The organism is Pseudomonas sp. TH34 (genome assembly GCF_016650865.1).
GTDB lineage: Bacteria > Pseudomonadota > Gammaproteobacteria > Pseudomonadales > Pseudomonadaceae > Aquipseudomonas > Aquipseudomonas yamanorum.
On sequence record NZ_JAEKFB010000001.1, the window covers coordinates 115344 to 172295 of the forward strand.

At 60.4% G+C, this 56952-nt stretch carries 51 protein-coding genes, 6 tRNA genes and 1 pseudogene (2 of these 58 running past the window's edge); 24 read left to right on the forward strand and 34 right to left on the reverse strand.

From position 1 onward, the window contains the following. The 3 genes from JFU58_RS00490 to JFU58_RS00500 all read left to right on the forward strand — a co-directional run. On the forward strand, positions 1-64 hold the final stretch of the coding sequence (locus JFU58_RS00490) for a sigma-70 family RNA polymerase sigma factor (protein WP_201139676.1). The gene continues 455 nt to the left of window position 1, outside the view; the window shows 64 of its 519 coding nt (coding positions 456-519); its start codon lies off the left edge, out of view; its stop codon occupies positions 62-64. Between the two features lie 7 nt (positions 65-71). After that, positions 72-1052 (forward strand): FecR family protein, encoded by a 981-nt coding sequence (locus JFU58_RS00495; RefSeq protein WP_201139677.1) that lies wholly within the window; start codon positions 72-74, stop codon positions 1050-1052. A gap of 77 nt (positions 1053-1129) precedes the next feature. Further along, complete coding sequence (locus tag JFU58_RS00500) at positions 1130-3553, forward strand: TonB-dependent siderophore receptor (protein ID WP_201139678.1); 2424 nt, start codon at positions 1130-1132, stop codon at positions 3551-3553. A 111-nt stretch (positions 3554-3664) separates the two neighbouring features. Here the strand turns inward: JFU58_RS00500 and JFU58_RS00505 are convergent, their stop codons facing one another. The 3 genes from JFU58_RS00505 to JFU58_RS00515 all read right to left on the reverse strand — a co-directional run bounded on the left by JFU58_RS00505 (position 3665) and on the right by JFU58_RS00515 (position 5308). Next, positions 3665-4996: an IS4 family transposase gene (locus JFU58_RS00505; RefSeq protein ID WP_201139679.1), complete on the reverse strand. Its 1332-nt coding sequence runs from the start codon at positions 4994-4996 to the stop codon at positions 3665-3667. Positions 4997-5135: 139 nt separating this feature from the next. Then, positions 5136-5212, reverse strand: a tRNA-Asp gene (locus tag JFU58_RS00510). Positions 5213-5232: 20 nt separating this feature from the next. After that, positions 5233-5308 (reverse strand) — tRNA-Val (locus JFU58_RS00515). Between the two features lie 161 nt (positions 5309-5469). On the opposite strand from JFU58_RS00515, the gene rdgC reads away from it, so the two are divergent. From rdgC to sugE, 3 genes are all read left to right on the forward strand, one after another. After that, a complete protein-coding gene (gene rdgC, locus JFU58_RS00520) occupies positions 5470-6390 on the forward strand; it encodes a recombination-associated protein RdgC (RefSeq protein ID WP_008430455.1) in 921 nt (306 codons plus the stop codon). Between the two features lie 156 nt (positions 6391-6546). Beyond that, positions 6547-7512, forward strand: a complete 966-nt coding sequence (locus JFU58_RS00525) for a bile acid:sodium symporter family protein (protein ID WP_063028291.1) — start codon at positions 6547-6549, stop codon at positions 7510-7512. A 105-nt stretch (positions 7513-7617) separates the two neighbouring features. Next, on the forward strand, positions 7618-7932 hold the full coding sequence (gene sugE, locus JFU58_RS00530; protein WP_003190128.1) for a quaternary ammonium compound efflux SMR transporter SugE: 315 nt from the start codon (positions 7618-7620) through the stop codon (positions 7930-7932). A gap of 121 nt (positions 7933-8053) precedes the next feature. On the opposite strand, the gene JFU58_RS00535 is transcribed toward sugE, so the two are convergent. The 4 genes from JFU58_RS00535 to JFU58_RS00550 form a co-directional block, all read right to left on the reverse strand. Then, positions 8054-9928, reverse strand: a complete 1875-nt coding sequence (locus JFU58_RS00535; protein WP_201139680.1) for an MFS transporter — start codon at positions 9926-9928, stop codon at positions 8054-8056. A 69-nt stretch (positions 9929-9997) separates the two neighbouring features. After that, the gene (locus JFU58_RS00540; RefSeq protein ID WP_063028287.1) at positions 9998-11155 is read right to left on the reverse strand and encodes a TDT family transporter; all 1158 of its coding nucleotides are present in this window, start codon (positions 11153-11155) and stop codon (positions 9998-10000) included. A 106-nt stretch (positions 11156-11261) separates the two neighbouring features. Beyond that, complete coding sequence (locus JFU58_RS00545) at positions 11262-11573, reverse strand: cupin (RefSeq protein WP_063028285.1); 312 nt, start codon at positions 11571-11573, stop codon at positions 11262-11264. A 41-nt stretch (positions 11574-11614) separates the two neighbouring features. After that, the gene (locus JFU58_RS00550; RefSeq protein ID WP_093207638.1) at positions 11615-12808 is read right to left on the reverse strand and encodes an MFS transporter; all 1194 of its coding nucleotides are present in this window, start codon (positions 12806-12808) and stop codon (positions 11615-11617) included. 91 nt (positions 12809-12899) lie between these two features. On the opposite strand from JFU58_RS00550, the gene JFU58_RS00555 reads away from it, so the two are divergent. Further along, positions 12900-13445: a TetR/AcrR family transcriptional regulator gene (locus JFU58_RS00555; protein WP_063028281.1), complete on the forward strand. Its 546-nt coding sequence runs from the start codon at positions 12900-12902 to the stop codon at positions 13443-13445. 899 nt (positions 13446-14344) lie between these two features. On the opposite strand, the gene JFU58_RS00560 is transcribed toward JFU58_RS00555, so the two are convergent. The 4 genes from JFU58_RS00560 to JFU58_RS00575 form a co-directional block, all read right to left on the reverse strand. Next, positions 14345-15124: an ABC transporter permease gene (locus tag JFU58_RS00560; RefSeq protein WP_003217229.1), complete on the reverse strand. Its 780-nt coding sequence runs from the start codon at positions 15122-15124 to the stop codon at positions 14345-14347. Then, positions 15121-16053: an ABC transporter ATP-binding protein gene (locus JFU58_RS00565; protein ID WP_017480239.1), complete on the reverse strand. Its 933-nt coding sequence runs from the start codon at positions 16051-16053 to the stop codon at positions 15121-15123. Before JFU58_RS00565 ends, JFU58_RS00560 begins: the two co-directional genes overlap by 4 nt. A gap of 135 nt (positions 16054-16188) precedes the next feature. Then, on the reverse strand, positions 16189-16812 hold the full coding sequence (locus JFU58_RS00570; protein WP_201139681.1) for a glutathione S-transferase family protein: 624 nt from the start codon (positions 16810-16812) through the stop codon (positions 16189-16191). Between the two features lie 57 nt (positions 16813-16869). After that, on the reverse strand, positions 16870-17529 hold the full coding sequence (locus JFU58_RS00575; RefSeq protein ID WP_063028277.1) for a transglutaminase-like domain-containing protein: 660 nt from the start codon (positions 17527-17529) through the stop codon (positions 16870-16872). A 191-nt stretch (positions 17530-17720) separates the two neighbouring features. Here JFU58_RS00575 and JFU58_RS00580 point away from each other — a divergent pair, with 191 nt between their 5' ends. Together JFU58_RS00580 and JFU58_RS00585 are read left to right on the forward strand one after the other, a co-directional pair. Further along, positions 17721-20168 (forward strand): acyl-CoA dehydrogenase, encoded by a 2448-nt coding sequence (locus JFU58_RS00580; RefSeq protein WP_201139682.1) that lies wholly within the window; start codon positions 17721-17723, stop codon positions 20166-20168. Between the two features lie 74 nt (positions 20169-20242). Further along, complete coding sequence (locus tag JFU58_RS00585) at positions 20243-20650, forward strand: PA2817 family protein (RefSeq protein ID WP_003217220.1); 408 nt, start codon at positions 20243-20245, stop codon at positions 20648-20650. A 126-nt stretch (positions 20651-20776) separates the two neighbouring features. On the opposite strand, the gene JFU58_RS00590 is transcribed toward JFU58_RS00585, so the two are convergent. Continuing rightward, positions 20777-21709, reverse strand: a complete 933-nt coding sequence (locus JFU58_RS00590) for a LysR family transcriptional regulator (RefSeq protein WP_177071971.1) — start codon at positions 21707-21709, stop codon at positions 20777-20779. 91 nt (positions 21710-21800) lie between these two features. Here JFU58_RS00590 and JFU58_RS00595 point away from each other — a divergent pair, with 91 nt between their 5' ends. Further along, positions 21801-22427: an alanyl-tRNA editing protein gene (locus JFU58_RS00595; RefSeq protein WP_177027298.1), complete on the forward strand. Its 627-nt coding sequence runs from the start codon at positions 21801-21803 to the stop codon at positions 22425-22427. Here the strand turns inward: JFU58_RS00595 and JFU58_RS00600 are convergent, their stop codons facing one another. Continuing rightward, the gene (locus JFU58_RS00600) at positions 22428-23996 is read right to left on the reverse strand and encodes an alkaline phosphatase D family protein (protein ID WP_201139683.1); all 1569 of its coding nucleotides are present in this window, start codon (positions 23994-23996) and stop codon (positions 22428-22430) included. It abuts the gene before it with no gap. After that, on the reverse strand, positions 23996-24550 hold the full coding sequence (locus JFU58_RS00605; protein WP_201139684.1) for a GNAT family N-acetyltransferase: 555 nt from the start codon (positions 24548-24550) through the stop codon (positions 23996-23998). Before JFU58_RS00605 ends, JFU58_RS00600 begins: the two co-directional genes overlap by 1 nt. 189 nt (positions 24551-24739) lie before the next feature. On the opposite strand from JFU58_RS00605, the gene JFU58_RS00610 reads away from it, so the two are divergent. From JFU58_RS00610 to JFU58_RS00630, 5 genes are read left to right on the forward strand one after another with little or no spacing between them, the layout of a single operon-like run. Further along, positions 24740-25147 carry an ExbD/TolR family protein gene (locus tag JFU58_RS00610; protein ID WP_017480231.1) on the forward strand — a complete coding sequence of 136 codons (408 nt, stop codon included), beginning with the start codon at positions 24740-24742 and terminating at the stop codon, positions 25145-25147. Between the two features lie 2 nt (positions 25148-25149). Beyond that, positions 25150-25884 (forward strand): energy transducer TonB family protein, encoded by a 735-nt coding sequence (locus JFU58_RS00615; RefSeq protein ID WP_201139685.1) that lies wholly within the window; start codon positions 25150-25152, stop codon positions 25882-25884. 24 nt (positions 25885-25908) lie between these two features. Continuing rightward, entirely contained in the window at positions 25909-28191 is a 2283-nt protein-coding gene (locus tag JFU58_RS00620) for a TonB-dependent receptor (protein WP_201139686.1), read from the forward strand. A 17-nt stretch (positions 28192-28208) separates the two neighbouring features. Further along, positions 28209-28856 (forward strand): MotA/TolQ/ExbB proton channel family protein, encoded by a 648-nt coding sequence (locus JFU58_RS00625; RefSeq protein WP_201139687.1) that lies wholly within the window; start codon positions 28209-28211, stop codon positions 28854-28856. A gap of 55 nt (positions 28857-28911) precedes the next feature. Further along, complete coding sequence (locus JFU58_RS00630) at positions 28912-30129, forward strand: phospholipase D-like domain-containing protein (protein WP_201139688.1); 1218 nt, start codon at positions 28912-28914, stop codon at positions 30127-30129. Positions 30130-30390: 261 nt separating this feature from the next. Here the strand turns inward: JFU58_RS00630 and JFU58_RS00635 are convergent, their stop codons facing one another. Continuing rightward, positions 30391-30636, reverse strand: coding sequence for a hypothetical protein (locus JFU58_RS00635; RefSeq protein ID WP_093207624.1), 246 nt, complete (start codon positions 30634-30636; stop codon positions 30391-30393). A 315-nt stretch (positions 30637-30951) separates the two neighbouring features. Continuing rightward, positions 30952-32055: a polyamine ABC transporter substrate-binding protein gene (locus JFU58_RS00640; protein WP_063028255.1), complete on the reverse strand. Its 1104-nt coding sequence runs from the start codon at positions 32053-32055 to the stop codon at positions 30952-30954. A 137-nt stretch (positions 32056-32192) separates the two neighbouring features. Between JFU58_RS00640 and JFU58_RS00645 the strand changes: the two genes are divergently transcribed. Next, on the forward strand, positions 32193-32984 hold the full coding sequence (locus tag JFU58_RS00645; protein WP_201139689.1) for a response regulator transcription factor: 792 nt from the start codon (positions 32193-32195) through the stop codon (positions 32982-32984). A 67-nt stretch (positions 32985-33051) separates the two neighbouring features. Here the strand turns inward: JFU58_RS00645 and JFU58_RS00650 are convergent. The 4 genes from JFU58_RS00650 to JFU58_RS00665 form a co-directional block, all read right to left on the reverse strand. Further along, positions 33052-33127 (reverse strand) — tRNA-Gly (locus JFU58_RS00650). Between the two features lie 3 nt (positions 33128-33130). Beyond that, positions 33131-33206 (reverse strand) — tRNA-Glu (locus JFU58_RS00655). A gap of 104 nt (positions 33207-33310) precedes the next feature. Further along, positions 33311-33386 (reverse strand) — tRNA-Gly (locus tag JFU58_RS00660). 3 nt (positions 33387-33389) lie between these two features. Further along, positions 33390-33465: transfer RNA gene (locus JFU58_RS00665), tRNA-Glu, on the reverse strand. Positions 33466-33835: 370 nt separating this feature from the next. Between JFU58_RS00665 and JFU58_RS00670 the strand changes: the two genes are divergently transcribed. Together JFU58_RS00670 and JFU58_RS00675 are read left to right on the forward strand one after the other, a co-directional pair. Beyond that, positions 33836-34594, forward strand: coding sequence for a hypothetical protein (locus JFU58_RS00670; RefSeq protein WP_207198168.1), 759 nt, complete (start codon positions 33836-33838; stop codon positions 34592-34594). 121 nt (positions 34595-34715) lie between these two features. Then, positions 34716-35528, forward strand: coding sequence for an alpha/beta fold hydrolase (locus tag JFU58_RS00675; protein ID WP_201139691.1), 813 nt, complete (start codon positions 34716-34718; stop codon positions 35526-35528). Between the two features lie 36 nt (positions 35529-35564). Here JFU58_RS00675 and JFU58_RS32490 read toward each other — a convergent pair whose 3' ends face one another. From JFU58_RS32490 to JFU58_RS00690, 4 genes and pseudogenes are all read right to left on the reverse strand, one after another. After that, entirely contained in the window at positions 35565-36446 is an 882-nt protein-coding gene (locus tag JFU58_RS32490) for a methyl-accepting chemotaxis protein (RefSeq protein ID WP_421549623.1), read from the reverse strand. Then, positions 36426-37532, reverse strand: a pseudogene (locus JFU58_RS32495) (HAMP domain-containing protein); the annotation flags it as partial. The gene JFU58_RS32490 and the pseudogene JFU58_RS32495, both read right to left, overlap by 21 nt. A gap of 115 nt (positions 37533-37647) precedes the next feature. Further along, the gene (locus JFU58_RS00685) at positions 37648-39072 is read right to left on the reverse strand and encodes an aminotransferase-like domain-containing protein (RefSeq protein WP_201139693.1); all 1425 of its coding nucleotides are present in this window, start codon (positions 39070-39072) and stop codon (positions 37648-37650) included. A 203-nt stretch (positions 39073-39275) separates the two neighbouring features. Continuing rightward, positions 39276-40037, reverse strand: coding sequence for an SDR family oxidoreductase (locus tag JFU58_RS00690; RefSeq protein ID WP_177026583.1), 762 nt, complete (start codon positions 40035-40037; stop codon positions 39276-39278). 227 nt (positions 40038-40264) lie between these two features. Between JFU58_RS00690 and JFU58_RS00695 the strand changes: the two genes are divergently transcribed. Next, positions 40265-41272, forward strand: a complete 1008-nt coding sequence (locus JFU58_RS00695; RefSeq protein WP_201139694.1) for an NADP-dependent oxidoreductase — start codon at positions 40265-40267, stop codon at positions 41270-41272. Positions 41273-41411: 139 nt separating this feature from the next. Here the strand turns inward: JFU58_RS00695 and pyrF are convergent, their stop codons facing one another. Next, the gene (gene pyrF / locus JFU58_RS00700) at positions 41412-42110 is read right to left on the reverse strand and encodes an orotidine-5'-phosphate decarboxylase (protein WP_063028243.1); all 699 of its coding nucleotides are present in this window, start codon (positions 42108-42110) and stop codon (positions 41412-41414) included. A 290-nt stretch (positions 42111-42400) separates the two neighbouring features. Between pyrF and JFU58_RS00705 the strand changes: the two genes are divergently transcribed. Further along, the gene (locus JFU58_RS00705; protein WP_063033925.1) at positions 42401-43165 is read left to right on the forward strand and encodes a response regulator; all 765 of its coding nucleotides are present in this window, start codon (positions 42401-42403) and stop codon (positions 43163-43165) included. Next, a complete protein-coding gene (locus JFU58_RS00710) occupies positions 43165-44202 on the forward strand; it encodes a sensor histidine kinase (protein ID WP_063028241.1) in 1038 nt (345 codons plus the stop codon). The genes JFU58_RS00705 and JFU58_RS00710 overlap by 1 nt, the downstream gene beginning before the upstream one ends. 28 nt (positions 44203-44230) lie before the next feature. On the opposite strand, the gene JFU58_RS00715 is transcribed toward JFU58_RS00710, so the two are convergent. From JFU58_RS00715 to JFU58_RS00740, 6 genes are all read right to left on the reverse strand, one after another. Continuing rightward, the gene (locus JFU58_RS00715; protein ID WP_063028239.1) at positions 44231-45295 is read right to left on the reverse strand and encodes an AI-2E family transporter; all 1065 of its coding nucleotides are present in this window, start codon (positions 45293-45295) and stop codon (positions 44231-44233) included. Positions 45296-45368: 73 nt separating this feature from the next. Continuing rightward, positions 45369-46187 (reverse strand): DUF4892 domain-containing protein, encoded by an 819-nt coding sequence (locus tag JFU58_RS00720; protein ID WP_177071977.1) that lies wholly within the window; start codon positions 46185-46187, stop codon positions 45369-45371. Between the two features lie 102 nt (positions 46188-46289). Beyond that, positions 46290-47144, reverse strand: a complete 855-nt coding sequence (locus JFU58_RS00725) for an alpha/beta hydrolase (protein WP_093207610.1) — start codon at positions 47142-47144, stop codon at positions 46290-46292. Then, entirely contained in the window at positions 47141-47950 is an 810-nt protein-coding gene (locus tag JFU58_RS00730) for an alpha/beta fold hydrolase (protein WP_063028233.1), read from the reverse strand. Before JFU58_RS00730 ends, JFU58_RS00725 begins: the two co-directional genes overlap by 4 nt. 98 nt (positions 47951-48048) lie before the next feature. Next, the gene (locus tag JFU58_RS00735; RefSeq protein WP_063028231.1) at positions 48049-48492 is read right to left on the reverse strand and encodes a hotdog fold thioesterase; all 444 of its coding nucleotides are present in this window, start codon (positions 48490-48492) and stop codon (positions 48049-48051) included. 31 nt (positions 48493-48523) lie between these two features. Beyond that, on the reverse strand, positions 48524-50191 hold the full coding sequence (locus JFU58_RS00740; protein ID WP_201139695.1) for an AMP-binding protein: 1668 nt from the start codon (positions 50189-50191) through the stop codon (positions 48524-48526). Between the two features lie 259 nt (positions 50192-50450). Here JFU58_RS00740 and JFU58_RS00745 point away from each other — a divergent pair, with 259 nt between their 5' ends. Further along, a complete protein-coding gene (locus JFU58_RS00745) occupies positions 50451-51758 on the forward strand; it encodes an IS4 family transposase (RefSeq protein ID WP_201139778.1) in 1308 nt (435 codons plus the stop codon). A gap of 854 nt (positions 51759-52612) precedes the next feature. On the opposite strand, the gene sixA is transcribed toward JFU58_RS00745, so the two are convergent. From sixA to JFU58_RS00760, 3 genes are read right to left on the reverse strand one after another with little or no spacing between them, the layout of a single operon-like run. After that, positions 52613-53062 carry a phosphohistidine phosphatase SixA gene (gene sixA / locus JFU58_RS00750; protein WP_063028227.1) on the reverse strand — a complete coding sequence of 150 codons (450 nt, stop codon included), beginning with the start codon at positions 53060-53062 and terminating at the stop codon, positions 52613-52615. Then, the gene (locus JFU58_RS00755; RefSeq protein ID WP_063028225.1) at positions 53059-53406 is read right to left on the reverse strand and encodes a DUF4389 domain-containing protein; all 348 of its coding nucleotides are present in this window, start codon (positions 53404-53406) and stop codon (positions 53059-53061) included. The genes sixA and JFU58_RS00755 overlap by 4 nt, the downstream gene beginning before the upstream one ends. Before the next feature lie 10 nt (positions 53407-53416). Further along, on the reverse strand, positions 53417-54442 hold the full coding sequence (locus JFU58_RS00760) for an NAD(P)H-dependent glycerol-3-phosphate dehydrogenase (protein ID WP_017480199.1): 1026 nt from the start codon (positions 54440-54442) through the stop codon (positions 53417-53419). 195 nt (positions 54443-54637) lie between these two features. Between JFU58_RS00760 and JFU58_RS00765 the strand changes: the two genes are divergently transcribed. Both JFU58_RS00765 and JFU58_RS00770 read left to right on the forward strand, forming a co-directional pair. Further along, on the forward strand, positions 54638-56770 hold the full coding sequence (locus JFU58_RS00765) for a TonB-dependent receptor domain-containing protein (RefSeq protein WP_177072119.1): 2133 nt from the start codon (positions 54638-54640) through the stop codon (positions 56768-56770). A 20-nt stretch (positions 56771-56790) separates the two neighbouring features. Further along, positions 56791-56952: the beginning of an ABC transporter substrate-binding protein gene (locus JFU58_RS00770; protein WP_201139696.1), read on the forward strand. Its footprint extends 750 nt past the window's final position; the window shows 162 of its 912 coding nt (coding positions 1-162); the start codon lies at positions 56791-56793; the stop codon falls past the right edge of the window.

Below are 56952 nucleotides of genomic sequence, written 5' to 3' on the forward strand. Positions count from 1 at the left end.
GCGTACGGTACGCAAGTATTTGATCCAGGCCCTGCTGCATTGCAGCCACAGCGTGGATATCTGAACCGCGCATGCCCGACTCCCGCCAACAGATCGACGAACAAGCCGCCGAATGGATGATTCGCCTGCACGAAGGCGAATTGAGCGAGGCCCAGCGCCAGGCGTTCGAGCGCTGGAAGCAGCAAGGACCGCAGCACGCAGCCTCAGCGGCGCGCATGGAAGACGTGATTGCGCGGATGCAGGCCCTGCGCGGGCAAAAAGCACCGGCGCGGGCGGCCTTGAGTGCGGCCTTTCCTCGGCATGGGAAAGCCCGCAAACGCTACATCCGAGCGCTCGTATTGGCCTGCAGCCTTGCCCTTCCCGCCGCGGCGCTCCTCTACAGCCCTTACCCGCAACAGTGGATGGCCGATGTACACAACGGCCCCGGCGAATGGAAAACCCTACACCTGGCGGACGGCTCCACGCTGACCTTGAACGGCATCAGTGCGGCGAACCTGCATTTCGACAGCCGGCAGCGGCGCATCGAATTGCTGCAAGGTGAGATCCTGGTGGAAGTGGCCCACGATGGCGACCGTCCGTTTGTGGTGCAGACGGCCCAGGGCTCCCTGCGTGCGCTGGGTACGCGGTTTGTGGTCAGGCGTGAAGGTGATGTCACCGTACTGAGCATGCTCGAATCCCGCGTTGCCGCCCAAAGCGCGAATGGCCAGCAGACGCTGGAAGTGGACGCAGGCTCGCAGGTGCGGCTCAGCAAGGATGCCGTGCGCCTCTCCGGCAGTATCGATACGGCGAGCATCAATGGGGCTTGGCGCCGCCATCAACTGGTGGTGGATAACCGACCGTTGCCGGAAGTGTTGGATGAGATCGCCCGCCACCGTTCGGGCCGCTTGCAGTTTGATCGAGCCGCACTGGCGAACCTCAAGGTCTCGGCGGTACTTCCCCTGGATGACACCGACCGCACCTTGCAGATGCTGGCTCAAACCCTGCCGATCACGCTGAAAACCTTTACGCCGTGGCTGATGATCGTCAGCCCGGATACCGAGAACAAAAAATAATTATCCAAATTGTTTCCGCTTTGTTTAAAGCTACCCGTCAAGGAAGGTATATCGATAACTAAAGGACTGCCATCGTCATGCCGCTCCCTTCCAAACCCCGCAGACGCCTGCTGAGCAGCGCGCCGCTGACCCTCACACTGCTCGCGACGACGTTATTGAATATCCACGTGGCACAGGCCGACACGGTAAACGTCGCGGTACAAGCCTACGACATACCCGCAGGGCCGCTGGGCGCCACACTTAACCAGTTTGCCCAGCAAGCGGGGGTGGCCATTGTGTTCCAGTCCCAGAACCTCCAAGGGCTGAATGGGCCAGGGCTGAAAGGCACTTATAGCGTGGACGCAGGGTTCGACAGGCTGTTACAGGGCAGCGGCTACCGCGTAATCAAAGGTGATCAGGTGTACGCGCTGGAAGCTAACCCCGCGGCTACCGACGCCATGGAACTGGGCCCGACGCAGGTAAGCGCCAACCAGTTGGGCAACGTCACCGAAGGTACTGATTCCTACACCCCAGGCAGCATCGCAACTGCGACGCGGCTGGTGTTGACCCCCAAGGAAACCCCGCAATCGGTGACCGTCGTCACCCGCAAGCACATGGATGACTTCGGCCTGAACAACGTCGACGACGTGATGCGCCATACCCCGGGCATTACCGTGTCGGCCTTCGACACCGATCGCACCAACTACTATGCCCGCGGTTTCTCCATCAACAACTTCCAGTACGACGGCATTCCTTCCACCGCGCGCAACGTCGCCTATTCGGCGGGCAATACCCTGAGCGACATGGCGATCTATGATCGGGTCGAAGTGCTTAAAGGCGCCACGGGCCTGCTGACCGGTGCCGGTTCGCTGGGTGCCACGATCAACCTGGTGCGCAAGAAACCTACGGCTGATTTCCAGGGCCATGCCAGCCTCGGCGCGGGCTCCTGGGATAACTATCGCAGCGAACTGGACGTCAGCGGCCCGATGACCGAAAGCGGCAACGTGCGTGGCCGGGCCGTCGCGGCGTATCAGGACAAGCGCTCGTTCATGGACCGTTACTCGCGCAAAAGCCCGGTGTACTACGGCATCATGGAATTCGACCTGTCCCCCGACACGATGCTGACCGTGGGCGGCGACTATCAGGACAGCCTGCCCACCGCCTCGAGCTGGTCCGGCAGCTTCCCGCTGATCAACGCCAATGGCGACCGCAATAGCGTAAAGCGCTCGTTCAACAACGCGGCCAACTGGAGCAGTTGGGAGCAATACACCCGCACCGCCTTCGCCATGCTCGAGCATGACTTGGGTAATGGCTGGGTCACCAAGTTGCAACTGGATCACAAGATCAACGGCTACCATGCGCTGATGGGCTCGATCCAGGGCGATGAGCCACGGGCAGATGGCACCGCCAAAATCACCTCGGGCAAATACACCGGGGAAACCGTCAGCGATTCCGCCGACTTGTATGCCAGCGGCCCGTTCAGCCTGGGCGGCCGCGAGCATGAACTGGTGGTGGGCGGGTCCATCGGCATTTCGGACTGGAACGGCAAGGGTTACTGGAACCTCACCCCCAACATGGTGGACTTCAATAACTGGCACGGCCACGCCACCCAACCCGATTGGGGCGCGCCGCAGCAATATACCGACGACACCATTCGCCAGACCGGCGCCTACATGACCACGCGCCTGAACCTCGCCGACGACCTGAAGCTGTTGCTCGGTGGCCGCGTGGTTAATTACCACCTGACCGGCAACAACCCGTCCTACCGCGAGACCGGACGCTTCGTACCGTACGTCGGCGTGGTCTACGACCTGAATGACACCTACTCGGTCTATGCCAGCTACACCGATATCTTCATGCCCCAGGAAAACTACAACCGCGACCGGCAAAACCAGTTGCTGGAGCCGGACGAAGGCCAAAACTACGAACTGGGCATGAAGGCTGATTTCTTCGATGGACGCCTGAACGCCAGCGCGGCGTACTTCGAGATCCATGAAAACAACCGCGCCGTTTCCGACGATGACTACAACAACCTGAAACCGACACCACAGAACTACGCCTACAAAGGCACCAAGGCCGTCACCAAGGGCTACGAGCTGGAAGTGTCCGGCGAGTTGAGCCCGGGCTGGCAGATTCAGGCCGGCTACACCCACAAGGTGGTGCGTGACGACCAGGACCAGAAGATTTCAACGTTTGAGCCTGAAGACCAGGTCAAGCTGTACACCACTTATAAGCTCAAAGGCGACCTGGACAAGCTGACCGTCGGCGGTGGCGTGCGCTGGCAAAGCGTGGGTTGGCAGGACATCTACAACAACCCTCATGGCGGTTATGAAGAATTCTCCCAGGAGGCGTACTGGCTGGTGGACCTGATGACCCGCTACCAGATCACCAAGAACGTGTCGGCGACACTGAACGTCAACAACATCTTCGACAAGTCCTACTACACCAACATCGGCTTCTATAACTCCGCCGCTTATGGCGAGCCACGTAACTTCATGGTCACCACCCGCTGGGATTTCTAAACCCCATAAAAAACGCCCCCGATCACGGCACATGATCGGGGGCGTTTTTCAGACTGGTGGTTTTGGCAAACCCCAGACAGCAAAAAGCCCGCTCAATGAGCGTAATGCTGTTCACTTAAGCGGAGCAGCCTTACGGTCTACTGGAAATCGGGTTTTTGAGATCTTCACCGTCCTTGGCCTCGAAGGCCTTGGACGGTGATCCAGAAACAATCCTCCGATACCTGCCCTTAACTCTGCCAATCGTCTCCCTGTCGCTGAAATCGGGTTGGCCGCAGCCATCACAATCAATTGCACCGCGATGTACTGACAAGCCGGTTTGAAACGGATGTCCGAGGGCGCTCGGCCAAACGCCACCGCTGCCTGACTGGCTTCCCGACGAATTACGTTGTAAGCCAGCAAAAGTCCCCACACCTCCTGATAAATCAGCTCGACTTTTTTGCTGCGCAAGGTCATAGCGTTCTGTTGCATCGAACTCTTGATGTCCCTGAAGCCCAGCTCGATCTCCCAGCGTTCCTGATAAAGCTTGGCAACGGCCTTGGTGTTGTAGGTCTCGGCCGGCAAGGACGTCATGACGGTCTTCACTTTGCCTTGCATTTCATAGCTGACTTCACGTACCTCCCAGTGCGATGGAAGGACCGGATTTCGCTTTCTGGCCTGCGGTGAGACTTTCATGCGCACCAAACGGTCATGCATGCTGTAACGGGCCACTTCCTCACAGACCAGTCCTTTTTTTGCCGGGATCAACCAATGACGGTGGGTGCCCGAACGGCTCAAACTCGACAGTAGCTCGGCGCCCCAGAACCCTTTGTCGAACAGCGTCACTGAGTGGTCGGGAATCTGCTGCAAAAACTCGTCGGCCAAGCGCATTTCACTGCGTCGGTAAGGGCTCAATTGAGCATCCAGGATCACATGCGAACGCACATTCATCAGCGCCACCAGGCGCAGCATGGGAAACGGTGTCTGGCGCTCACTCGGGGTGTTTCCCGATCCAAAGTGATCTCGCAGCTCGGGCGTATCCGGAGTGCGTAAAAGTGCACCGTCCACCGCGAATACCTGCAGGTCGTGCCAGGCATCATCGTCGTAGCGCTCCGCCCCCCATTGAGTACCGGTCTTGCGAAACAGCCACTCAACAGGATCGGCACCGAGCCGCTTTCGCGCCTCGGTCACACCGCTGCGGGCCAACAAGTGGTCAGAAGCCAGGCCTTGGGCGCAGATGTTCAAACGTCTGGCCACTTCGTGAACCGGCTCATCTCGAAATAGCGCCATCCCCAGTACCAACCAAAGCACTTGATCAGCGGGCAGGCGACGCCGGCGAATGGTGGCCTGACTGGAAAGATCCAGCGCAGACGCTACCCACTCAATGGGAATATTTTGGGTAAAGGTGCTCAGGTCGCAGAAGTTGAAAAGGTCGCCGAGGTCAAGCAGGTCCTGTTGAACAGACATAAAAAATCCGATGCCAGAGGTCTGGTATCGGATTTTCTAGGAAGCCCGGCGTGGGCTCAAATGCTTAAGTGAACAGCATTACGCTCAATGAGCGGGCTTTCCGTGGTACCTGGCGTTCAGCGTTCCAGGTGACCGAATATGGCGCAGCGGACGGGACTCGAACCCGCGACCCCCGGCGTGACAGGCCGGTATTCTAACCGACTGAACTACCGCTGCGCGTAACACTAAAAAGCGAATGGTGGGTGATGACGGGATCGAACCGCCGACATTCTGCTTGTAAGGCAGACGCTCTCCCAGCTGAGCTAATCACCCTTCACTTTCGGTGTGGCGCGCATTCTACGGAGCGACCCATGGTCTGGCAAGCACTTTCTTAAATAATTTTTTTCAGGCCTTCCAATGGCTTAGCGAGGGTTGGCCTATGACGCCATGAGGAGAATAATGCCCCCCTTTGTATATAAGGAGAGACTCACCCCATGTGGTTCAAAAACCTGCTTATCTATCGCCTGACCCAAGATCTGCCTGTTGATGCCGAGGCGTTGGAAACTGCACTGGCCACCAAACTGGCGCGCCCTTGTGCAAGCCAGGAGTTGACCACTTACGGTTTCGTCGCCCCTTTCGGTAAAGGCGAAGACGCGCCCCTGGTGCACGTCAGCGGTGATTTCCTGCTGATCGCTGCGCGCAAGGAAGAACGTATCCTGCCGGGCAGCGTAGTGCGTGACGCGGTGAAGGAAAAGGTCGAAGAGATCGAAGCCGAGCAAATGCGCAAGGTCTACAAAAAGGAACGCGACCAGATCAAGGATGAAATCATCCAGGCCTTCCTGCCGCGCGCGTTCATCCGTCGCTCGTCGACCTTCGCCGCCATCGCGCCGAAACAGGGCCTGATCCTGGTGAACTCCGCCAGCCCGAAACGTGCCGAAGACCTGCTGTCCACCCTGCGTGAAGTGATCGGCACCCTGCCGGTACGTCCGCTGACCGTGAAAACCGCGCCAACCGCCATCATGACCGACTGGGTCACCACCCAGAAACCGGCCGACGACTTCTTCGTCCTCGACGAATGCGAACTGCGCGACACCCACGAAGACGGCGGCATCGTGCGCTGCAAGCGCCAGGACCTGACCGGCGAAGAGATCCAGCTGCACCTGACCACCGGCAAAGTCGTGACCCAGTTGTCCCTGGCCTGGCAGGACAAGCTGTCCTTCATGCTGGACGACAAGATGACCGTCAAGCGCCTGAAGTTCGAAGACCTGCTGCAGGATCAGGCGGAACAGGACGGCGGCGACGAAGCGCTGGGCCAGCAGGACGCCAGCTTTACCCTGATGATGCTGACGTTTGGCGACTTCCTGCCGGCGTTGGTGGAAGCACTGGGTGGCGAAGAAACCCCACAAGGCATCTAAGTCTTAAGTGGGCACAGTCAATGTGGGAGCTGGCTTGCCTGCGATGCGGGCACCTCGGTTTATCAGTTAAACCCGGGTGATGCTATCGCAGGCAAGCCAGCTCCCACAGTTGATCGGGTTAGCACTTCCAGCATTCTAATAACAAGGACCAACCCCATGCGCGCACTCGCCGCCTTGAGCCGTTTCGTCGGCAATACCTTCGCCTACTGGGTGCTGATTTTTGCCGTGGTTGCGTTCCTGCAACCGGCCTGGTTTATCGGTCTGAAAGGCGCCATCGTGCCGCTGTTGGGCCTGGTGATGTTCGGCATGGGGCTGACCCTCAAACTTGAAGATTTCGCTGAAGTCGCGCGCCACCCGTGGCGCGTGGCATTGGGTGTGGTCGCGCACTTCGTGATCATGCCCGGCGTGGCCTGGCTGCTGTGCCAGGTCTTTCACCTGCCGCCGGAAATTGCCGTCGGCGTAATCCTCGTCGGCTGCTGCCCGAGCGGTACGTCCTCCAACGTCATGACCTGGCTGGCCCGGGGCGACCTGGCGCTGTCGGTGGCCATCGCCGCCGTCACTACCCTCCTCGCCCCGCTGCTGACGCCCGCACTGATCTGGCTGCTGGCCTCTGCCTGGTTGCCGGTGTCGTTCATGGAGTTGTTCTGGTCGATTCTGCAAGTGGTGCTGTTACCGATCGTGCTCGGAGTGGTGGCGCAGCGGTTGCTGGGCGCCCGGGTACGGCACGCGGTGGAGGTGTTGCCGCTGGTGTCGGTGATCAGCATCGTGGCGATCGTCGCCGCCGTGGTGGCGGCAAGCCAGGCGAAGATTGCCGAGTCGGGCCTGCTGATCATGGCGGTGGTGATCCTGCATAACACCTTTGGTTTCCTGCTGGGTTACTTCACCGGCCGCGTGTTCGGCCTGCCACTGGCGCAACGCAAATCCCTGGCGCTGGAAGTGGGCATGCAGAACTCCGGCTTGGGCGCCGCCTTGGCAAGCGCGCATTTCTCGCCACTGGCGGCGGTGCCGAGTGCGCTGTTCAGCGTCTGGCACAATATTTCCGGGGCGTTGTTGGCGACGTACTTCCGGCGGATGAGCGAAAAGGAAGATCGCGAACTGTTGGCGAGCAAGTCAGAAACTTGATCACCTGATCAATATTCGGCACTCTACCGGGCTTCGCGGGGACGACCTCGCGACGCTATCGTGCGATTAATCAGGGGACGACCCCACCTAAGAAGGGAGGTCATCATGTCCTGGATCATTCTGTTTTTTGCCGGACTGTTTGAAGTCGGTTGGGCCGTCGGACTGAAGTACACCGACGGTTTCAGCAAGCCACTGCCCACGGCCCTGACGATTGCCGCCATGGCCGTCAGCCTCGGGCTGCTGGGGCTGGCCATGAAGGAACTGCCGCTGGGCACCGCCTATGCCATCTGGACCGGAGTCGGTGCGGTGGGCACGGTGATTGCCGGGATTATCCTGTTCGGGGAATCCATGGCGTTGTTTCGCCTGGCCAGTGTGGCGTTGATTATCTGTGGGCTTATTGGGCTCAAGATCAGCGCTTAGGCACCAGATCGTTCCCACGCTCTGCGTGGGAACGCATCCTGTGACGCTCCGCGTCACGACTCTAAAAGCGGACGCAGAGCGTCCTCGGCGGCATTCCCACGCAGAGCGTGGGAACGATCAACTACCTGACACTCCCGCGCAATTCCCCCACCACCCCATGCAACGCCTCGGGCGTCGCCGCCTCTACCGTCACCGGCGCGCCGGCCACCAAGGTCACCCGCGACCAGATCCGGTGAAAGAAGCCCTTGTTCGGATCGCGACTGAAGAAACTCCCCCACAGCCCCTGCAACGCCATCGGAATCACCGGCACCGGCGTCTCTTCAAGAATTCGCGTCACCCCACCGCGGAACTCGTTCATCTCGCCATCGGAGGTCAATTTGCCTTCCGGAAAGATACACACCAGCTCACCGTCCTTCAGGTAGTGGGCAATCCGCTGGAACGCTTTTTCGTAAATCTGGATGTCCTCATGCCGCCCGGCTATCGGAATCGCCCCGGCAGTACGGAAGATAAAGTTCAGCACCGGCAAGTTGTAGATCTTGTAGTACATGACAAAGCGAATCGGCCGACGCACCGAACCGGCAATCAACAGCGCATCGACAAACGACACGTGATTGCACACCAGCAATGCCGCGCCCTCGTCCGGGATCAGCTCGAGGTTCTTATGCTCGACCCGGTACATGGAGTGGCCGAGCAGCCAGATCATGAAACGCATGGTGAACTCGGGCACGATCTTGAAGATGTAGGCGTTGACGGCGATGTTCAGCAGCGACACCACCAGGAACAACTCGGGGATCGACAGCTTGGCCACGCTCAGCAGCAGGATCGACACAATCGCCGAGACCACCATGAACAGCGCGTTGAGGATGTTGTTGGCCGCGATCACCCGCGCTCGCTCGTTCTCGGCGGTACGCGACTGGATCAGTGCGTACAGCGGCACGATATAGAAACCGCCAAATACACCGAGGCCGAGGATATCGAACAACACCCACCACGCCTGGCCGTAGCTCAGCACCGCGATCCAGTCGTTGGCCTGTATGTTCTGCGGGAACCCGCCGGAATGCCACCACAGCAGCAGGCCGAACACGGTCAAACCGAACGAGCCGAACGGCACCAGGCCGATCTCGACTTTGCGCCCGGAGAGCTTCTCGCACAGCATCGAACCCAGAGCGATGCCCACCGAGAACACCGTGAGGATCAGCGTGACCACGGTCTCGTCGCCGTACATCCATTCCTTGGCATAGGCCGGGATTTGCGTCAGGTAGATCGCGCCGACAAACCAGAACCACGAGTTGCCGACAATCGAGCGCGACACCGCCGGCGTCTGCCCCAGGCCCAGCTTCAAGGTGGCCCAGGACTGGCTGAAGATATTCCAGTTCAGGCGCATCTCGGGGCTGGACGCCGCCGCGCGGGGAATGCTGCGGCTGGCCAGGTAACCCAGCACCGCGATGCCGACGATGGCGGTGGAGACCACCGGCGCGTAATGGGTGGAGGACATCATGATCCCGGCGCCGATGGTGCCGGCCAGAATCGCGAGGAACGTGCCCATCTCCACCAGGCCGTTGCCGCCCACCAGCTCATCTTCGTGCAGGGCCTGGGGCATGATCGAGTACTTCACCGGCCCGAATAGCGCCGAGTGCGTGCCCATGGCGAACAGCGCCAGCAGCATCAGCTCCAGGTGGTTGAACATGAAGCCCACCGCGCCCACCGACATGATCACGATCTCGCCGATCTTGATCACCCGGATCAGCGCGTCCTTGTTGAACTTCTCGCCGAATTGCCCGGCCAGGGCCGAGAACAGGAAGAACGGCAGGATAAACAGCAAGGCGCAGAGGTTGACCCAGATGGAGCGGTCGCCCTCGATGGTCAGCTTGTAGAGAATCGCCAGGATCAACGACTGCTTGAAGATGTTGTCGTTGAACGCCCCAAGGGACTGGGTAATGAAGAACGGCAGGAAGCGCCGTTTGCGCAGCAAAGTGAATTGCGAGGGGTGGCTCATCGTCCGTGTTCCTGCGTGGCCTGAAGACTGTTATTGGTTTTTCCAGGCCACGACTTTACCTAATCCTGCTTACTTATTCGCTAGTCCTGCAATGCACGGCGATACAAAAAGCTCACCTTTATAGGCACCTTGCACCGTGCGCTTGGCAACGATCAGCCACATCAAGGCCAACGCTGCCACCAGCACACTGCCGACGATGCTGAAAAAGCCCAGGTGCAAGGTGCTCGCCAGTTTCAGCGTCGCCAGCGAGTACACACCCAATGGGAAGGTGAAGCCCCACCAGCCAAGGTTGAACGGAATGCCGGCCCGCAGGTAACGCACGGTGATGAGCACCGCGATCAGCATCCACCACAAGCCGAAGCCCCACAGGGTGATCCCCGCTACCAGACCAATGCCGTTGGCCATCTCGCCGACGCCGGGCAAGCCATTTGCCGCAAAGATGGCCGGTGCATCACTGCCCAGCACCAACATGCCCAGGGCGCCGGTACCGATGGGGCCGAGGGCCAGCCAGCTCGACGCGGCCATATTGGCGTGAGGCAGTTTATGCAGGGCCATGCGCAGCATCAGGATGGTCAGGATGCTGAACGCCACCGGCAGGGAAAACGCCCATAACACGTAGCTGGTCACCAGCATCACCAGTTGCGAATGGGCATCGGCCAGGTGCGGCGCCAGCAGGCCACCGCTGGCGGCGGCGACTTCAGCGGCCACCACCGGCAGCAGCCAAACGGCGGTCATCTGGTCGATGCTGTGTTCCTGGCGGGTGAACATCATGAACGGTATCAACACCCCGCAGGCCAGGGCCATCGCCACGTCCAGCCACCACAGCACTTCGGCCAGTTGCACCACGCCATCACCCCAGCGCGGCAGGCCGAATACCAGGAAGCCATTGATGATGGTCGCCAGGCCCATGGGAATGGTGCCGAAGAACATCGACACCGTGGAGTGCCCGAAAATGCGCCGCGCCTCGTGGAAAAACATCACCCAGCGCGCCGCGTACAACACACTGAACAGCACAAACAGGCCGATGGTAAACAGCCACAGCCCTTCGGCCACGGCGTGCAGCCCCGGCAGGTTGACCGGCAATTGCGCCAGCGCCAACGCCAGCACCCCGGTGCCCATGGTGGCGGCAAACCAGTTGGGGGTGAACTGGCGAATCACTTCCCGGGGACGGGCCAGGTGACTGAAGGGTTTCAAGCTGCTGCTGTGAAGCGTATTCGGGCAAGTCATGGTGTATTCCTCTTCCTCGCATGAGGTTGAGACCATGGTAGAACCGAATCGAATATCTATATAACGGGTAATATCTCTAACTGTTATCTGTTTTGTAGATATACGATTAAACGCTGCCTTCGGATTCAATCACCAGAATCCGTGCCGGGCCCTGTGGATGGGCCACATGCTCGGTGCCGACGCTGGCGTAGAATATGTCACCGACCTGCAGTAACGCCATCTGCTCGGTGCCGTTTTCGCGGTAGTGCATCTGCACCTGGCCATCGAGCACCACGAACACCTCCTCCCCGTCATTCACGTGCCAGCGGTACGGCTGGTCGGTCCAGTGCAACCGGGTGGTGATGCCGTTCATGTTGGCGATGTCCAGCGCCTCCCAGGCGCGGCTGCCGGTGAAGTCCTTGCTGCGGATGATCTTCATGTGTGAATCCCAAGGCGTACGGGTGGCGAATTATTACCGAATCAATTACCCGCCGTCGCCCTGCTCCGCGCCAAATCCTGCAATAGCAACGCCACCAACGCGCCGAGCGCCAATACGATCAGCACCACGCCGTAACCGTCGGTGGTGGCGATCAAACCGAAGGTGCGCGTCAAGTTGCCCGCCAACAACGACGGCACGCAGAACGCCAGGTAACTCAGCACATAGAACGCTGACATCAAACCCGCTCGCTCATGGGGCAAGGCCAACGGTAAAACGCTGCGCAGTGCGCCGAGGAACCCCGAGCCGAAGCCGCCGCCGGCGATCAGTGTGGCAATGAAAAACAGCGGCAGGCTGGCGCTGTGGACGGCCGTGAGGATCAGCGCGACACCCACCGCCAGCAGCACGGCGCCCAACCGCAGGACCTTGTCCGCCGGGCGGTTGCGCAGGCTGAAAATCATCACCGCACCGCTCAGCGTCAACACCGCGACCAGCCCGCCGCCAATCAGGTTCGAGGTGGACCCGGTGGCCGCTCGTACCAGCGAGGGCGCCAGGGACAGGTAAAAGCCGCCCATGGCCCACACCGCTACATCCACCGGCAATGAGATCCACAACGCACGACGCGCCTGGGGTGGCACATGCAAGGTAGGCCACAGCGAGGCCAGCGCGCCAGGCATCCGGCTGACTGTTTCCGGCAGGCGCCAGACGTACAACGCTTGGAGGATCATCAACACGAGCAGGGTCCAATAAATCAACGTCGTCGGCATCGGCGCGAACTCCACCAGCAGGCTGCAACCCATGGCGCCACAGGCCATGCCCAACAAAGGCGCTACGCTGTTGATCAACGGACCTTGCTGGCGGTCAGTGTCGAGCAACGCGGCGCCCAATACGGCGGTGGCCATGCCGGTGGCAAAGCCTTGTACCGTGCGAGCGGCAATCAGCCAGCCGACGCTGTCGGCATTGATAAACAGTAGCATCGCCAGCATATCGAGGAGCAGCGCGGCAAAAATCACCGGCTTGCGCCCCAGATGGTCCGACAGTGAACCTACGGTCAGCAGGGCAGCCAGCAGGCTCAAGGCGTAGATGCCGAATACCAGGGTCAACATTGCTGCCGAAAAATGCAGGCCTTCCTGATAGAGGTGGTACAACGGCGTCGGCGCGCTGGAGGCGGCGAGAAACGTGAGCAAGGTGATCGCGAGGAACACCAGGCTGGAACGATGGGAAGTAACGCTGGACATGGGCACGCTCCGCTAAAGCTAATATTTTGCTTTTGCGGAGTGTGCTACTGGATGGCGCTTAAAGCAAATTCTTTGTGTTAAGGTTTTACGCATGGCGATAAAAGAAGGGCTCCGCCCGGGGGGCCGTAGTGCCCGGGTTCAGGAATCAGTGCATTCGGCTGTGCGCGAATTGCTCGAAGAGCAGGACCGTTCCAGCGTGACCGTGCCGCAGATAGCGACGCGCGCCGGGGTTACGCCCTCGACTATCTACCGCCGTTGGGGTGACCTTGCTGCGCTGTTGGCGGATGTCGCCATGGCTCGTCTGCGGCCGGACAGTGAGCCGGCCAACACTGGCAGCCTGCGTGGCGACCTGCGGGCCTGGGGTGAGCAATATCGCGATGAGATGAGTTCGGATCTTGGCCGGGAGATGATGCGCGATGTGCAATGCAGTCAGGCGCCGGGGTATTGCGTGGGGATTCTCACCGGGCAGTTGGAGACGATCCTGGATCGCTATCCGGGCGATGCTGAAACTGCCCCCAGCGTGGATCGGCTGATCAACCTGATCGTCGCGCCCACCGTGTTTCGCAGTTTGTTTTCTACTGCGCCGTTGGAGGTTGAAGAGCTGCATGAGTTGATTGAGTTGGCTTTGCGGGGGTGAGGTGGGTTGTGGGTTTGGGTGTATATCCGTTGCTGCGGTAACGGCCGCCTATGGTTCCGCTCTTACAGCGGCTCACTTTTGAACAGCGCAAAAGTAAGCAAAACGCTCTTGCCCCACCACTCGGCACCTCGCCTAGGCTCGGTGTGCCCTCACTCCGGCTTTGGACCGTGGGCCGCCGTCATGGGCCATCCCTGGCCCAGGACGGCTAACCCGGCGTCCTGCCGGGTTACCCACGCTCCAAAGCCTGCGTTCGGCCAGCGTGGTTTAACGGGGCGCCTAAGATCAAGATCAACAGCAAGAGCACAGCGGCCTACCGGCCGGCTTGAGTGTTGTGAAGCAAAAGCCAAATCAAAAGCTAAAGCGGGCACGGTCAAATGTGGGAGCTGGCTTGCCTGCGATAGCATCAACTGGGTGTACCTGATGCACCGAGGTGTCTGCATCGCAGGCAAGCCAGCTCCCACAGAAAAGCAGAGCTGCTTTCGCTCTGGCTCTGGCTTTTGATCTGGCTTCTAACACTCAAGCCGGCCGGTAGGCCGCTGTGCTCTGCTTTTGATCTGCTTTTGATTCTGATCTTCGGGCCCCGTCAACCACGATGGCCGCAAGTAGGCACGGTGGAGCGGGTAAATCGGCAGGGATGCCGATTTAGCCGCGCCGGGCCATGGATGGCCCGTCGCGGCGGCCCGCGGAACCGGGCCGGAGTGCGGGCATGCCGAGCCTAGGCGAGGCACCGAGTGGTGGGGCAAAGACCTTTTGGTTACTTTTGGGGCGTTTGCCAAAAGTGACCCGCTGTAAGAGCGGAACCATAAGCAGCCGTTACCTAAATAACGGATATGTACTCCCCCCCAAAATCCCAAAAAAACGGCCTCATCTGGAGGCCGTTTCTCATTACATCTAAACGCTTAGGTGCGCATCCCACGCCCACTCACCAGCAACCGCGCACACCCCACATACAGCACCACCGTCGCCACCAGCATAAACGTGATCGCCACACTGATCTTGATATCCGAAACACCCAAGATGCCATAGCGAAAAGCGTTAACCATATGCAAAACCGGGTTAGCCAACGACACCGTCTGCCAGAACGGCGGCAGCAAGGTGATCGAATAAAACACCCCACCCAGGTACGTCAACGGCGTCAGCACAAAGGTCGGAATAATCGAAATATCATCAAAGTTGCGCGCAAACACCGCGTTGATGAACCCCAGCAACGAAAAGATCGTCGCCGTCAGCACCACCACCAGCAAGGTGATCCCCAGGTGATGCACCTGCAAATGGGTAAAGAACAACGACAGCAGCGTCACAATCACCCCGACCATCAACCCACGCAGCACGCCGCCCAGGGTGTAGCCGATCAGAATCGTATGGGGCGACACCGGCGACACCATCAATTCCTCGATGGACCGCTGGAACTTGCTACCAAAAAAGCTCGACACCACGTTGCCATAGGAGTTGGTAATCACCGACATCATGATCAACCCCGGCACGATGTACTCCATATAGGTGAAGCCACCCATATCACCGATCTGCCGACCAATCAGGTTGCCGAAGATCACAAAGTACAAAACCATGGTGATCGCCGGCGGCAGCAGGGTTTGCGGCCAGATCCGGGTGAAGCGTTTCACTTCGCGGTAGACGATGGTCTGCAGCGCGACGAGGTTGGGTTGCAGTTCCGAACTCATACCGCCACCTTCGCCAGATTTTTCTCCACCAGGGACACGAACAACTCCTCAAGGCGATTGGTTTTGTTACGCAGGCTCAGCACTTCGATGTTCTGGGTGGCCAACTGGCCGAACAACGCGGTGATGCCCACGGCTTTGTCTACCTGAACTTCCAGGGTGTGGCTGTCCACCAGGCGATTCGGGTAGCCGATCAGCTGGGGCGCAACCGTCATGTCGTTTTTCAGGTCGAGCAGGAAGGTCTCGACGTGCAACTGGCTCAGCAAGTTACGCATGCTGGTGTTTTCGACGATGGTGCCGTGGTCGATGATGCCGATGTTGCGGCACAGCTGCTCAGCCTCTTCCAGGTAGTGGGTGGTGAGGATGATGGTGATGCCTTTCTGGTTCAGCTCGGTGAGGAAGGTCCACATCGAGCGACGCAGTTCGATGTCCACACCCGCCGTCGGTTCGTCGAGGATCAGCAGGCGCGGTTCGTGAACCAGGGCGCGGGCGATCATCAGGCGGCGCTTCATGCCGCCAGACAGGGAGCGTGAAGGCACGTCGCGCTTGTCCCACAACCCCAGTTGGGTGAGGTATTGCTCGGCACGTTCCTTGGCGATCTTCGGCGGGATGCCGTAGTAACCGGCTTGGGTCACAACGATGTCGAAGGTCTTTTCAAACTGGTTGAAGTTGAACTCCTGGGGCACCACGCCAATGCTGCGCTTGAGCGCCGCCGGGGATTTATCCAGGTCGTGGCCAAAGATGTTCACTGTACCGGTGGTCTTGTTGACCAGGGTCGAGAGAATGCCGATGGTGGTGGATTTGCCGGCGCCGTTAGGGCCGAGCAAGGCGAAGAAATCACCTTCGGCAACGTCCAGATCGATACCACTCAGGGCCTGGAAACCGTTGCCGTAGGTTTTGGTTAGCTGCCGGATGGACAGAGCGGAACTCATATCGGATTACGCACCAAAGAAGAGGAATAGGATTGTTACATGAGGGCGGACCGCACGGAATACAACGGCTGCGCGTGACAAGCATGGTGCTTGTCCGCGCCGCACAAGTACAGTCACCCGTATTAATAGTGGGTATCAGGTCAACGCGGTCATGACCGCTTTTTGATAGGCCGGACGCTGGCGCAGGCGCTGGTACCAGGCCTCCAGGTTCGGCATCGACGGGCGTTCGATGGGCATCTCGAACCAGGCATAGATGAAACAGCCCAAGGGAATATCACCCATGCCGATCTCTTTGCCGGAGAGGTAAGGTTGCGTCGCCAAGGCCTGATCCACCGTCTGCAATACGTCGATGCAAGCCTGGCGACCAGCGTTGATGGTGTCCCAGTTCTGCTTTTCGGCAGGGGTGCGAAGTACGCCCCAGAACACGGTCCTGAAAGGGTCGGCGAGGGTAGAGGTGGTCCAGTCCATCCACTTTTCGGCGTTGGCGCGGGCTTGCAGGTCGCTCGGGTACCAGTTCGAATCCGGCGCATGCTTGGCGGCCAGATAGCGCACGATGGTGTTGGACTCCCAGAGCACAAAGTCGCCATCTTCAATCATCGGCACGCGGCCATTGGGGTTCAGCGCGCGGTATTGCGGCGTGTCGACCACACCAAAAGCCCCGCCCGCATCAATTGCCTCATAGTCCAGGCCGAGCTCCTCGGCGCACCACAGTGCTTTCCTGACGTTTGACGAATTTTTACGACCCCAGATTTTCAGCATGACCGCCCCGATTTTGAAAAAGATGGTTGGATGAATGCCGAGGCAGCATACGCCGGATCACGCCCGGCTTAAATCACTCTGCATGTCGCCCAACAGGATCGGCATCTGCTCGCCAAACAGGTGCGGGTAACATTTCTGAATGTGAGCGAAGAAGAATTCCTCGGGCACTTCGGCGAATTGCCCATGGTCCACCACGTACTCCATGGAACGCTGGCCCTTGCGGTTGAAGGCGTGGAAAACACTGTCGTGGATGCCGTCGAACTCCAGGGGTGGCACGTCGAACAGTTCACACAGTTGCTGGTTGAATGCGGGCGTGGCCTTGACCCAACGGCCATCCAGATACAGCTCGGTGTAGCCGTGCATGGCAAATACGTCACTTCTGAGCAGCTCGATCAAACGGGGCGTCGAGAGGTGGTTGCGCACGTCGGCCAGGCCGATGCGTGCCGGAATGCCACAGTGCCTTGCGCACGCCGCCAATAGCGTCGCCTTGGGCACGCAATAACTCTCGCCGGCCGCCAGGGCGAAGCTGCCGCTGAGGGTTTGCGGGTCACGGCTGAAGGTGTAAGGGTTGTAGCGCACCGCCTCGCGCACAGCGTAGTAAAGACTGACTGCCTGGTCACTGAGCGCGGCACTCGAACCGCGATGTTTTTCGGCGAACTCCACCACCGCAGGGTGGTCACTATCGATGAAGCGGCCGGGATTCAAGTACGCATTCATGAGGTTAATCTCCGAGGCAAGCCTTGAGTCTAACCACAGGCCTGCACCTGGGATAACGACGATTCGGCCAAATGTCGGCGCTTGGTGCTGATCTTTGCCGGCACACCACGTAACACCCTCGTCACCGCGCTTTTTCGGATGCCGACTAAGCTCAGAGGTGATTTCGCACCTGGTTTCACGGAGGATTGAATATGCTGTTGTTGTGGATACTGGTTCTGGTGGTGGGCATTGCCTACCTGGCGCACCGGCGCATCGCGCCCCTGCCCGCCATCGGCGTGGTCGCCGTCTACCTCTTGGCGATGGGCGCCTTCAGCCATGCTCCAGGCTGGTTGCTGTTGATCTTCTGGGTGCTGATCGCCGTGGTGGCCGCCCCGCTGCTGCTGCCGGACCTGCGTCGCAAGTACTTCACCGCGCCGCTGTTCAACTGGTTCCAGAAAGTCCTGCCGCCGATGTCCGAGACTGAGCGCGACGCCATCGACGCCGGCACCGTCTGGTGGGACGGCGAGCTGTTCAGCGGCCGCCCCGACTGGGACAAGTTGCTGGCCTATCCCAAGGCGCAACTGACCGAAGAAGAACAAGCCTTCATCGACGGTCCTACTGAAGAACTGTGCGCCATGGTCACCGACTGGGAAATCGGCCAGGCCATGGACCTGCCGCCCGCCGCTTGGGAGCACATCAAGCAGCACGGTTTTTTTGCCCTGATCATCCCCAAGGAATTCGGTGGCAAAGGCTTCTCCGCCTACGCCCACTCCCAGGTCGCGATGAAGCTGGCAACCCGCAGCGGCGACCTCGCCTCCACGGTCATGGTCCCCAACTCCCTGGGCCCGGCCGAATTGCTGCTGCACTACGGCACCGATGAACAGCGCAACCATTACCTGCCCCGCCTCGCCCGTGGCGACGATATCCCGTGTTTTGCCCTGACCGGTCCACTGGCGGGCTCCGATGCCGGCTCCATGCCCGACACCGGGGTGATCTGCAAAGGCGAATGGGAAGGCAAGGAAACCCTCGGCCTGCGCCTGAACTGGGAAAAACGCTACATCACCCTCGGCCCGGTGGCGACCCTGCTTGGCCTGGCCTTCAAGGCCCACGACCCGGACCACCTGCTGGGCGACAAAGAAGACCTCGGCATCAGCCTCGCGCTGATCCCCACCGACACACCGGGCGTTGAAATCGGCCGCCGTCACCTGCCACTGGGTGCCGCGTTCATGAACGGCCCCAACTCCGGCAAGGACGTGTTCATTCCCCTGGAGTTCCTGATCGGTGGCCAGGAAATGCTCGGCAAGGGCTGGATGATGCTGATGAACTGCCTGTCGGTAGGCCGTTCGATTTCCCTGCCAGCGGTTGGCACCGGCGCGGCCAAGTTCACCAGCCTGGTGACCGGCCAATATGCCCAGGTGCGTGAGCAGTTCAACGTACCGCTGGCGGCCTTTGAAGGCATCCAGGAAGCCTTGGCCCGCATCGGCGGTAACGCGTGGCTGATGGACAGCGCGCGAATGCTCACCTCCAATGCCGTCGACCTGGGAGAAAAACCCTCGGTGCTGTCGGCGATTCTCAAGTACCACCTGACCGAACGCGGCCGCGAGTGCATCAGCCATGCAATGGACGTGCACGGCGGCAAGGGCATCATCATGGGGCCCAACAACTACCTGGGCCGCAGCTGGCAAGGCGCGCCGATCTTCATCACCGTGGAAGGCGCGAATATCCTCTCGCGCAACCTGATGATCTTTGGCCAGGGTGCGATCCGCTGCCATCCGTTCGTACTCAAGGAAATGGCCCTGGCTGGTCGTGAAGACCATGACCAGGCCCTAAAGGAATTCGACGGACTGCTGCTGCAGCACATCGGGTTTGCCGTGAGCAACGCCGCCAGCACCCTGGTGCTGAACCTCGGTTTCGGCCACTTCGAGAAAGCCCCGGGCAATCGCTTGAGCCAGGGCTACTTCCGCGCACTCAACCGTCAGGCTGCTGCGTTTGCGATGCTGGCGGACCTGAGCATGATGCTGCTGGGCGGCGAGTTGAAACGTCGCGAACGCCTGTCGGCACGTCTCGGTGATGTGCTGAGCCATATGTACCTGGCGTCGGCGGCGCTCAAGCGTTATCACGACCTGGATTCGCCAGACCACCTGGAACCGCTCTTCGCTTGGGCCATGGAAGAAAGCCTTGGCCAGTCCGAGCGGGCACTGGATGAATTGCTGACCAACTTCCCGAGCAAGGTGTTGGGTTGTCTGTTGCGGGTGATCGTGTTCCCGTTCGGCCGCCGTCATAAAGGCCCGTCCGATGCACTGGATGCCGAGGTGGCCGCAGTGCTTGGTCGCGCCAAGGGTGACCCGACGCTGGAAGCAGTGCTAGCGGGCTGCTATCGCCCACAGTCCGCCGAAGATCCGGTGGGTGCCCTGCAACACGCCTACGACCTGTTGGCCGACAGCCATCCATTGCAGAAAAAACTCCACGAAGGCCTCAAGAGCGGCCAGGTCAAACCGACCGCCGGCGAACACGCCATCGACGCCGCGCTGCATGCCGGCGTGCTGCAACCAGCCGAGGCGCAGACCCTGCGTGACGCCGAAGCGGCACGACGCAAGGTGATCGACGTGGATGATTTCAGCAAGGAAGAGCTGACCCAGGCTGAGGGAAAAGTCCGCTGATCCCAGCGGTCATATAAAAACGGGCGCTTGAGCTATATACTCTCGCGCCCGTTTTGCTCTTGAGGACTTATCTCGTGTCCAATGTCGTTGCCGATCATCTCGTCTTGCTCGACCACCTGCGCAGCATCCTGGTTGCCGTCGGCGAAGCCGAACAGGTGCCCGAGGAAAGCCACCTCCTGTTCCTGGAGCGCTTCGATGAACTGCGCGCCCTGCTGCCCATCGACCCGATCGAAAGCCAGTACCTGGGCCAGGACATGATGAGCCAGGTCATCCTGCGCTACCCGCAAATTGCTCACCTGGTACCGCGCGACCTGCTGTGGTTCTTCGGTGGCGACTGCCTGCACTTCATGCCCGACGACGAACTGGACCTGTACCAGGCTCTGGAAGAGCGTCGCTTCGAAGCGGAACAGAACGATGAACCGTTCGACTGGAACCAGGAAAAGCAGTTGTTGGCCATGTCCAATGACCAGCCCAAGCACTGATTCAGGGCTAACGAAGATCCAATGTGGGAGCGGGCTTGCTCGCGAATGCGGTGTGTCAGTCAATATTTTAGGTGACTGATACGCCGCATTCGCGAGCAAGCCCGCTCCCACATTTCGATCGCATTCCTACCGTTTCTTCAGCGTCGGCTCTTTAGCCATGCACTCCACCAGATAATCAATAAACACCCGCAACTTCGGCGGCAGATATCGCGTCGGCGAATGCAGCAACCAGGCATCCCCGTGGTACGACGCAATAAAATCCCACCCCGGCAACACCTGCACCACCTCCCCCGCTTCCAGCGCATGCCGCGCCGTGAAATACGGCAAGCTGCCAATTCCCACATGCTGCAACACCGCATCCAGCCGCACCCCGGTGTGATTCGCCGCATACCGCCCGCGCACCCCGACCGTCACCGCCTTGCTGCCCTGGCGAAACTTCCAGCGCGCATCCCCAGGCGTCTCGCCCAGGTAGATGCAACTGTGCTCCAACAAATCATGGGGATCCTGCGGCGCACCGTGCTCCGCCAGGTAATGCGGCGTGGCGCAGATCAAGTGTTCGATAGGTAGTAATTGGCGCCCCACCAAGCCCGGCGGCGGGCTGTCGGTGATGCGGATGCTCAGGTCGACATTGTCATCAATCAGGTCAACATGCCGGTCCTCAAGGATCAATTGCACATCGACCTTGGGATAACGCCGCAGAAATTCCGGCATATGGGGATGCACCACAAAACGCCCCACCGCCTTGGGCACGCTGACCCGCACCAACCCTTCGGCTTCATGGGTGTACTGCCCGCTGATTTCCATTACAGAACGCGCGGCGCTGACCATCTCCTGGCAGCGCTTGAACACCTCTTCGCCTCCTTCGCTGAGGCGCAACTTGCGCGTGGTGCGTTGCAGCAGGCGGGTCGCCAGGGCTTTTTCCAGGCGCGAGATGCTGCGGCTCACAGAGGACGGCGATGCACCCAATTGCCGTGCGGCCTCGGAAAAGCTGCCGGTTTCCACCACCTTGACGAAAATCGCCATTTCGCCGAGCAGAGGCAAGGGAAGATTGATGCTCATGACGCACAAGTCCATTGAGATTTGAACGGATTATCACCCATTGGCGCACTTCTTATACTGCCGGATAGAAACCCTGATGCGGATGTAGATGATGACCCAGCGCCTGTTTTTTACCCATGACCACCTGAATGCCGAACTTGAAGTGCTGGGATGCACACCTTTTGATAACCAATTTGCGGTAGTCCTGCAGTCGACGATCTTCCACCCCCAAGGTGGCGGCCAGCCATGCGACACCGGCTGGCTGGGAGAAAGCCAGGTGTTGAAGGTCGTGCAGGAAGGCGATCGCATCGTGCATTACGTCGACCGCCCCGTAGCACCCGGCGCGATACAGGCACGCGTCGATGAAGACCGCCGTAACCTGCACACGCGCCTGCATTCAGCCGGGCATCTGATCGGCAATGCCGGCGAAACCCTGGGCTGGATGCCGATCAAGGCCCATCACTGGCCGGGCGAAGGCAAGATCACCTTTATTCGCGGTACTTCGGCTCAACCCATGGACGCCGAGGCGATTCAGCGGCAAGTCGACCAATGGATCGCCGCCAACCTGCCGCGCCATATGGCACTGGATGAGGGCACGCGGGAAGTGGGTTTTGGCGAGCTGCCGGCCTATGCCTGCGGCGGTACGCATGTGCAGGCATTGGGGGACGTGGGCCAAGTGACGATCCTGGCCCTCTCCGAGAAAAAGGGTGCGTTGTCGGTGCGCTATACCCTGGACTGACTAAACCGCAATCGCTCCCGCCCTGCCCGACTCCACCACAAACGACTTGAGGGTTGAGACACTGGCATTCGGATCCTTCGGATCGGAAATCACCCGGAAGTGCGTCAGCATGCTCTTCTCCTCAAGCGCTACCGACACATAGCCGCGCTGGCGGCTGTCGAAAAACTTTACATGGGGATTGAGCGGCAGGATCGCACTGAACGCCTCAAACGGCGGCCCGTCAGAGGTCACCGAGGTGCCGACAAACTCGGTAGCGACCACCGGCGAATCCAGGTTCCCTCCGTCAGCGTGCAGGTCCGTCGCCCAGAACGAGTGAATATCGCCACCCCAGAACACCGGGTTATTCACCTTCCTGCGCACCATCGAAGCGAGCATCCGTTCACGGTTGGCCATGTAACCATCCCAGCCATCGGTCCAGCGGCCAGGCTTGTGATTGGTCAGGTCTCGTTGTGTGAGCGGCGCGACCAACAGGTCCTGGGCGATCACGTTCCATTGCGCCCGGGACTCGGCGAAACCTTGATCCAGCCAAGCCTCCTGCTCCCAGCCGAGCATGGTGCGACGGGGATCGCGCAGGTCGGCACAGGTATTCGCGGCCACATGCCCCTTGTGGCTGCCATTGGCCAGGATGCACGGCTGCTCGGAGCGGTACTGGCGACCGTCCAGCACATGGAAACGCGCCAGTCGGCCGTAGTCCAAACGCCGATAAATGCGCATGTCCGGCCCTCGCGGCAGGCTGCTCGCCCGCAGCGGCATATGCTCGTAGAACGCCTGGTAGGCCGCCGCCCGCTGCTTGAGAAAACTCGCCACCGGGATGTTCGGGTCCTGGGACCATTCATTGGCATAGTCATTTTGCACTTCGTGATCGTCCCAGGTGACCACACTGGGCGCCGCGGCATGCAGTGCCTGCAAATCCGGATCGGTCTTGTACAGGGCGTAACGGTTGCGGTAATCCACCAGGTTCAGCGCATTGCCGCTGCCGTGGGGGCGAATGATCTTGCCGGAATCAGCCGCGTAGGAACTGTCATAGATGTAATCACCGAGGAAAAACACCAGGTCCGGCTGCTCATCTGCCAAGTGACGATAGGCGCTGAAGTAGCCTCGCTCCCAATGAGAGCAGGAAACAAAACCCAACTGCGCCGACGCCATGGCATGCACCGCCGGGGCCGTACGCGACTGCCCCACCGGGCTTTGCGCGCCGAGGCCTTCGAACTGGTACCAGTACGGTCGACCCGCTTCCAGCCCGGCGACTTCCACATGCACCGAATGGGCGAAACACTCGCTGGCCATCACCTCGCCCTGGCGCACAACCCGCGTCATCGCCGCATCACTGGCCACCTTCCAGCGCACCGGCACTGCTCGGTTCAATCCGCCGCGACCGTCTGCGGCATTGAACAACGGCGCGAGGCGCGTCCAGATCACGAAACCATCGGGCAACGGATCGCCTGAAGCCACGCCGAGGGTGAAGGGATAGTCGATGCCTGCACTGCGGGCAAAAGGACTAAGGATCGAAAACGCGGTGGCAACTGCAAGCCCGCCCAGTACGCGACGGCGGTCGTGATCGACGCTCATCAACCGCGCTCCGTCCAGTCGGCACGCACCAGGCCGTACAACAACATGTCCTCGTACACCCCGTTCTTGAGGAAGGCGCCCTTCATGCACCCTTCGTAAGCCAAGCCGATTTTTTCCATGACCCGAGCGGACCCTTTGTTACGGGCAAAGCACTGGCTGCCCACACGCTGCAGCGCCAATTCGCTAAACCCAAACGCCATGATCTGCGCCGCTGCTTCGGCGGCATAACCCTGGCTTCGACAATGGGCGGCCACCCAATACCCGAGATGCCCACTTCGATGAGCCGCAGACAACCTGAGGCTGATCACGCCGATCAATTCGCCCGTTTCCCGCAGATGAATACCCAGCCCCAGTGAATGCCCCGAGCGGTAATTCTCTGCCTGGCCATCAATAAAGACGTGTGCGGTTTCCAAGGTGTAAGGCGATGGAATCGCAGCCGTGTTGTTCGCAATATCGGGATCGTTGGCCAGCACCGACAACGTCTCGGCCTGCTCCTTTTGCAGAGGTTTCAACAGCAGGCGCGGGGTGGATAAATGCGGCAGTGCAATGCTCATGCAGAGGGACTCGCGAAATAAATTCTCCAAGAATGTACCCGCGTCGTGTCAGTTTCATTACGTAGATAAATAGACCCACGAGTCGTCTGTAAGACGCGTCCTAGAGCCTTAAAAGCTTAAATTAAAGTTAACCATTCGGTCATTTTTGGTTGCTAGCGTGTCGCCCCTAATCAACGGTGGGGTAGCGGAATGAGAACTTGGGATGAACCCAAAAAGCGCAAGGCACACATCGAACTGATCCCGATGATCGACGTGATGATGTTCCTGTTGGTGTTTTTTGTACTGGTGAGTTTGAACGTGATTCCGGCCCTGGGCATGAAGACTCAGTTGCCGAGCGCCAGCAGTTCACAACAGCTCAAGCCGCAGAATAAATTCATCCTGACCCTGGGCCTGGAAGGCCAGCTGCAGCTCGATGGCAAGGACATGAGCGTCGAGGCACTGGTGCCTGCTCTCAAGGCCGCCGAGAAGCCTGACACCAAGTCGACGATCATCGTCAACAGCGACAAAGGCGTGGAAGTGTCGCGCCTGGTCGAGGTGATGGACACCCTGCGCGTGGGTGGCTTTACCTCTGTCTCCATCGCCACGAAAAAGTCCTGATCATGTATGCCTTGTTTCGTGCGCGTCGGCTGCTGGGCAGTGTCCCGGCCCTGATCGCCCTGGTGCTGATTGCACTGGGTATCCAGTCCCAACCCCTGAAGATCCAGCCGCAGTACGACGAGTCGGCGGTTGAACTTGCCTTGGTGGAGCCCGAGCCGGAAGTGGTCCCCGAGCCCGTGGTGGAGCAAGAGCCACCGCCGCCGGTGATCGAAGACGAAGAGGCCGAACCCGCCCCGCCGCCTCCGCCACCCAAACCGGTGCCCAAGCCTCTGCCAAAACCTGAGCCCAAGCCAAAACCGGTGCCCAAGCCCGTGGTCGCCAAGCCAACGCCTGTGCCTGCGCCAGCTCCGGTGGCCGCCAAACCGGTGCAAGCCGCTCCCGCACCCACGCCAGCACCCGCCGCGCCACCGGCGCCGCCGAAAGTCGACGGTCAGGCGCTGGAAGGCGGCTACCTCAAGGGCTTGCGCAACGAGTTGGACAACTACAAGCAATACCCCACCGGGCGCCAGGCGTCCCTCGAACGCCCCAGTGGCGAGGTGGTGGTCTGGTTAATGGTGGACCGCCAAGGCCGCGTCCTCGACTCCGGGATCCAGACCCCGGCGCCGAGCATGCTGCTCAACCGGGCCGCCACCAACAGCCTGCGCCGTATCAAGCAGGTGAAACCGTTCCCCGAACAAGCCTTCGGTGGACGTAACGAGCAGCGCTTCACCGCCACCTTCAACTACAGCGTGCAATAAGCACACACCACCAGGACGACAGTGATGAAGTTCACCCGGATTCATCTGGCACTCGTTGCCGCGACGAGCATGACCCATGGAGTGGTCATGGCAGACACCAGCGACAGTGACGTCGGGACTATTGGGGTACAGGGCAAGGCAACCGCGGGGGGCGGTTACATGGTCCAGGAAGAGAGCGCCAAGGGCCGCTCGACCATCACCAAGGAAGCGCTGGACAAACAGACGGCCACCGGCAACGCCATCGACAAGCTCAAGTACACCCCGGGCCTGAACATCTCCAGTGAAGACAACACCGGCCTCTCGGGTTTCCGCTTCACCATGCGCGGCATGAACTCCGACCAGGTCGGTATGTCGGTGGACGGCATGCCGATCAACGACTCCGGCAACTACGCCTTGTACTCCAACCTGTTGGGCGACCCGGAAAACATCGACCAGATTTTCGTCACCCAGGGCTCGTCGGAAGCCGACGGCCCGCACATCGGTTCCAGCGGCGGCAACATCGGCATCGTGACCATTCGCCCCACCAAGGAAACCGGTGCCTTCGTCAAGCAAGTGGTCGGCAGCAACGCCACCCGCAAGACCTTTGCCCGCCTCAACACCGGTGAAGTCAACGGCCTGAGCAACTGGCTGTCGGCCTCCCACACCGAAGGCCAGATGTGGCGCGGCTCGGGTGCCGTGCGTGCGGACAAGGTGGAGTGGAACAGCTTCTTCGACGCCGGCAACGGCAACACCGCCAACCTGATCCTCAAGTACCACGAGCAGGACAACAACAGCTACAGCCAACTGACCAAGTCACAGTTCCAGCAGTACGGCCGCAAGTACGACCCGTATCCGGCGACACCGGCGGTGGGCGCCAACGGCAAGATCAGCAGCTACTACGACCTGGCGCAGAACCCGTTCCAGACCTTCACCGCCGTGCTCAACACCCAGTACAAACTGAGCGACAATCTGTCCCTCTCGGTGATCCCGTATTACTACTACGGCAACGGCAGTGGCGTGGGCTCTTCGGCCTATGCGCTGAACAGTGGCTCGAACAAGGGCGGCGTTTTCGACCTCGGCAACCTGCCGACACAGGCTCAATACAACGCCGACGGTTCCGCGACCACCGGCGTCTACTACCGCCCTTCGCGCACCCAGACCTGGCGCCCGGGCATCACCACCAAGCTGAACTGGGACCTGGGCGATCACAGCCTGCAATTCGGCTACTGGTACGAACGCGCCCGCCAAAGCCAGACCCAGCCGTTCATTGCCCTGAAGAACAACGGCAAGCCGAGCGACACCTGGCCCGACGGCAACTCCGTGGTCGACGCCAACGGCAACACCGTGCAGGGGCGCGACCGCTACACCGTGACGCCGGCGCAGAAGGTCTGGACCCAGGACACCTGGTACATCAACTCGGACTGGACACTGATCGCCGGCATCGCCTACATGAACGTCGAGCGTGACGGCACCAACCACGGCAGCCTCACCGAGCAACCGGGCAAGGCCAGCCAGACCTACAACAAACTGCTGCCCAACGCCGGCCTGAAGTACCAGATCGACGAGCGTGACCAGTTGTTCTATAGCCTGTCGCGCAACATGCGGATTCCGCAGAACTACGTGCTGTACGACAAAGGCGTCGGCTCCCTCGACTCCAAGCCGGAACTCAGCTGGAACCAGGAGCTGGGCTGGCGCTACACCGGCGAAGACAGCACCCTCGCCGCCACCTTGTTCTACATGCAGTTCAAGAATCGCCAACTCACCTCCCTGGACAGCAATGGTGATTCCGCCGATATCAACGCCGGCACCGTCATCAACAAAGGCCTGGAACTGGAGTGGAGCGGCAAGCTGCCGCACAACTTCAACTACTACACCTCCTACACCTACACCAGCTCCAAGCAGCAGGATGACCTGACGGTGTACAGCGCCGGCAAGCCGATCGTGCTGCCCACCAGCGGCAAGCAATTCGCCAACGTGCCGACCAACATGCTCGCAGCCAACGTCGGCTATGACGACGGGCGCTTCTACGGCACCTTCGGCGGCAAGTTCACCAGCAAGCTCTATGGCGACCTGACCAACGACGAAGCCATCTCCGCCCGCATCGTTTTCAACCTCGGCGCCGGTATCTACCTGCCGGTGGACAAGAAAGTCGTCAAGGACGCAACCCTGCGCCTGAACGTCGACAACCTGTTCGACAAGAAGTACCTGGACGGCGTGTACACCACCAAGACCAACTCGGCGAGCTACAGCGGTTTCCGCGACGGCGACCCGGCTTACATCGTTGGGCTTGACCGCACCGTCACCGTATCCCTGGAAGCCAATTTCTAACTGCGAGGCTCAGCATCATGGACATGAACCTGCTTCACCAAATCACCTTTTATGTGATGTACGCCGCCCTGGCGATTGCGATCTTCATCACCATCGAACGTGGCATCTACTTCGCCTACGTGCGCCGTCAGGCCCGTGCGCTGACTGAAGTGCTGGGCGCCAATGTGCACAGCGAGCGTGACCTGCCGGAAAACCTGACCCGCCGCGACAGCCTGCCACTGAGCATGGTGCTGCCGATCCTGGCGCAGAAGGCTTCCAATGGTTCGCGCAAGGACCTGGACGACGAGATCGAAACCCAGTACCTCAAGACCCGCGCGCCGCTGTCCCGCAGCCTGTGGATCATCGAAACCATCACCACCGCCGCGCCGCTGCTCGGCCTGCTGGGCACCATTCTCGGCATCATCGACACCTTCAAAGCGCTGGCCACTGCCGGCGTGTCCGACCCGGGCCAGATTTCCGGTGGTATCGGTACGGCCCTGTTCGCCACGGGTTTGGGTATCGCCATCGCGCTGTTCTGCGTGGTGTTCCACAACTTCTTCCAGGACAGCCTGGAGCGCATCAACGACCAGCTGAAAATCCTGCTGATCCGCGCTGCGACCGGTGCCCGCGTACAGGGTGAAGTGCCGCACCTGGTGCCGACACCGCTGCATACCCGCACAGCATGACCTTCAAGGCGGGCGCATGATGCGCCCGCCTTTCTTTTTGCCCGATGAGACGCCTATGTCCCTCTCGATGAAGTTGCGTATCGCAGGCCTGACCGGCTTGCTCCTCAGTCCGCTTGCCCAGGCGGACTTTTCAATTCCGGGGTTTGAACTGGTGCACACCGTGCCGGTGGATACCACGTTGGGCACGGCCGATTTGCGTCAGCCGGGCCCGGTGTGGATCGAGTTGTTTGACGGTGCAAAAAACAGCATTGATATCGGCCAGTTCTACGCGGCCGACCATCCCGGCTCGGTGATGGACACGGTCATCGAACACCTGGAAGCCGCCGGCAAGCGCGGGGTGAAAATCCGCTTTCTGTTGGAAGAAAAAGGTATCCGGCTGTCGGAAGCGTCGACCCTGGAGCGCTTGCGCGCGATTCCCAACCTGACCTTCCGCGTGCTTTCGTACGGGCAACTGAGTGGCGGAATCATCCACGCGAAATACATGGTGGTGGACGGCAAGCAGGCGTTTATCGGCAGCCAGAACTTCGACTGGCGTTCGCTGGAGCATATCCACGAAACCGGTTTGCGCATCAGCGATACAACCGTGGTCAGCCAGGTGCAGGCGATCTTCAATCAGGACTGGCAAGCCCAGGCCGCCCTTACAGATAAACAACCCGTGCCGCTGCCGGCTGCGGGCCAGGAGCAGGGACGCACCGGCAACTATCTGGTGGCCAGCCCACAACGCTACAATCCGCCCGGCGTGGGCGATTCACAATTGGAACTGCCGCGCCTGTTGAGCGAGGCCAAGAAAGAAGTGCGCGTGCAACTGCTCGACTACGCGCCGCTGTCCTACGGGCCGGACCGAACCCGGCCGTACTACGCGGTGATCGACAACGCCGTGCGCGCCGCCGCAGCGCGTGGTGTGTCGGTGAAGCTGATGGTGTCCAACTGGAACACCGAAGCCCTGGAATTGCCGTACCTGAAAAGCCTGGCCGTGCTGCCCAACGTAGAGGTCAAAATCGTTACCCTGCCGCAGGCCAAGCAAGGGTTTATTCCTTACGCGCGGGTGATCCACAGCAAGACCATGGAAATCGACGGGCAAGTGGCGTGGGTGGGGACCAGTAACTGGCTGGGTGGTTACTTCGATAACTCGCGCAACCTGGAAGTGGTGATGCATGACGCGGCGATGGCCAAGCGTGTGGGCGAGCTGCATGCGCAATTGTGGGATGGGCCGTATGCCAAGGCACTGGATGTAGCGGCGCAGTACCCGGAACCGCATCCTGGCAAGCCTTGATAACCCATTTCAAACTTCACCGAAAAACCCAGTGGGAGCGGGCTTGCTCGCGAAGGCGCTGCCGTAACACGGCAGCAGTCTGCCCCTCAGAAGTCGGGGCGTGGTGGTGCGCAGCGCGCGTCAGTTCTCACCGCTGAATATGCCGGAAAATGCCCTGAGCCTGGGGTTTGTCTCGCTTGACCGGGATGAGATCCGGGAAGTCATACTGCGTTTGGCGCGGGTGATGAGCAGGCGTTGACGACACGCATGCATCGACAAAAGCTAGAGCGCGCCATGGCCGCTGTTTTGGAGCCGAGCAAGGTCGGGACACTCGAGCAACAGCGCCCGATTGCCCCGACCGATATGCTCCATCACCGCCAGCGTGATGAACTCGCGCACCATCCCGCTCGAGACGTAATACATCGCCCAGGCTTGTTCGGGCGTGCAATGGCCGATCTGTTCTTCGATTTCCTTGTAGGCCTGGTATTCGTCCGGCTTCAGAAAGTATGGGTTAGCCGCATGGCGCATGATTTTTCTCCTCCCTGGAAACGCTGCGACAGCCCCTTAGTCTGCCGACGGATAAAGCGGGGCCGTTATGGCCCCATTCATACGCCTGCGCTGATCGACTTTCGTCGAGCGACTCCTCCCATCATGTTTATGGAGCAATGCCTTGATGCGGTTCAGCAGTCGTTCATCATTACCCTGTGACGCGAGGCCATGGGTTCTTTGCGCCTCATAGGCCTCAACCATCTTTATCAGCGTCACTAATTGATGACTGTCGGCTTTGGTTTCTTTGCAAATAGCCATGTAACCCTCTGCCAATAAAGATGAATGCCAAGCGGGTTATGTACCGCTCTTGACCTTGGTCCACACACGCGTGCGGATTCGTTCTAACTTCAACGGTAGTGGTTCAAGCGGAACAAGTGTGGCAACCGTATTCTTGTCAGGATAAATCCAAGGGTTGTCGCGCAGCTTCTGCTCGACGAACTCAGTGGCGTCCTTGTTAGCGTTCGGGTAAAGCGTGTGGTTCGAGCTCTTGGCAATCACTTGTGGTTCAAGCATGTAATTGATGAAAGCCAGACCTTCCTTGGCATGGGGCGCATCTTTGAGCAGCACAAAATTTTCCGACCAGACCAGCCCACCTTCGCGCGGCAGGCTGTAGGCAATCTTGCGCCCGGTGTTGTTTTTCTCGTTGATGGCCTGCGCCGTCAGTGCCCCGCTCGCCCAACCCACGACCACGCATATGTTGCCATCAGCAAAGTCGGCATCGGTTCTGGAAGAGTCGAAGTAGAGGACGTAAGGGCGGATTTTCAATAGCAGCGCCTGTGCCTTCAGGTAATCCTCTGGGTTCTGGCTGTTACTCGGCAGCCCGAGGTAATGCAGAGCGATGGAGATGATTTCACTCGGAGAGTCGAGCATCGCCACGCCGCACGACTTGAGCTTGCTGATGTTTTCTTCTTTGAAGATCAAGTCCCAACTGTCCACCGGGGCGTTATCACCCAGGGCCGCTTTGACTTTATCCACGTCGTAGCCAATGCCGGTGGTGCCCCACAAGTAAGGCACGGCGTAGAGATTGCCGGGATCATTTATCGCAAGCAACGCCATCATCTCGGGGTCGAGATGGGAGTAGTTGCTCAGTTGGCTGCGGTCCAGCGGCGCCAGGACGCCAGCCTGAATCAGGCTTGGCAAGACATTGGACGTGGCAACGACGACGTCGTACCCGGTGCGCCCAGCCATGGCTTTGCTTTGCATGACCTCGGCACTGTCGAAGGTATCCACGTGCATCTTGGCGCCAGTTTTCTGCTCGAATTCTTTCGGCGTCTCAGGGGCGATCAACCCGAACCAGTTGTACAGATTGACCCGTGGCTCTGCCGCCGCTGCCGGCGTGCTTGCGCCAACACAGACAAGCGAGGCCAAAAAAATGGCTCGCAAATGTGATTTATTCATATAACTATCCTTGTCATAACGAATGGCCTTCATGGCCATCACCACTGGTGGGTGAATATACCCGCCGTCGTCGATTAGTAAATACCTACAAGTACTTAGCTCAGACCTATGAATCCCTAACCCTAAAGGGGTAGTAAATGTCACTCGACCTTCATGACTTGGCCTGGCACCGGTCGGCCGGCAAGCTGATCATGGAGCTGAACCGCCCGGCTTTCTGGAGCTCTCTGGTTCGCGTATTAAAAGAATACGTACAGATCGATAACTGGGTTGTATTGGTGTTCAGCGATCAACACGTCACTGTGATCTCCGTGCCCGAAGTTGCCGACACCGAGGAAGTGGATGCACTGACACAACGCTACGTAAAAGGGCTTTATTTGCTCGACCCTTTTTACATAGCCAACCGTGAAAACCCACAGAGTGGCTTTTTCCATTTGTCAGACATCGCGCCGGAGCATTTCCTGACTACCGAGTATTACCACCAGTATTTCGCCCCGTATGTCTCTGTGGATGAGGTGCAGTACAACGTGCAGCTCGACGCGAACAGAACGCTGTGTATTTCCTTCGGCAGTAACGTGCGCTTCAGCCCGGAGCAGATCACCACACTGGAGATCATCAAGCCTTGGGTCATGGCATTGATGCATCAACGCATGTGCGTTGAGACGGACCTGGAAAAAAATCTCAGTGAGCCACCACCGTGGTCGGAAGCCATCGTTCAACTCGGCACGCAGATAACCGCGCGTGAAAAGGATGTACTCAAATTGCTGCTCAGCGGCTTTTCGAACAAAGAGATCGCCGGCAAATTGTCCCTGTCTACCGAAACAATCAAGGTGCACCGGCGCAACATTTACAACAAGTTGAACATCAAGTCGCAGTCCGAACTGTTCTCACGCTTTTTTATACCGAAGCAAGACGCTTACGCGCCGAACTAGATTCGGCGGATAAAAAGCCGCGCACACAAAAACGCCGATCATTGCTGATCGGCGTTTTCGTTAAATATGGAGCGGGAAACGAGACTCGAACTCGCGACCCCGACCTTGGCAAGGTCGTGCTCTACCAACTGAGCTATTCCCGCAAATGGCGTCCCCTAGGGGACTCGAACCCCTGTTACCGCCGTGAAAGGGCGGTGTCCTAGGCCACTAGACGAAGGGGACACGCTACTGAAACACATGGTGTGTATTTCAGTGCCCAGAGATTAAATCCGAAGATTATGCCCTGGTTTCACTCAGTGCCGCCCGAGAGCAACACTGCTTAAATTTGGAGCGGGAAACGAGACTCGAACTCGCGACCCCGACCTTGGCAAGGTCGTGCTCTACCAACTGAGCTATTCCCGCATATGGCGTCCCCTAGGGGACTCGAACCCCTGTTACCGCCGTGAAAGGGCGGTGTCCTAGGCCACTAGACGAAGGGGACACACGTACAACATTCACTCCCTACCGCGTTTCGCTGTGTGCTTTACGCTGTAAGTGGCGCGCATTCTATGGATGGATTGGGAGGTCGTCAACCCCCAAGGATAAATTTATTTAAATCAATGACTTCGCCGTGGTTTACGGAGGTTGCAAGGGTTTCTCGCCGTCCAGGCTTTGGCGCCTATATTCTGGCGTTCCACAAGACGCTATAGTTGGCCACAGCAAATGATGGCAATGTGCATCTACGCAGGGACTGCCCAGCTATATAGAAGAAACTACTGACGCAACTGGTCGCTCAGTCCTATCCGGCCACTGCACCAGTCACTACACTTCAACGCAAACCCCATAAAGAGGTCACACCGGTGACACCACTCATGATCACCCTGCTGGTAATAGCCGGGATCGTAATACTGATCGCCATTGGCTACATGAACCACGTGGTGGAAAACAATAAGCTGGAAAAGAACCGGACCCGGATCGAACTCAATGACCGGCTGCGTCGCTGCGGTGAAATCACCGAGACCTTTCCAGGCCAATTGATGACGCCGCGACTCAAGTTGCTGCTGACCCGCCTGGAGCTCAACGTCAACCAGCGCCTGTTGAATCTGGACAAGTCGAATGCGGCGCTCAAGGCACGCATCACCGAACTCAACGCACTGGTGGCCCAGGGCGAATCGATTCCGGTGAACAACCCGCCCGGCCCGATCCAGACCGAAGCCAAGGCCAAGGATGTACGGTTCCTGCTGGAAGCCCTGCATGGCCAGGTCACTCGCGCGGCCCAGGACGGTTTCCTGCCGACCAATGAAGCCAAGCACTGGATCAAGGAAATCCGCCACATCCTGGTGTTGCTGCACATCGAGTTCTTCAACAACCTGGGCCAGCACGCGCTGCAACAAGGCCAGCCTGGCCAGGCACGCCTGGCGTTCGAACGCGGCGTGCAGTACCTGCGCAAACAGCCGGAGCCCGTGGCGTACAGCCAGCAACTGCAATTGCTGGAGAAACAACTGGCGCGCGCCAACTCCATGGTGCTGACCAACCTCGAGCCGGCTGAAGACGAGGTCAACGAATTGACCCAAGGCTTGAAAGAGGTGGATGCGGACGCGGACTGGAAGAAGAAAGCCATCTACGACTGATCCCCTGCCATTGTGGTGGGCGGTAAACCCGCTCGCCACATGCCATCACTCTGCACCTATCCCCTTCCCCCCGAATAGCGTAAAAAAGGCCCCTCTCTCCGTTAACGAAAAGGGCCTCGCCATGCCTGTCGTGATCATCGATGGACAACCGCTGCACTACCTCGACCAGGGCACCGGCCCGGCCGTTCTCCTCGGTTCCAGCTACCTGTGGGACAGCCAGATGTGGGCACCGCAGATAGAAGCCCTTTCCCAACAATACCGAGTGATCGTCCCCGAGCTATGGGGCCACGGCGAGTCCGGCCCACTGCCTGCAAGCACCGTGTCCCTGGACGACCTCGCACGCCAGCACCTGGCCCTGCTGGATCACCTGGACATTGCCCAGGTCAACCTCGTGGGTTTGTCGGTCGGCGGCATGTGGGGCGCACGCCTGGCGCTGCTGGCACCCGAGCGGGTCAACAGCCTGGTACTGATGGACACGCACCTGGGTGCCGAGCCGGAAGCCACTCGCCAGTACTATTTTTCGCTGTTCAAGATGATCGAAGATGCCGGCGCCATTCCGGAGCCGCTGCTGGATGTGGTGGCGCCGATCTTCTTCCGCCCCGGCATCGACCGGGAATCTGCCTTGTACCAGGATTTTCGCAACGCACTGAAGGTCTTTCCGAAAGAACGCCTGCTGCAAAGCATCGTGCCCCTGGGCCGGATTATCTTCAGCCGCACCGATGTGCTGGAGCAGCTTTCGCGCCTCGACACCGATACCACCCTGGTGATGTGCGGGGAGCAAGACAAGCCACGCCCACCGGCCGAATCAGAAGAAATGGCGACCTTGATCGGCTGCACACTGACGTTGATTCCGGACGCCGGGCATATCTCCAGCCGCGAAAACCCCGACTTCGTCAACGAAGCGCTGCTGACCTTCCTGGTCAACAACGCCTGACGACCCTGCCCTTTGATCACCGCAGGCCTGCGGTGATCAAAGTCGGAAGTGCCCGACCATCCCTTTAAGCTCCGTGCCCAACTGCGCCAGCTCGATGCTCGACGCCGCGTTGCCCTGCATGCTCAACGCCGATTGATCGGCACTGGCACGGATGCTGGTGACGCTGCGATTGATTTCCTCGGCCACCGAGCTTTGCTCTTCGGCCGCCGCGGCAATCTGCTGGTTCATTTGCTGGATCAGCGACACCGCCGCTGCAATGCTGCCCAGGGCACTTTCAGTTTCCAGGGCATCACTGACCGCCAGCTTCACCAATTCGCCACTCTGTTTGATCTGCTGCACCGAAGACTGTGCCGCGCTACGCAAGGTGCTCACCAGTCGCTCGATTTCCTCGGTCGATTGCTGGGTACGCTTGGCCAGTGCCCTTACCTCATCGGCCACTACCGCAAAACCACGGCCCTGCTCGCCCGCCCGGGCCGCTTCGATGGCCGCATTCAGGGCGAGCAAGTTGGTTTGTTCGGCCACGCTTTTGATCACCTCGAGTACCGTGCCGATATTCTGGATTTCCGCACTGAGGCTTTCGATGCTGGTACTGGCAGAGGTTGCGGAACTGGCCAGCAACTCGATACGTTGCAAGCTCTGGCGCACGACCTGCTGGCCGCTGTCGACCTTGTCATCCGCGGTCTGCGCAGCCTGGGCCGCTTGTTCGGCGTTACGCGCCACGTCGTGCACGGTGGCAGTCATCTGGTTCATCGCCGTGGCGACCTGTTCGGTCTCTTCCTTCTGGCTGCTGACCTCGACGTTGGTCTGCTCAGTCACGCTGGACAGCGAATGGGCCGAGCTGGCCAGTTGCTCGATACCCGCCTGCAACCCACTGACCATATTGCTCAGGCCACTGCTCATCTGCTGCATCGCCAGCATCAACTGGCCCATTTCGTCCCGACGGCTGACGTCCATGCGGCCACTGAGATCACCGGCGGCAATCTGCTGGGCCACCGCAATCACGCTGCGCAGCGGGGCGACGATCAACCGGGTGATGATCCACGCCGCAATCAGCCCGACCAGCAAGGCCAAGGCTGAAGAGCCAATGATCAGTAACGCGCTTTTCTTCAACTGCGCCTGCATCGACACGTCTTCTGCGTCATAGGCCTGATTGACCCGGGTGACCACCTCGGCAGCACGCTCGTGGAGTTGCTTATAGACCACCTTTTCCTGGGCCAGCAGGCCGGTGTACTCACCGAGTTTTTCACTGAAGGCCGCGATATGCCCGGATACCTCGTTAAGCACAGTTTGATAACCGGGATCCTTGACCGTGGTTTTCAGCTGTTCGACCTGGGCCAGGGCCTGGTCAGCCTGCTCGATCTTGCCTTGCTCGGCGTTCTCGTCATCGCCCTTGCGGCTTTGATCCAGACGCACGTGCGCTTCGTTCATGGCTTGCAGCATCAGGCGCGAGACCTGGCTGACCTGCCCCGCCTGCTCGATAAATTCGGCGCCTTCCTTGCCCTGGCTTTCCTTGAGGCCATAGGCGCCGTCGTCCGCCAGCCCGGCCTGCAACACATCGAGATTGTTGGCGACACTGGAGACCGACCAACTGGCCATTTCCAGTGCCAGGTCCTTGGTCTGGGTCAGCTCGACAAACTCATCGAACGCCTTGCGATAGGCCGCCAGCGCCTGCTCCACGTCGGTCATCACCGGGACGTTGGCGGGCGACTGGCCCTTGAGAATCGTGGCCTGGGCGGCCAATGCGTCGACGCTTTCGTGCAAGGCGTCCACCGACTTGGGGTCGGCATGCAACGCGTAGTCCTGCTCGATCAAGCGCACCTTGAGCAGGCCGCTGTTGAGCGCCGACATGGCTTTCAGGCCCTCGAAGCGCTGACCGACGGTTTGCAGCGACCACACGCCGATCGCGGCCACCAGCGCCGTCAACAGCAACACCAAGGCGAAGCCCAAGCCCAGTTTCTTTGCCATACCGAGGTTGGCAAAACGTCGTTGCACGACAGAAATCATTGCACTTGAGTCCTCTTGCAGTGGCGAATGCCATCAAGCCCGGTTTCAATGCAGCGAGATTCGCAACCCCGGGGCCCTGAACACAAGCGTTTGGCGCCACAATAATGGCAAAAAGCTACATCCTCGTCGTTTTCAGAATGGTAGAGGTCGATCCTGCCGGGCCCATGGCCTTGAACAGCGCGAGGGCGCGCTGATCTGAAGCATAGGCCACATTGATGCGCAGCCAGTCACTGTGTTCGCCCGTCGGGCTGAAAAGCGCGCCCGGCGTCAGCAACACCCCAAGCCGGCGAGCCTGCGCGTACAACGTCGAACCATCACCGACACCAGGGCGCGCCCACACAAACATGCCACCCGCAGGCACCGCGAAAACCTCCCACTCCTCGTCTTCCAGCACTTGCAGGGTGATGGCCATTTCGGTGTTCAAGCGCCGACGCAGACGTTGCACCCACTTGCGGTAGGTACCATTAGCCAGCAACGTCGCCACCACCGCCTCGGCGAACCGCGAGGTGCCGATACCGGTCATGGTCTTGACCTTGGACAACTGCGCGATGATCGCCCCGCTGGCCGTGAGATAGCCCACGCGCAAAGCGCTGCTGAGGGTCTTGGAAAAACTCGAGATATAGATCACCCGGTCCTCGTGGGGCAACGCCGACAGCCGAGTGCAGGTGGCATGTTGCAGATCGCCGTAGACGTCTTCCTCGACAATAAAGAAGTCCTGGGAATGGGCCAGTTGCAACAAGCGCTCAGCCACTCCCTGGGACAGGCTGGTACCGGTGGGGTTGTGATACAGGCTGTTGATGAACAGGCACTTGGGCCGATGCCCGAGCAACAGCGCCTCCAGTGCAGGCAGGTCCGGGCCACCGCGTGTGCGCGGCACTTCCAGCAGCTTGATACCGTGAAAGGCCAACTGGCGGTACAGGTTGCCGTAGCCCGGGCTTTCCACCACCACGGTGTCGCCGGCCTTGAGCAGTGTGCGGATCAACAGGTCCTGGGCATGGCTCGCGCCTTGGGTGATGAGGATATGGTCGACCCGGGCCGCCACATGAATGTGGGCCAGGCGCTTGAGCAACTGTTCCCGCAGCGCCGGCAGGCCCAGCGGCGTGCTGTAGTTGAAGACGGCGGCGGTATCGGTGCGGGTGACTTCACGAATCGCGTAGCTGATGTCGTCGCTTTCGCGCCAGGTGTCCGGCAGCCAGCCGCATCCCAGTTTCAGTTCACCCAGTTGATTGTCGACAAAGGCGCCCCACCCGGACTCGGCGCCCTCATACCATTGGTTTTCGCAGCGAAGGCCACGCTCGGCGGGTGGCTGGGCCACACAGAAACCCGCGCCTTGCCTTGAGGCCAGCACGCCTTGGGCAACCATCCGTTCGAACGCCTCGATCACGCTGGACTGGCTGAGCAGGTTCTCGTGGGCCAGTTGCCGAACCGAAGGCAACCGCGTCCCGGGACTGGCTCCGCTCTCGCGAATCCAGGCGGCCAACGCGCTGACGATTTGCTGCACTACCGGTACAAGGGCTTGTCGATCGATCCCTAAATCCATGAGCCACTCACTTAAACTGTTGTCATTTAACCCAAACCAGTTAAGCACAGAAGCCCAATGACAGCCGTGGTGAAGATTTATTAAATCATTGATTTAATTGGATTATTTACCTACTGATACACATTCGGCCAGGGCACCTGGCCACCTGCAGAAAAGCCTCACAGCGCCGCCAACGCTTTTCTGAATGGCATCAGCATCAGTTCCTAAATCGCGGTCGCACCACCGTCCACCGCCAATGCCTGGCCTGTGGTAAAGGCAGCGCCGTCACTGCACAGATAAAGCACCGCACTGGCGATTTCCTCGACTTTGCCAATACGCCCGACCGGGTGCATGGCGGCAGCAAATTCAGCTTTGCGCGGGTCGGCCTCATAGGCACGGCGGAACATATCGGTGTCGATCACCGCCGGGCATACCGCGTTGACGCGGATTTTCTTCTTCGCATACTCGATCGCCGCCGACTTGGTCAGGCCGATCACCGCGTGCTTGGACGCGGCATAGATGCTCATCTTCGGCGCCGCCCCAAGCCCGGCCACCGAGGCCGTGTTGACGATGGCACCACCGCCCTGGGCCAGCAGCAACGGCAGTTGATACTTCATGCACAGCCACACGCCCTTGACGTTGACGCCCATGATGGCGTCGAACTCATCCAGGCTGCCGTCGGCCAACTTGCCCTTCTCGATCTCGATCCCGGCGTTGTTGAACGCATAGTCCAACCGACCATAGGTGGCCACGGACTGCTGCATCAACTGCTGTACGTCCGCTTCGAGGGTGACATTGCAGCGTACAAACACCGCTTCGCCACCGGCCTGATGAATCAGCGCCACAGTGCCCTCGCCGCCCGCCGCGTCCAGGTCAGCAACTACAACCTTCAAGCCTTCAGCAGCAAACGCCAGCGCAGTGGCGCGGCCAATGCCCGCGGCCGCGCCGGTCACCAGGGCGACCTGGCCGGAAAATGTCATGCTCATGGTGATGTCCTTCGATGGGGATGCTGGATGACCCCAGTCTAGCCAGAGCGGCCATGGGCACGTCAGCACTATCAAACGCCCGGTTGGCGGACCATGAGCGGCAGTGATAAGGGCACCGGCGTCATTATCATTGCAGTGGATCGACGGGCATTCGCAGGTACCGCGCACCTTGCCGGTGCGGCTCGAAGGGTCTATCACTCAAGGTCCACTTCTCAAGAGTCCCAGCCATGACTGCCCAGACCAACCGCCAATTCCTGCTCGCCAAACGTCCGGTCGGCGCTGCCACGCGGGACACCTTCACCTACCAGGAAGTACCAGTGGGCACGCCCCAGGACGGGCAGGTGCTGGTGCATAACGAATACCTGTCCCTGGACCCGGCCATGCGTGGCTGGATGAACGAGGGCAAATCCTACATTCCGCCGGTAGGTATCGGCGAAGTCATGCGCGCCCTGGGCGTGGGCAAGGTCATCGCCTCGAACAACCCGAAATTTGCCGTGGGGGACTACGTCAACGGTGCCTTGGGCGTGCAGGATTACTTCGTCGGCGAGCCCCGGGTTTTCTACAAGGTCGATCCGAAACTTGCACCTTTGCCGCGCTACCTATCGGCACTGGGGATGACCGGCATGACCGCCTATTTCGCCCTGCTGGATACCGGCGCGCCCAAGGCCGGGGACACCGTGGTGATTTCTGGCGCGGCCGGTGCGGTGGGCAGCATTGCCGGGCAGATCGCCAAGATCAAAGGCTGCCGCGTGGTGGGCATCGCCGGCGGGGCCGACAAATGCAAGTTCCTGGTGGATGAGCTGGGTTTTGATGCGGCCATCGACTACAAGAACGAAGACGTGCACGCCGGCCTCAAGCGCGAGTGCCCGAAAGGTGTGGACGTGTATTTCGATAACGTCGGCGGGGACATTCTTGACGCCGTGCTCAGCCGCCTGGCGTTGAAAGCGCGCGTGGTGATCTGCGGTGCCATCAGCCAATACAACAACAAGGAAGCCGTCAAAGGGCCGGCCAATTACCTGTCATTGTTGGTCAATCGTGCGCGTATGGAAGGGTTTGTGGTGATGGACCACGCGGCGAACTTTGCCGCTGCCGGGCAGGAAATGGCCGGCTGGATGGCTCAGGGCAAGCTCAAGAGCAAGGAAGATATCGTCGAAGGACTGGAGACGTTCCCGGAGACACTGATGAAGCTGTTCAACGGTGAGAACTTTGGGAAGTTGGTACTGAAAGTCAGCTGACACACCGCAGATCGTTCTGCACACACGGTTAATGTGGGAGCCGGGCTTGCCCGCGATGCAGGCGACTCGGTGTTTCAGTGATACCGAGTCGATGCTATCGCAGGCAAGCCAGCTCCCACAGAGACCGTGGCCGCTTTAGTCAGGCGATCTCGGCAACCACCGCTGCCAGCGCCTTGGCCGGATCGGCCGCCTGGCTGATCGGGCGACCGATCACCAGGTAATCGGAACCGGCGTCCAGGGCCTGGCGCGGGGTCAGGATGCGACGTTGGTCGTCCTGGGCGCTGCCCGCCGGGCGAATCCCCGGGGTTACCAGCTGCAGCGACGGGTGGGCGGTCTTCAATGCCTGGGCTTCCAGCGCCGAGCACACCAGGCCGTCCAGGCCAGCCTTTTGCGCCAGGGCGGCGAGGCGCAGCACTTGTTCCTGTGGCTCGATGTCCAGGCCGATGCCGGCCAGGTCTTCCCGTTCCATGCTGGTCAGCACGGTCACGCCAATCAACAATGGCTGGGGGCCGCTGCGTTGATCGAGCACTTCACGGCACGCCGCCATCATGCGCAAACCGCCGGAGCAGTGCACATTGACCATCCACACGCCCATCTCGGCGGCGGCCTTGACCGCCATCGCGGTGGTGTTGGGGATATCGTGGAATTTCAGGTCGAGGAACACCTCGAAGCCTTTGTCACGCAAGGTGCCGACAATTTCCGCGGCGCAACTGGTGAACAGTTCCTTACCGACCTTGACCCGGCAAAGCTTGGGGTCCAACTGGTCAGCCAGTTTCAGTGCGGCGTCACGGGTGGGGTAATCCAGGGCGACGATGATAGGAGTCTGGCAGACGGACATTGGAATGGGCTCTCAGGCAAGTCGAAATCGGCGCGGATTGTAGCGCAAGCAGCGCGTTTGCGGGATCCGATGATCGGTAATTCGCGATTTAGCCGCCAGATTGCGGGCTCCCGAGCAATTGTGTCGAAACAGATACATTCCCGACATGCCTGCAATACCCCCGAAGATTAGCCTCGCACACGTGAACCACCGTACAGAACTTCCAGCCCCGGTGCTGGGCGCCTATGCTGAACGCAACAACCTCGCCGCCGATCCTCGGCCCGGCGGCCCACCAGGTAGATGATCGCACCATGCAAACCCTGACTCCTGTGCTGAATGACGATCAAAAAGGCTCGCTTGTGGGTGAAGACAAGCGCTGGAACACCCGTGCGCTGATCGTCGACGACGACGTGCCGATCCGCGAACTGCTGATCGATTACCTGGCGCGCTTCAATATCCTCGCCAGCGGCGTGACCGATGGCGCCGCCATGCGCCACGCCATGCAAGCCGAAACCTTCGACGTGGTGGTGCTCGACCTGATGCTGCCGGGCGAAGATGGCCTGTCGCTGTGCCGCTGGCTGCGGGCTGAATCGGACATCCCGATCCTGATGCTCACCGCCCGCTGCGAACCCACCGACCGCATCATCGGCCTGGAACTGGGGGCCGACGATTACATGTCCAAGCCCTTCGAGCCCCGCGAACTGGTGGCCCGCATCCAGACCATCCTGCGTCGCGTGCGGGATGACCGCACCGAGCAACGGGCGAATATCCGCTTCGACAACTGGCGCCTCAACAGCGTACTGCGCCAGCTGGTGGCCGACGATGGCCTGGTGGTGCCGCTGTCCAACGCCGAATTCCGTTTGCTGTGGGTGTTTATCGAGCGCCCGCGCCGGGTGTTGAGCCGCGAGCAATTGCTGGATGCGGCCCGGGGTCGCTCCATCGAAGCCTTTGATCGCAGCATTGACCTGCTGGTCTCGCGCCTGCGCCAAAAACTCGGTGACGACCCGAAGGCCCCGCAACTGATCAAGACCGTGCGCGGTGAAGGCTACCTGTTCGACGCCCGGGATATCGGCTGATGCGCAACGCCTTCAACACCCTGTTCGGGCGGCTGTTCGGTGTGTTGCTGGTGGCGATTGTGCTGGCCCACGTGCTGGCATTCTTCTGGTTTCACCATTATGGCCCGCCGCCGCCACCGCCCCACGAGACCTTCATCGAGCAGCCAGACGGCACCCTGACGCCAATGCCCAAGGAGCATCGTCGTCCCTGGTTCGGCGGGCCTGTGGTGCCGCTGACCTTCCAGTTTATCTCGCTGATCATCGCCGCCTGGTACGGTGCCAAGCTGCTCAGCCGGCCGATCCAACGCCTGAGCGCTGCGGCCGAACGACTGAGCCTGGACCTCGACAGCCCGCCGTTGAACGAGTCCGGCCCACGGGAGGCGCGGCAAGCGGCGTCGACTTTCAACCTGATGCAAAAGCGTATCCGCGAACAGGTCACCCAGCGTGCCCGCATGCTGGGCGCGGTGTCCCACGACCTGCGCACGCCGCTGTCACGGCTCAAGCTGCGCCTGGAACAGATCGAAGACACCAAGCTGCAAGGCCAGATGCGCCAGGACCTGGACGACATGATCGGCATGCTCGACGCCACCCTGAGCTACCTGCACGAGCAGCGCACCAGCGAAACCCGGCATTGGCTGGACGTGCAGGCGCTGGTGGAATCCCTGAGTGAAAACGCCCAGGACCGCGGCTCCGACGTGCAATGCAGTGGTGAATGCGCGCCGCTGCAAGTGCAACCGATGGCCCTGCGCTCGTGCCTGAACAACCTGATCGACAACGCCCTGCGCTATGCCGGCACGGCGCGTATCGAGCTGGCGGACAGCCCACAGGCGCTGGTGGTCAAGGTGATCGACCATGGGCCGGGGATTGCAGCGGATAAACGCGAGGCGGTATTTGAGCCGTTTTATCGGCTGGAAGGCTCGCGCAACCGGAACTCCGGCGGCGTGGGCTTGGGGATGACGATTTCCAAGGAAGCGGTGGAACGCCTGGGCGGAAGGTTGAGCCTGGAAGAAACGCCGGGCGGCGGCCTGACAGCGGTAATGTGGTTGCCGAGGGCGTAGGAGTTATTCCTACGCCCTGTTTGAAACATTACTGCCCGGCTTTATCTTCCCGCCGTACCTGAGCCTGGCTAGCGCTCCAGTCCGTCAGCAAGCTATAGGCTACGGCCAGCAGCGTCGGGCCGATGAACAGGCCGATGAAACCGAACGCAATCAACCCGCCAAACACCCCCAGCAGCACGATCACCAGCGGCAGGTTGCCGCCACGGCTGATCAGGTAGGGCTTGAGCACGTTGTCCACGCCACTGATGATGAATGTGCCCCACACACCCAGAAATACCGCATAGGTGTAGTCGCCCTTCCACGCCAGCCAGGCGGTGGCCGGTATCCAGATCAGCGGCGGCCCCATGGGAATCAGGCTCAGCAGGAACGTGACGATGCCCAGCACCAATGCTCCCGGCACCCCGGCAATCCAGAAGCCGATCAGCGCCAGCAGCGCTTGGGCGGCAGCGGTGCCGATCACACCGTTGACCACCCGCTGCACCGTACCCGCGACCAGTTCGATGTAGTAGCCCGCCCGGTCGCCGATCAACCGCTCCAGCAGGCGATGGACAAACATCGCCAGGCGCGGCCCGTCCCGGTAGAAAAAGAACACGAACACCAGGCTCAGGGTCAGTTCCAGGATGCCGCCACCGATCTGCGCACTGCGAGCCAGTAACCAGTTGCCCACCTGGCCCAAGTAAGGTTTCAACGTGACCATCAGCGCCGCGCCCTGCTGGTCGATGCTGTCCCACATCGCCACCAACCGCTCGCCGACAAACGGAATGGAGCCCAGCCAGGTCGGCGCCGCAGGCAAACCATCCACCTGAATATCCTTGATCAGGCCCACGGCGTCGCGTACATGGTCAGCCAGGTTGAATCCCAACCATACCAGCGGTAACGCCACCAACAGCATCCAGACCAGGGTGAGGATTCCGGCCGCCAGGGATTCGCGCCCACCCAGCCAGCGGGTGAGCAGGCGCATCACCGGCCAACTGGCAAACGCCAGTACCGCGCCCCAGAACAGCGCCGACCAGAACGGCGCCATCACCCAGAAGCTGGCACCAAACAACACCAGCAGCAGGATCTGCACCAGCAGGCGATCGTTATTGAGCATGTGGTTTCTCGAAAAGAAGTCTGTAAGAGGAAGAGCTTAGGCGAACGGCGCGGGTCCGTTCGCCCTGGAACGGTCAGCGTATCAGATGCAGGTGCAAACCCTTCGCCTCGGCGGTGCCGGTTTCCAGGCGGGCCGCACGTACGCCCTGATCGATCAAGCCCTGGCGCCATGCCTCGGCAGTGGGCCCGGTCAAACTGACCCGCAGGGTGGCATCCAGGTTCAATCCACGGGAAATAAGCGTGAGCCAGGTGGCGTCAGGTTCGGCGCCCAGCTTGGGGAAGTCCAGCTCGCCGGTGCTTTTCAGCTCCCGCAGCAGCGTGGCGGAAGTCGGCAGCAAGTCGCCCAGCGGTGCGCTGGCGTCCAGTTGCTCTACATGCAGATACGCCCGGCGATTGCCCCGGGTGATACCGTACAGCGCGACCAGGGAGTTGTCCTGAGGTGCTGCCAGACGTAGCAACAGGTATTCCTGTTGGCCGTCGGCGCCCACCAGCTTGGCGTTGCCAAAGACTTCATTGGCCCACAGGCTGCTTTCGCCGCAATCGCGGGCCTGGCACCAGAACAGCAACTGCGCGCCCTGGGCCTGCAAGGCTTCGCGGGTGGCGGTAAAGGCGGCACTGGAGGTGTGTTCAGCGGGCAGTTCGTAGGTGATGGCGGTGTTTAGCCCACGGGCGGTGGCCTGGGCTTCATAGCGCAACTGGCCGCTGATCTTGCGGATCGAGCCCAGCGGGTAGATGCGTTCTTTATCTTCGGCGGGGCGGTAGTCGACGATCTGCGCGTCGACCTGACGGGCCACAGCGGGCAAGTCCTGGCTACCCGGCACGTCGGCGGCAAACACCAGCGGGCTGAAACAGCACAGCCCCAGAATACGGATAAATCCCTTCGGCATACTCATCGGATGAGCGCGCCCTGGCCATTGGGGTGCGCTGCGGTGTTGAGATCGTTCATGGTTGACTCCCTTTCGATCCGCCCAGCCTCGGCAGTTGACCCCGCCAAGTCAAGGCGTGGAGAAGAACCGATTGAAACAGTCTGCAACAAGGGTAGCCCCTGACTCGTCGTTCAGGTGCAAATGATGGCCACCGGGCAAGGTGGTCACCTGGAACGGAAGCCCGGAAAGCAATTCGGAATGTTTCGCCAGCATGCCGTCTTCAGCGACCACCAGCTGTGTCGGACAGCCGACTCGACGGACGAAAGCCATCGCCTGTTCCTCTGTCAGGCGCATGGGGGAAGCCAGGGTCAGACGACTGTCGCTGCGCCAGGTGTAACCGCCCGGAACTGGCATAAGGCCGCGCTGGGCCAGCAGTTCGGCTGCTTCGCGGCTGACCGCCACTACGCCTTTCATCCGCGCTTCCACCGCACGATCGAGGGTGCTGTACACCGGTTTGCGCTTGTCCTGCAGGTTCAATTGCGCCTGCAACGCCATCCCAAGGCGCTCGGCGGCGTTGTCTGCGGTGCCGGTCGGCGGGATCACGCCATCAATCAATCCCAGGTGCGTTACGCGCTCCGGCAAGGCACCGGCCAACACCAGGGAAACGATGGCGCCGAGGGAGTGGCCAAGTAATGCAAAACGTTTCCATCCCAGTTGTTCGGCGACTTGCAGCACATCGTGGATGTAATCCCACAGGGAGTAACCGGCACCGACGGGGCGATGGGCCGAATGACCATGGCCGGCCATGTCCAGCGCGACGATGCGCAGGCCATGGAGTTTCGGCGCCAGGCGCGCAAAGCTGTTGGCGTTGTCCAGCCAGCCATGCAGGGCGATGACCGGCAGGCCGTCTTCAGGGCCGAACAGATGCGCCGCCAACTCGATGTGCGGCAGCGCCAGGCGGACTTCTTCGACAGGCGCAGTCATGCGCAACTGCGCTCGCGCTGGCGAGCTTCCCAGCGGGCAAACAGGTTTTTGATCAAGGTGGCGGTGTCCTGGGGGCGCTCAAGGGGAAACATGTGGCCGCCGGGCATGGTCAGCATTTCGCCCATGGGCATGCGCCCCACACCGCTGGCATGGTGACGCATCACTACCCGGCTCTGCCGACCACGCACCACCGCCAGTGGCACCTTCAGTTGCCGGGCCTGGCCGGGGCTGGTGTGGGGCACGCCACGGTAGATGCTGATCTCGGTGGCCGGATCAAAGCGCAGACGCAGGCGGTCGCCCACCTGCTCCAGGCCGTGATGCAGGTAGGCGTCAAAACAGTCGGGATCAAAGCCGCGAAACAGGGTCTTGCCGGCGAAGTACTGGCGCGCTGCCGCCAGGTCGGCGAACTCTTCACGTCGGCCCAGGGTGCGACCCGCCGGGGTCAGCCGGTCGATAAAGCCGAAGCGCTTGGCCGCACGGATCACCCAGCGATCCGCCAGGGTCAGCACCGGGGAGTCGAGCATCACCACCCCCCGATACAACTGCGGGCAACGCATGGCCGCGTGCAAGTGCAACACGCCACCCAACGAATGGCCCACGCCCCACACCGGCTCGGGTTGTTGCTCAAGGTGGTGGATCAGTTCGTCCACCAGGTTCTGCCAGTTGTCATCCACCGGAAATCGGGGGTCATGGCCGTGTTGCGGCAAATGCGCGACGGCGTACTCCGGGGCCAGGGCGGCAAACAATTTGCCGTAGGTCGCCGAAGGAAAGCCATTGGCGTGAGCGAAAAACACGTGCTGCGACATACCAGATCCATCACCGTAAACAGAGTGTTGATTCTCCCCAGACCGGACAGTCACGGCAATGACTGTAACTGCCAGGAATGATGACACTCACGCCACGCCTATCGGGCCGGCGGGTTCTCGCCCAGCGGCACCACGGCCATGGTCAGTCGCGATATGCAGCTGGCCTTGCCTTCATCGCTGGTCAGGCGGATGTCCCATACGTGGGTGGTGCGTCCGATATGAATCGGCTTGGCCACCGCCGTCACCCGCCCGCTGCGCAAACCGCGCAAGTGGTTGGCGTTGATTTCCAGGCCCACGCAATAAAACTTGCTGGCGTCGATGCACAGATAACTTGCCATGGAGCCCACGGTTTCCGCGAGTACCACCGACGCGCCGCCGTGCAGCAGGCCGTAGGGTTGATGGGTGCGGTGGTCGATCACCATGCTGGCGGTCAGGGACTCGTCGTCAAAGCTTTCGAAGCGGATATCCAGCACTTCACCGATGGTGTTTTTCTGGATTGCATTGAGTTGTTCGATATTCGGTTGGGTGCGCCACAGGCTCATTGATCGGTCCTTATTGGTTTTATGTCAGTGCTCAATCCTGCCACAGCACGGCTTCGGAGCGCGCGCTCCAGTCCAGGAACTGTGGCCCGTAGACGGCTTCAATCACGTTACGCTTGATCTTCAAGGTGGGCGTGAGGAAACCGTTTTCCACCGCCCAACTGTCTTTTACCACCACCAGCTGGCGCAAGCGCTCATGTTTATCCAGCGCCTGGTTGACCTCTTCCAGCAGGCGCTCGAGACTGCCCTGCAATGCCTGCCGCCCCTGTCCATCGGCATCTTGCAGGCCCACCACCGATAACACGCACAGGCCCATGGGCGCGCTCAAGCCATCGCCCACCACGCACACCTGTTCGATACGCGCATGTTCGGCCAGGCGGTTCTCAATCGGCGCCGGGGCCACGTATTTGCCTTTGCTGGTCTTGAAAATTTCCTTGAGCCGTCCAGTCAGCCGCAGTCGGCCATCGGCGCCCTGCTCGCCCTTGTCGCCCGTGCGCAGGAAGCCGTCGGCGGTGATGGTTTCTGCGGTTTTCACCGGGTCCTTGAAATAACCGAGCATGGTCGCGCCGCTGCGCACCTGGACTTCGCCGTCGTCACCGATGCGCACTTCAACGTCCGGGCATGGCGGGCCGATCCAGCCGATTTTCTGCTCGCCGGGGCGGCACACGTGGGAATAGCCGCAGCTTTCAGTCATGCCGTAGACCTCCAGCACATCCAGGCCGAGCCTGCGGTACCAGACCAACAGGGCTTCGGGCACGGGGGCTGCGCCGGAGAGCGCCACGCGCACAGCGTCCAGGCCCAACCCGGCGAGCACTTTGTGGCCGACTCGTTTGCCGATGAAGGGCAGGCGTAGCAAGGTGTCGAGGCGGCTTGCGGGGATTTTGCCGTAGACGCCCATCTGGAATTTGGTCCAGATGCGCGGTACGCCGAACAGTGCTGTCGGCCTGGCCCGCTTGAGGTCTGCCAGAAACGTGTCGAGGCTCTCGGCGAAAAATACGGTTTGCCCCGTGTAGATCGACGCCATCTCCACGAACATGCGTTCGGCGACGTGGCACAGCGGCAGGTAAGACAGCAGGCGGTCGCCCTCCCCCAGGCCGAACAGTTCAGTGCCGCGGATGGCCGCGAAGGCCAGGGCGCCGAAGCTGTGCATCACGCCCTTGGGCAGGCCGGTGGTGCCGGAGGTGTAGATGATAGTGGCGAGATCGGACGCTGCGGGCGCGGGGTTGTCCTGGATGGGGGAGCAAGCTTGCAGGTCGGCCCAGGTGAAATCGAATTCGCCCTCGGGGCACAGCGGCAGGCTGATGGTGGGCAGGTCGGCCTTTACTCCGGCGGACATGGCGGGCCAGTCGTCCAGTTTGCCAATGAACGCCAGCGCGGCTTCGGAGTGCTCGAGTACGTGGGCGACGGAGTCGGCGGTGAGGTTGGGGTAGAGCGGGACCGAGACGTGGCCGGCCATCCAGATGGCGAGGTCGGCGATGATCCAGTGGGCGCAGTTTTTCGAGATCAGGGCGATGTGGGAGCCCTGGGGCAGGTCGCGGGCTCGCAGCCAGTGGGCGGCGCAGCGGGCTTGGTGGCCGGCATCGGCCCAGGTGAGGGTTTGGACCTCGCCGCCTTTGATGGGTTGGACCAGAAACCGTTGGCGCGGGTGTCGCGCTTCACGTTCGAAGAAGACCTGCAACGGCAAACGAAAAGCGACAGACATGGACGCGCTCCTTTGTGTTCCGATGATCGCCAACCAAGCACTTGCTTGGGTGGACTATTTCATGGGAGCGCGGGGGGGTGCAAGTTCTGCTGTTTGGGGGTATATCCGTTATTTAGGTAACGACCGCTTATGGTTCCGCTCTTACAGCCATCCCTTTCAAGGTCTTGGTTTAAAATCCCCTAACCAATCCAGTCAGGACGGCGAAACTATGTGGGAAAAGGTTTTAGAACGGTTTGAAAAACAGGCTCCGGCCAGCGTCATGACCAAGTTGATATTAGAGCAGGCAGTAGATGCCGCTTGGGTTGACAAGGTGTTCGATGATCACCGCCAACGGCAGTACTCACGTGAGCTTTTGTTTTCAACCGTTGTTGAGCTGATGTCCCTTGTTTCATTGGGCTTGAGGCCGTCGTTGCACGCGGCGGCGCGCAAGATGGAGGGCCTTTCGGTCAGTGTTTCGGCACTCTATGACAAGATCAAGCGAACCGAACCCGAGCTGCTTCGCGCCCTCATTTCGGGCAGTGCCGAGCGTTTGATACCAACCGTCGAAACGCTCGGCCATTCATCGATCCTGCCCGGCTGGCAGTTGCGTATTGTGGATGGCAACCACTTGCCGGCCACTGAAAAACGTCTAGGCGCTCTGCGCAATGAGCGCGGCGCAGCGCGCCCAGGATTTTCAGTAGTTGCCTACGATCCGGATCTGGATTTAGTCGTTGATCTTCAGCCGTGGGAAGATGCCTACGCCAGTGAGCGAGTCAGTGTTTTACCGCTGCTGGCCCGCGCATGCGCGGGCCAGTTGTGGATGGCTGACCGGCTCTATTGCACGCTGCCCATCCTGCAAGCCTGCGAGGATACGGGGGCTTCGTTCATCGTTCGCCAACCCAGCAAGCATCCACGCCTGGTCCAGGAAAGTGAGTGGCAAGACTCAGGGACGGTCGATAGCGGAACCGTTCGCGAACAAATCATCGAAATGAAGGGTGGCCGCCGCTGGCGACGTGTTGAGTTGAGCCTGCAAACGGCGAATGACTCAGGTGATTTGGTGATGTGGTTCTGGAGCAATTTGCCCGACACCATCGGTGCCCGGCAGATAGCCGATTTATACCGTCATCGCTGGAGTATCGAGGGAATGTTTCAGCGCCTTGAGTCGGTACTGGACAGTGAAATTACAGGCCTTGGCAGCCCGAAAGCCGCGCTATTGGGCTTTGCCTCGGCGGTCCTGGCTTACAACGTTTTGTCGGTTCTCAAGCGTAGCGTTGAGCAGGCGCACCGCGAAACGCAGCCAGAGGGTTGGCAGGTTTCGATTTTCCATTTGGCGGTGCATGTTCGCAGTGATTATCAAGGCTTGCAGATCGCATTGCCTGCGGAAAATTTCCCTCTTGAAAAGACTCCGCAAGGGCTGGCAGAGCGATTGCTGGCCCTGGCAAGGATGATCAAACCTAAGTCCGTAGCAAAAAGCCCTCGTGGCCCCAAAGTAGCCAAGCCCAAGGAGTGGCTGGAAGGTAAGGCAGCACGGGCGCATGTCTCAACAGCTAGGGTGCTTAAGGCGGCCAAGTCGGATAAACGTACTTAAACATGGCCTTAAACGGACTTTTAAACGCAGACCTTGAAAGGGATGGCTCTTACAGCGGCTCACTTTTGAAAAGCGCAAAAGTAAGCAAAACGCTCTTGCCCCACCACTCGGCACCTCGCTTAGGCTCGGTGTGCCCTCACTCCGGCTTTGGACCGTGGGCCGCCGCGATGGGCCATCCTTGGCCCAGCGCGGCTAACCCGGCGTCCTGCCGGGTTACCCACGCTCCAAAGCCTGCGTTCGGCCAGCGTGGTTTAACGGGGCGCCTAAGATCAAGATCAAGATCAAGATCAACAGCAAGAGCACAGCGGCCTACCGGCCGGCTTGAGTGTTGAAGAGCAAAATCAAAAGCTAAAGCGGGCACGGTCAAATGTGGGAGCTGGCTTGCCTGCGATGGCATCACCTCGGTGTATCTGAAGAACCGAGGTGTCTGCATCGCAGGCAAGCCAGCTCCCACAGAAAAGCAGAGCTGCATCAGCTTCAGATTCGGCTTTCGCTCTGGCTTTCGCTCTGGCTTCTAACACTCAAGCCGGCCGGTAGGCCGCTGTGCTCTCGCTCTTGATCTGCTTTTGATCTTGATCTGCGGGCCCCGTTAACCACGATGGCCGCAAGTAGGCACGGTGGAGCGGGTAAATCGGCAGGGATGCCGATTTAGCCGCGCCGGGCCATGGATGGCCCGTCGCGGCGGCCCGCGGAACCGGGCCGGAGTGCGGGCATGCCGAGCCTAGGCGAGGCACCGAGTGGTGGGGCAAAGACCTTTTGGTTACTTTTGGGGCGTTTGCCAAAAGTGACCCGCTGTAAGAGCGGAACCATAGGTGGCCGTTACCGAAGAAACGGATATGTACCCAAACCCAACCTTAAGGATTCCGAACACTCAAAAGACTCATCAACCCCGCCAACGGAAAATCCCCTTCCAACTCCGCCAAACTCGCCGTACTCATAGCCTGCGGCTGCCGCAAATGCCCATGCTGCAAATAACTGATCAGCCCCCCTACAAACGGCTGATGACTAACCAACAATACATCATCATCATTATCGAGATGCTTGAGCACCTCCAGCGGATTACTCTCCGGCGTCAACCAAGACACAGTGCGAATCTCAGGCTCAAACCCCAACGCCTCACGCACCAACTGCGCCGTCTGCTGCGCCCGCACATACGGACTGGCAATAATCGCCCGCACAGGCTGCCCAATCAGATGCCCCGCACTGCGCAAAACCTCCTCGCGCCCATGGGCCGTCAAATTACGCTCAGCATCCGTACGCGCATGCCCCTCGGCCTCACCGTGACGCAACACCCACACCTTCATAGCTTGGGTTCCTCATCACGCACAGGATGCGGCGCCGGCGGCACGCTGTGAGCAGCCTCACCTTCAGGTGCACGGGGCGTCGGCCAATCAGCAAACGGCCAAGGCTTCTGATCACTATGAAAACTGCCAAACCGCCCAATCTGCGCCAGGAACTGACTCAGGCTGTCACCAAAATTCATCAGCCCCAGGTTCGGCGCGCCGTACACCAGGCGATAAACCAGTTGCACTACCACCAGCGCCCCCAGCAGAAACTGCGCCACTTGCCACACCAGGGCAAACACCAGCATCCACAGCACACGCAGGCCAATGGATTCGTACTTGGGAGCTGCTTTCGGATCGTTCATGACGCGTTCCTCAGTTGAAACCACTGGTGGAAATAAAGTCGACATCGGTCTTCGGCTCGGCCCGCATCAGCAACTCGATGACCTGGTTCAAGGTGCGCCCTTCAAACAGGATCGCGTGCAAACCCGCGACCAGCGGCATATACACCCCGACTTCCTGAGCCTTGGCCTTCAGCACCTTCAGGGTGTTGACGCCTTCGGCCACTTCGCCCAAACGCGTCACGGCGTCTTCCAGGCTCAGGCCCTGGCCGAGGGCAAAACCGACCTGATAGTTGCGGCTTTTCGGTGACGAGCAGGTGACGATCAGGTCGCCCACACCCGCCAGGCCAAGGAAGGTCATCGGGTTGGCGCCCTGGTTGACCGCAAAGCGCGTCATCTCAGCCAAGGCACGGGTGATCAGCATGCTCTTGGTGTTTTCGCCCATGCCCAGCGCAACCGCCATGCCGGCGATGATCGCGTAGACGTTTTTCAACGCCCCGCCCAGTTCGACGCCGAAGCGGTCAGCACTGGCGTAAACGCGGAAGGTGCGACCGTGCAGCACTGCCTGCACCCGCTCGCAGAGTTCTTCGTCTTCACTGGCGATCACGGTGGCGGTCAGGGCGTGCTCAGCCACTTCCCGCGCCAGGTTCGGGCCGGACAACACGCCAATGCGTGCCTCGGGGGCGATTTCTTCAAGGATTTCACTCATCAACTTGAAGGTGTGCGCCTCGATGCCCTTGGTCAGGCTGACCAGCAGCTTGCCCGCCAGCCGCTCGGCGTGGGGCGCGAGCACCGAACGCAAGGCACTGGATGGCAACGCGACGAAGCACAGGTCGCACTCGGTCAACGTCGCCAGCAAATCTGTCACCGGCTCAACAGCCGGCAGAATCTTGATGCCTTTAAGGTAACGGGGGTTTTCCCGGTTGACCCGGATGGCCTCGGCTTGCTCGGGGTCACGCATCCATTGACGCACCCGGTGACCATTTTCAGCCAGCAGATTAGCCACGGCGGTACCAAAACTTCCGCCTCCCAGGACCGCAATAGGGCGCTGTTCAGTCATATGCAATCCGTTAATCCATAGCAGTGGCGATGGCCGCATTATACGGAGCGACCCGCTTGCGGCCAGCCCCCGCGTCAATTCAAACGCTGGTCGGAAAATGCGACATTTGTGCGAAGTAATTACAGGGCCGACGACTGGCAAAAGGCCCCACCTCAGTTAACATGGGCGGCTATCCGTAATTATCAAGGCCGTGCCGTGTATTTGGGCCCTCCTCCTCGTTCATCCCTTCTGCTGACGCTGTTGTGCATGCCATGGTGCAGTGCGCCGTTGCTGGCCGACGATCTGTTCCTCGACAGCCAACCGCTGCCGCAGGTGCTGACCGCCACTCGCCTCAAGCAATCGGCCGCCGCCGTGCCCGGCAGCATGACGGTGATCGACAGCGAGTTGATCAAGGCCAGCGGTGCGCGGGATATCCCGGAACTGCTGCGGTTGGTGCCCGGAATGATGGTCGGCTACACCACCGGCAACCAGGCGGCTGTGAATTACCACGGCACCCAGGCCGGCGACGCCCGGCGCATGCAGGTGCTGATCGATGGTCGTTCGGTGTACCGCGCGGGCCTGGCGACAGTGGACTGGAGCGATATTCCGGTGGCCCTGGAAGACATCGACCGCATCGAAGTCTTCCGCGGCCCCAACACCGTCAGCTACGGTGCCAACGCGCTGATGGCGGTGGTCAACATCCTCACCCGCTCCCCAGGCAACAGCCACGGCACCCGGATGAAACTTACCCAGGGCGGCCGCGGGATCAACGACTGGTATGCCAGCCAGGGCATGGGCTGGGAAACCGGCGACCTGCGCCTGTCACTCTCCGGCCAGCAGGACGATGGTTTTGACAGCGACCGCGTGGGCGCCGACCGCCGCGACAGTCGCCGCCTGAGCCGCTTCAGCCTCGCCGTGAGCCAGACCCTGAACGCGCAGCAAAGCATCGACTGGCAACTGGACGCCAAGGAAGGCACCAACCAACGCCCGTACACCTACCAACCGGTGTTCGACGGGATTACCGAAGGCGGTACAAATTCCGACGTCAGCGCCAAGGATTACGCCGGCTCCCTGCGCTGGAACTTCGACTTCAATCCTGATCACAGCCTGTATATCCAGGGTTCGGCCCAGCAGTGGGATCGCCGGCAGATCTGGCGCGCCTGCGATGCCAAGGTCTCCTTCAGCCCGGAGTTGACCCAACTGTGGCAGCTCAATCCCAACTATGCCGAGCGGCTGGCCCGGCACATGGAGGCATACAGCAATGGCTCGGCGCCTCCTGGCAGTGCGGCTGAACAGGCCCTGGCCAATCAGGTGCTGAATCAATGGCGTGAGGGTGCGAACCAGAGCGTGTGCGGCAACATCGACCAAAGCACCAAGGAAAGCCGCTACGACCTGGAGATTCAGGACACCCTCAGCCTGTCCGACAGCCTGCGCCTGGTCAGCGGCATGAACTACCGCTACGACCGCGCCGACTCCGACACCTATTTCAACGGCACCCTGGACGACACCACCTGGCGACTGTTCGGCCACCTGGAATGGCGCGCCAGCGAACATTGGCTGCTGCAGGGCGGTGCGATGTACGAAGACACCCACCTGAGCGGCAACTCGCTGACGCCCCGAGTGGCCGTCAACTACCTGATCAACCCGCGCCACGGCCTGCGCGCGGTGTACTCCGAAGCGATCCGCTCGCCGGACATGTTCGAGAACAACGTCAACTGGAGCTACCGCGTCACCAACCTCAGCTCACCGGCCTACGGCCAGAATTCCGGTCAATATTTCGTGGTGACCCGCGGCCCGGGCGACCTCAACAAAGAGCGGATGCGCTCCCGGGAACTGGGCTACAACGGCTTTTTTGCGGATATCGGGCTGAACGTGGACGTGAAGCTGTTCTACGACGAAATCAGCGACATGGTCAGCGAGCCACTGCGCAACAACCAATACATCGCCAGCAACTCGAACAGCTCGCGTTTCACCGGCACCGAGACCCAACTCGACTGGCACATGAGCACCGCCGACCGGCTGCGACTGACCTATGCTTACGTGGACGCCAGCGCCACCAACCCTCTGGACAGACAGCAAACCGCCCGCAACAGCGGCTCGGCGGGCTGGATGCGGGAGTGGGGCCAGGGCTGGTCCAGCGCGGTGTTCTACTATGGCGACGACGCGCTCAACCAGTATCGCTTCGAACGGGTCGACCTGCGGGTGGCCAAGCGCATTGCCCTGGGCAAAGCCAACGTGGAGCTGGCCGGCATGTTGCAACAGCGTCTCGACAATCAGCCCACCACCTGGCCCGACAACAACTATGACCAACGCCACGTGCTCTACTTCAGTGCGGAGCTAGAGTTCTAGTGGACAGCGACTCGTCACGGATGACCCCCTCCTTTACCGCCCGACTCTGGCGGTGCTGTGTGTTGCTTGGGGTTTTACTGTTTGCCGCCCCGACATGGGCGGCGGATATCCTGCTGACCGCCGAGGAAGACGGCCCCGGCGTACAGACATTCGTCCAGGCCCTTGCCCAACAGCGCCCCGAA

Excerpts from the sequence above, each read along its gene's own strand:
- JFU58_RS00495 (WP_201139677.1), top strand. The coding sequence starts at position 72 with ATGCCCGACTCCCGCCAACAGATCGACGAACAAGCCGCCGAATGGATG.
- JFU58_RS00500 (WP_201139678.1), top strand. The coding sequence starts at position 1,130 with ATGCCGCTCCCTTCCAAACCCCGCAGACGCCTGCTGAGCAGCGCGCCG.
- JFU58_RS00505 (WP_201139679.1), bottom strand. The coding sequence starts at position 4,996 with ATGTCTGTTCAACAGGACCTGCTTGACCTCGGCGACCTTTTCAACTTC.
- rdgC (WP_008430455.1), top strand. The coding sequence starts at position 5,470 with ATGTGGTTCAAAAACCTGCTTATCTATCGCCTGACCCAAGATCTGCCT.
- JFU58_RS00525 (WP_063028291.1), top strand. The coding sequence starts at position 6,547 with ATGCGCGCACTCGCCGCCTTGAGCCGTTTCGTCGGCAATACCTTCGCC.
- sugE (WP_003190128.1), top strand. The coding sequence starts at position 7,618 with ATGTCCTGGATCATTCTGTTTTTTGCCGGACTGTTTGAAGTCGGTTGG.
- JFU58_RS00535 (WP_201139680.1), bottom strand. The coding sequence starts at position 9,928 with ATGAGCCACCCCTCGCAATTCACTTTGCTGCGCAAACGGCGCTTCCTG.
- JFU58_RS00540 (WP_063028287.1), bottom strand. The coding sequence starts at position 11,155 with ATGACTTGCCCGAATACGCTTCACAGCAGCAGCTTGAAACCCTTCAGT.
- JFU58_RS00545 (WP_063028285.1), bottom strand. The coding sequence starts at position 11,573 with ATGAAGATCATCCGCAGCAAGGACTTCACCGGCAGCCGCGCCTGGGAG.
- JFU58_RS00550 (WP_093207638.1), bottom strand. The coding sequence starts at position 12,808 with ATGTCCAGCGTTACTTCCCATCGTTCCAGCCTGGTGTTCCTCGCGATC.
- JFU58_RS00555 (WP_063028281.1), top strand. The coding sequence starts at position 12,900 with ATGGCGATAAAAGAAGGGCTCCGCCCGGGGGGCCGTAGTGCCCGGGTT.
- JFU58_RS00560 (WP_003217229.1), bottom strand. The coding sequence starts at position 15,124 with ATGAGTTCGGAACTGCAACCCAACCTCGTCGCGCTGCAGACCATCGTC.
- JFU58_RS00565 (WP_017480239.1), bottom strand. The coding sequence starts at position 16,053 with ATGAGTTCCGCTCTGTCCATCCGGCAGCTAACCAAAACCTACGGCAAC.
- JFU58_RS00570 (WP_201139681.1), bottom strand. The coding sequence starts at position 16,812 with ATGCTGAAAATCTGGGGTCGTAAAAATTCGTCAAACGTCAGGAAAGCA.
- JFU58_RS00575 (WP_063028277.1), bottom strand. The coding sequence starts at position 17,529 with ATGAATGCGTACTTGAATCCCGGCCGCTTCATCGATAGTGACCACCCT.
- JFU58_RS00580 (WP_201139682.1), top strand. The coding sequence starts at position 17,721 with ATGCTGTTGTTGTGGATACTGGTTCTGGTGGTGGGCATTGCCTACCTG.
- JFU58_RS00590 (WP_177071971.1), bottom strand. The coding sequence starts at position 21,709 with ATGAGCATCAATCTTCCCTTGCCTCTGCTCGGCGAAATGGCGATTTTC.
- JFU58_RS00595 (WP_177027298.1), top strand. The coding sequence starts at position 21,801 with ATGACCCAGCGCCTGTTTTTTACCCATGACCACCTGAATGCCGAACTT.
- JFU58_RS00600 (WP_201139683.1), bottom strand. The coding sequence starts at position 23,996 with ATGAGCGTCGATCACGACCGCCGTCGCGTACTGGGCGGGCTTGCAGTT.
- JFU58_RS00605 (WP_201139684.1), bottom strand. The coding sequence starts at position 24,550 with ATGAGCATTGCACTGCCGCATTTATCCACCCCGCGCCTGCTGTTGAAA.
- JFU58_RS00610 (WP_017480231.1), top strand. The coding sequence starts at position 24,740 with ATGAGAACTTGGGATGAACCCAAAAAGCGCAAGGCACACATCGAACTG.
- JFU58_RS00615 (WP_201139685.1), top strand. The coding sequence starts at position 25,150 with ATGTATGCCTTGTTTCGTGCGCGTCGGCTGCTGGGCAGTGTCCCGGCC.
- JFU58_RS00620 (WP_201139686.1), top strand. The coding sequence starts at position 25,909 with ATGAAGTTCACCCGGATTCATCTGGCACTCGTTGCCGCGACGAGCATG.
- JFU58_RS00625 (WP_201139687.1), top strand. The coding sequence starts at position 28,209 with ATGGACATGAACCTGCTTCACCAAATCACCTTTTATGTGATGTACGCC.
- JFU58_RS00630 (WP_201139688.1), top strand. The coding sequence starts at position 28,912 with ATGTCCCTCTCGATGAAGTTGCGTATCGCAGGCCTGACCGGCTTGCTC.
- JFU58_RS00635 (WP_093207624.1), bottom strand. The coding sequence starts at position 30,636 with ATGCGCCATGCGGCTAACCCATACTTTCTGAAGCCGGACGAATACCAG.
- JFU58_RS00640 (WP_063028255.1), bottom strand. The coding sequence starts at position 32,055 with ATGAATAAATCACATTTGCGAGCCATTTTTTTGGCCTCGCTTGTCTGT.
- JFU58_RS00645 (WP_201139689.1), top strand. The coding sequence starts at position 32,193 with ATGTCACTCGACCTTCATGACTTGGCCTGGCACCGGTCGGCCGGCAAG.
- JFU58_RS00670 (WP_207198168.1), top strand. The coding sequence starts at position 33,836 with ATGATCACCCTGCTGGTAATAGCCGGGATCGTAATACTGATCGCCATT.
- JFU58_RS00675 (WP_201139691.1), top strand. The coding sequence starts at position 34,716 with ATGCCTGTCGTGATCATCGATGGACAACCGCTGCACTACCTCGACCAG.
- JFU58_RS32490 (WP_421549623.1), bottom strand. The coding sequence starts at position 36,446 with ATGCTGGCGATGCAGCAGATGAGCAGTGGCCTGAGCAATATGGTCAGT.
- JFU58_RS00685 (WP_201139693.1), bottom strand. The coding sequence starts at position 39,072 with ATGGATTTAGGGATCGATCGACAAGCCCTTGTACCGGTAGTGCAGCAA.
- JFU58_RS00690 (WP_177026583.1), bottom strand. The coding sequence starts at position 40,037 with ATGAGCATGACATTTTCCGGCCAGGTCGCCCTGGTGACCGGCGCGGCC.
- JFU58_RS00695 (WP_201139694.1), top strand. The coding sequence starts at position 40,265 with ATGACTGCCCAGACCAACCGCCAATTCCTGCTCGCCAAACGTCCGGTC.
- pyrF (WP_063028243.1), bottom strand. The coding sequence starts at position 42,110 with ATGTCCGTCTGCCAGACTCCTATCATCGTCGCCCTGGATTACCCCACC.
- JFU58_RS00705 (WP_063033925.1), top strand. The coding sequence starts at position 42,401 with ATGCAAACCCTGACTCCTGTGCTGAATGACGATCAAAAAGGCTCGCTT.
- JFU58_RS00710 (WP_063028241.1), top strand. The coding sequence starts at position 43,165 with ATGCGCAACGCCTTCAACACCCTGTTCGGGCGGCTGTTCGGTGTGTTG.
- JFU58_RS00715 (WP_063028239.1), bottom strand. The coding sequence starts at position 45,295 with ATGCTCAATAACGATCGCCTGCTGGTGCAGATCCTGCTGCTGGTGTTG.
- JFU58_RS00720 (WP_177071977.1), bottom strand. The coding sequence starts at position 46,187 with ATGAGTATGCCGAAGGGATTTATCCGTATTCTGGGGCTGTGCTGTTTC.
- JFU58_RS00725 (WP_093207610.1), bottom strand. The coding sequence starts at position 47,144 with ATGACTGCGCCTGTCGAAGAAGTCCGCCTGGCGCTGCCGCACATCGAG.
- JFU58_RS00730 (WP_063028233.1), bottom strand. The coding sequence starts at position 47,950 with ATGTCGCAGCACGTGTTTTTCGCTCACGCCAATGGCTTTCCTTCGGCG.
- JFU58_RS00735 (WP_063028231.1), bottom strand. The coding sequence starts at position 48,492 with ATGAGCCTGTGGCGCACCCAACCGAATATCGAACAACTCAATGCAATC.
- JFU58_RS00740 (WP_201139695.1), bottom strand. The coding sequence starts at position 50,191 with ATGTCTGTCGCTTTTCGTTTGCCGTTGCAGGTCTTCTTCGAACGTGAA.
- JFU58_RS00745 (WP_201139778.1), top strand. The coding sequence starts at position 50,451 with ATGACCAAGTTGATATTAGAGCAGGCAGTAGATGCCGCTTGGGTTGAC.
- sixA (WP_063028227.1), bottom strand. The coding sequence starts at position 53,062 with ATGAAGGTGTGGGTGTTGCGTCACGGTGAGGCCGAGGGGCATGCGCGT.
- JFU58_RS00755 (WP_063028225.1), bottom strand. The coding sequence starts at position 53,406 with ATGAACGATCCGAAAGCAGCTCCCAAGTACGAATCCATTGGCCTGCGT.
- JFU58_RS00760 (WP_017480199.1), bottom strand. The coding sequence starts at position 54,442 with ATGACTGAACAGCGCCCTATTGCGGTCCTGGGAGGCGGAAGTTTTGGT.